50 protein-coding genes and 1 pseudogene (2 of these 51 cut by a window edge) are annotated in these 56908 nt (G+C 72.0%); 22 read left to right on the top strand and 29 right to left on the bottom strand.

Going from position 1 to position 56908, the window contains the following annotated elements; all coding sequences use genetic code 11:
- On the top strand, positions 1 to 593 hold the end of the coding sequence (treZ, locus tag ACLZOT_RS06480) for a malto-oligosyltrehalose trehalohydrolase (RefSeq protein WP_416967859.1). It extends 1153 nt beyond the left edge of the window; 593 of the gene's 1746 nt are visible here — the last part of the coding sequence; its start codon lies off the left edge, out of view; the stop codon is at positions 591 to 593.
- A gap of 78 nt (positions 594 to 671) precedes the next feature.
- Here treZ and ACLZOT_RS06475 read toward each other — a convergent pair whose 3' ends face one another.
- The 4 genes from ACLZOT_RS06475 to ACLZOT_RS06460 form a co-directional block, all read right to left on the bottom strand.
- A complete protein-coding gene (locus tag ACLZOT_RS06475; RefSeq protein WP_416967758.1) occupies positions 672 to 1586 on the bottom strand; it encodes an aminoglycoside phosphotransferase family protein in 915 nt (304 codons plus the stop codon).
- Between the two features lie 47 nt (positions 1587 to 1633).
- Entirely contained in the window at positions 1634 to 2755 is a 1122-nt protein-coding gene (locus tag ACLZOT_RS06470) for an aminopeptidase P family protein (RefSeq protein WP_416967757.1), read from the bottom strand.
- A 217-nt stretch (positions 2756 to 2972) separates the two neighbouring features.
- On the bottom strand, positions 2973 to 3575 hold the full coding sequence (locus ACLZOT_RS06465) for a PDZ domain-containing protein (protein ID WP_416967756.1): 603 nt from the start codon (positions 3573 to 3575) through the stop codon (positions 2973 to 2975).
- A 126-nt stretch (positions 3576 to 3701) separates the two neighbouring features.
- Positions 3702 to 4559, bottom strand: a complete 858-nt coding sequence (locus tag ACLZOT_RS06460; RefSeq protein ID WP_416967755.1) for a LysR family transcriptional regulator — start codon at positions 4557 to 4559, stop codon at positions 3702 to 3704.
- Positions 4560 to 4647: 88 nt separating this feature from the next.
- On the opposite strand from ACLZOT_RS06460, the gene ACLZOT_RS06455 reads away from it, so the two are divergent.
- Positions 4648 to 5379, top strand: a complete 732-nt coding sequence (locus tag ACLZOT_RS06455; protein WP_416967754.1) for a glutamine amidotransferase-related protein — start codon at positions 4648 to 4650, stop codon at positions 5377 to 5379.
- 36 nt (positions 5380 to 5415) lie between these two features.
- Here the strand turns inward: ACLZOT_RS06455 and phsA are convergent, their stop codons facing one another.
- Positions 5416 to 7260, bottom strand: coding sequence for an O-aminophenol oxidase PhsA (phsA, locus tag ACLZOT_RS06450; RefSeq protein WP_416967753.1), 1845 nt, complete (start codon positions 7258 to 7260; stop codon positions 5416 to 5418).
- Positions 7261 to 7347: 87 nt separating this feature from the next.
- On the bottom strand, positions 7348 to 9543 hold the full coding sequence (gene cyc2, locus ACLZOT_RS06445) for a germacradienol/geosmin synthase Cyc2 (protein WP_416967752.1): 2196 nt from the start codon (positions 9541 to 9543) through the stop codon (positions 7348 to 7350).
- 222 nt (positions 9544 to 9765) lie between these two features.
- Between cyc2 and ACLZOT_RS06440 the strand changes: the two genes are divergently transcribed.
- Positions 9766 to 10539 (top strand): alpha/beta fold hydrolase, encoded by a 774-nt coding sequence (locus ACLZOT_RS06440; protein WP_416967751.1) that lies wholly within the window; start codon positions 9766 to 9768, stop codon positions 10537 to 10539.
- 4 nt (positions 10540 to 10543) lie between these two features.
- Here the strand turns inward: ACLZOT_RS06440 and ACLZOT_RS06435 are convergent, their stop codons facing one another.
- The 3 genes from ACLZOT_RS06435 to ACLZOT_RS06425 all read right to left on the bottom strand — a co-directional run bounded on the left by ACLZOT_RS06435 (position 10544) and on the right by ACLZOT_RS06425 (position 13582).
- Entirely contained in the window at positions 10544 to 11713 is a 1170-nt protein-coding gene (locus ACLZOT_RS06435; protein WP_416967750.1) for a damage-control phosphatase ARMT1 family protein, read from the bottom strand.
- A 222-nt stretch (positions 11714 to 11935) separates the two neighbouring features.
- Complete coding sequence (locus tag ACLZOT_RS06430; RefSeq protein WP_416967749.1) at positions 11936 to 12592, bottom strand: ScbR family autoregulator-binding transcription factor; 657 nt, start codon at positions 12590 to 12592, stop codon at positions 11936 to 11938.
- Between the two features lie 72 nt (positions 12593 to 12664).
- Positions 12665 to 13582, bottom strand: a complete 918-nt coding sequence (locus tag ACLZOT_RS06425; protein ID WP_416967748.1) for a ScbA/BarX family gamma-butyrolactone biosynthesis protein — start codon at positions 13580 to 13582, stop codon at positions 12665 to 12667.
- 180 nt (positions 13583 to 13762) lie between these two features.
- Between ACLZOT_RS06425 and ACLZOT_RS06420 the strand changes: the two genes are divergently transcribed.
- A complete protein-coding gene (locus ACLZOT_RS06420; RefSeq protein WP_416967747.1) occupies positions 13763 to 14410 on the top strand; it encodes a ScbR family autoregulator-binding transcription factor in 648 nt (215 codons plus the stop codon).
- Between the two features lie 145 nt (positions 14411 to 14555).
- Here the strand turns inward: ACLZOT_RS06420 and ACLZOT_RS06415 are convergent, their stop codons facing one another.
- Positions 14556 to 16349, bottom strand: a complete 1794-nt coding sequence (locus ACLZOT_RS06415; protein ID WP_416967746.1) for a S8 family peptidase — start codon at positions 16347 to 16349, stop codon at positions 14556 to 14558.
- A 369-nt stretch (positions 16350 to 16718) separates the two neighbouring features.
- On the opposite strand from ACLZOT_RS06415, the gene ACLZOT_RS06410 reads away from it, so the two are divergent.
- Positions 16719 to 17624 (top strand): lytic polysaccharide monooxygenase, encoded by a 906-nt coding sequence (locus ACLZOT_RS06410; protein ID WP_416967745.1) that lies wholly within the window; start codon positions 16719 to 16721, stop codon positions 17622 to 17624.
- Positions 17625 to 17642: 18 nt separating this feature from the next.
- Here ACLZOT_RS06410 and ACLZOT_RS06405 read toward each other — a convergent pair whose 3' ends face one another.
- A complete protein-coding gene (locus ACLZOT_RS06405; RefSeq protein WP_416967744.1) occupies positions 17643 to 18281 on the bottom strand; it encodes a Tat pathway signal sequence domain protein in 639 nt (212 codons plus the stop codon).
- Positions 18282 to 18915: 634 nt separating this feature from the next.
- Here ACLZOT_RS06405 and ACLZOT_RS06400 point away from each other — a divergent pair.
- A complete protein-coding gene (locus ACLZOT_RS06400; protein ID WP_416967743.1) occupies positions 18916 to 19590 on the top strand; it encodes a DUF6230 family protein in 675 nt (224 codons plus the stop codon).
- A gap of 4 nt (positions 19591 to 19594) precedes the next feature.
- Positions 19595 to 20116 carry a DUF6114 domain-containing protein gene (locus tag ACLZOT_RS06395; protein ID WP_416967742.1) on the top strand — a complete coding sequence of 174 codons (522 nt, stop codon included), beginning with the start codon at positions 19595 to 19597 and terminating at the stop codon, positions 20114 to 20116.
- Between the two features lie 777 nt (positions 20117 to 20893).
- Here ACLZOT_RS06395 and tatA read toward each other — a convergent pair.
- Complete coding sequence (gene tatA, locus ACLZOT_RS06390; RefSeq protein WP_416967741.1) at positions 20894 to 21175, bottom strand: Sec-independent protein translocase subunit TatA; 282 nt, start codon at positions 21173 to 21175, stop codon at positions 20894 to 20896.
- A gap of 101 nt (positions 21176 to 21276) precedes the next feature.
- On the opposite strand from tatA, the gene ACLZOT_RS06385 reads away from it, so the two are divergent.
- The 3 genes from ACLZOT_RS06385 (at position 21277) to ACLZOT_RS06375 (ending at position 25071) form a co-directional block, all read left to right on the top strand.
- Complete coding sequence (locus ACLZOT_RS06385) at positions 21277 to 22887, top strand: LCP family protein (protein ID WP_416967740.1); 1611 nt, start codon at positions 21277 to 21279, stop codon at positions 22885 to 22887.
- A 109-nt stretch (positions 22888 to 22996) separates the two neighbouring features.
- Positions 22997 to 23689 carry a response regulator transcription factor gene (locus tag ACLZOT_RS06380; protein ID WP_416967739.1) on the top strand — a complete coding sequence of 231 codons (693 nt, stop codon included), beginning with the start codon at positions 22997 to 22999 and terminating at the stop codon, positions 23687 to 23689.
- Positions 23686 to 25071 carry a HAMP domain-containing sensor histidine kinase gene (locus tag ACLZOT_RS06375; RefSeq protein WP_416967738.1) on the top strand — a complete coding sequence of 462 codons (1386 nt, stop codon included), beginning with the start codon at positions 23686 to 23688 and terminating at the stop codon, positions 25069 to 25071. The genes ACLZOT_RS06380 and ACLZOT_RS06375 overlap by 4 nt, the downstream gene beginning before the upstream one ends.
- Positions 25072 to 25119: 48 nt before the next feature.
- On the opposite strand, the gene ACLZOT_RS06370 is transcribed toward ACLZOT_RS06375, so the two are convergent.
- From ACLZOT_RS06370 to ACLZOT_RS06360, 3 genes are all read right to left on the bottom strand, one after another.
- On the bottom strand, positions 25120 to 27255 hold the full coding sequence (locus ACLZOT_RS06370) for an MMPL family transporter (RefSeq protein ID WP_416967737.1): 2136 nt from the start codon (positions 27253 to 27255) through the stop codon (positions 25120 to 25122).
- A 78-nt stretch (positions 27256 to 27333) separates the two neighbouring features.
- The gene (gene mgtA / locus ACLZOT_RS06365) at positions 27334 to 29844 is read right to left on the bottom strand and encodes a magnesium-translocating P-type ATPase (protein WP_416967736.1); all 2511 of its coding nucleotides are present in this window, start codon (positions 29842 to 29844) and stop codon (positions 27334 to 27336) included.
- On the bottom strand, positions 29834 to 30202 hold the full coding sequence (locus tag ACLZOT_RS06360) for an ArsR/SmtB family transcription factor (protein WP_416967735.1): 369 nt from the start codon (positions 30200 to 30202) through the stop codon (positions 29834 to 29836). The genes mgtA and ACLZOT_RS06360 overlap by 11 nt, the downstream gene beginning before the upstream one ends.
- A 70-nt stretch (positions 30203 to 30272) precedes the next feature.
- On the opposite strand from ACLZOT_RS06360, the gene ACLZOT_RS06355 reads away from it, so the two are divergent.
- A complete protein-coding gene (locus ACLZOT_RS06355) occupies positions 30273 to 31229 on the top strand; it encodes an Lrp/AsnC family transcriptional regulator (protein ID WP_416967734.1) in 957 nt (318 codons plus the stop codon).
- Here ACLZOT_RS06355 and ACLZOT_RS06350 read toward each other — a convergent pair.
- The 4 genes from ACLZOT_RS06350 to ACLZOT_RS06335 all read right to left on the bottom strand — a co-directional run bounded on the left by ACLZOT_RS06350 (position 31209) and on the right by ACLZOT_RS06335 (position 36210).
- A complete protein-coding gene (locus ACLZOT_RS06350; protein WP_416967733.1) occupies positions 31209 to 32510 on the bottom strand; it encodes an MFS transporter in 1302 nt (433 codons plus the stop codon). The two genes, ACLZOT_RS06355 and ACLZOT_RS06350, sit on opposite strands and share 21 nt — an antisense overlap.
- Positions 32511 to 32626: 116 nt before the next feature.
- Positions 32627 to 33040 (bottom strand): ankyrin repeat domain-containing protein, encoded by a 414-nt coding sequence (locus tag ACLZOT_RS06345; RefSeq protein WP_416967732.1) that lies wholly within the window; start codon positions 33038 to 33040, stop codon positions 32627 to 32629.
- 243 nt (positions 33041 to 33283) lie between these two features.
- Positions 33284 to 35281 carry an aromatic amino acid lyase gene (locus tag ACLZOT_RS06340; protein WP_416967731.1) on the bottom strand — a complete coding sequence of 666 codons (1998 nt, stop codon included), beginning with the start codon at positions 35279 to 35281 and terminating at the stop codon, positions 33284 to 33286.
- Positions 35254 to 36210 (bottom strand): ABC transporter substrate-binding protein, encoded by a 957-nt coding sequence (locus tag ACLZOT_RS06335; protein ID WP_416967730.1) that lies wholly within the window; start codon positions 36208 to 36210, stop codon positions 35254 to 35256. Before ACLZOT_RS06335 ends, ACLZOT_RS06340 begins: the two co-directional genes overlap by 28 nt.
- A 393-nt stretch (positions 36211 to 36603) precedes the next feature.
- On the opposite strand from ACLZOT_RS06335, the gene ACLZOT_RS06330 reads away from it, so the two are divergent.
- From ACLZOT_RS06330 to ACLZOT_RS06310, 5 genes and pseudogenes are all read left to right on the top strand, one after another.
- Positions 36604 to 39207, top strand: a complete 2604-nt coding sequence (locus tag ACLZOT_RS06330; RefSeq protein WP_416967729.1) for an ATP-binding protein — start codon at positions 36604 to 36606, stop codon at positions 39205 to 39207.
- On the top strand, positions 39204 to 39710 hold the full coding sequence (locus ACLZOT_RS06325) for a roadblock/LC7 domain-containing protein (protein ID WP_416967728.1): 507 nt from the start codon (positions 39204 to 39206) through the stop codon (positions 39708 to 39710). The genes ACLZOT_RS06330 and ACLZOT_RS06325 overlap by 4 nt, the downstream gene beginning before the upstream one ends.
- A gap of 39 nt (positions 39711 to 39749) precedes the next feature.
- Positions 39750 to 40178, top strand: a complete 429-nt coding sequence (locus tag ACLZOT_RS06320) for a DUF742 domain-containing protein (protein ID WP_416967727.1) — start codon at positions 39750 to 39752, stop codon at positions 40176 to 40178.
- Entirely contained in the window at positions 40165 to 40764 is a 600-nt protein-coding gene (locus tag ACLZOT_RS06315) for a GTP-binding protein (protein WP_416967726.1), read from the top strand. Before ACLZOT_RS06320 ends, ACLZOT_RS06315 begins: the two co-directional genes overlap by 14 nt.
- A gap of 87 nt (positions 40765 to 40851) precedes the next feature.
- A pseudogene (locus ACLZOT_RS06310) lies at positions 40852 to 40944 on the top strand (RidA family protein); the annotation flags it as partial.
- A gap of 49 nt (positions 40945 to 40993) precedes the next feature.
- Here ACLZOT_RS06310 and ACLZOT_RS06305 read toward each other — a convergent pair.
- Genes ACLZOT_RS06305 through ACLZOT_RS06295 form a run of 3 tightly spaced genes read right to left on the bottom strand, consistent with a single transcriptional unit; the run spans position 40994 to position 43520 of the window.
- Entirely contained in the window at positions 40994 to 41662 is a 669-nt protein-coding gene (locus ACLZOT_RS06305; RefSeq protein ID WP_416967725.1) for an ABC transporter permease, read from the bottom strand.
- Entirely contained in the window at positions 41659 to 42366 is a 708-nt protein-coding gene (locus ACLZOT_RS06300) for an ABC transporter permease (protein ID WP_416967724.1), read from the bottom strand. Before ACLZOT_RS06300 ends, ACLZOT_RS06305 begins: the two co-directional genes overlap by 4 nt.
- Positions 42363 to 43520 carry an ABC transporter ATP-binding protein gene (locus ACLZOT_RS06295; protein WP_416967723.1) on the bottom strand — a complete coding sequence of 386 codons (1158 nt, stop codon included), beginning with the start codon at positions 43518 to 43520 and terminating at the stop codon, positions 42363 to 42365. The genes ACLZOT_RS06300 and ACLZOT_RS06295 overlap by 4 nt, the downstream gene beginning before the upstream one ends.
- Before the next feature lie 262 nt (positions 43521 to 43782).
- Between ACLZOT_RS06295 and ACLZOT_RS06290 the strand changes: the two genes are divergently transcribed.
- Positions 43783 to 45732 (top strand): ArnT family glycosyltransferase, encoded by a 1950-nt coding sequence (locus ACLZOT_RS06290; RefSeq protein WP_416967722.1) that lies wholly within the window; start codon positions 43783 to 43785, stop codon positions 45730 to 45732.
- 60 nt (positions 45733 to 45792) lie between these two features.
- Here the strand turns inward: ACLZOT_RS06290 and ACLZOT_RS06285 are convergent, their stop codons facing one another.
- The 4 genes from ACLZOT_RS06285 to ACLZOT_RS06270 form a co-directional block, all read right to left on the bottom strand.
- A complete protein-coding gene (locus tag ACLZOT_RS06285) occupies positions 45793 to 45984 on the bottom strand; it encodes a hypothetical protein (RefSeq protein ID WP_416967721.1) in 192 nt (63 codons plus the stop codon).
- A gap of 118 nt (positions 45985 to 46102) precedes the next feature.
- On the bottom strand, positions 46103 to 46825 hold the full coding sequence (locus tag ACLZOT_RS06280) for an FAD:protein FMN transferase (protein ID WP_416967720.1): 723 nt from the start codon (positions 46823 to 46825) through the stop codon (positions 46103 to 46105).
- Positions 46826 to 46828: 3 nt separating this feature from the next.
- Positions 46829 to 47524: an FMN-binding protein gene (locus tag ACLZOT_RS06275; RefSeq protein ID WP_416967719.1), complete on the bottom strand. Its 696-nt coding sequence runs from the start codon at positions 47522 to 47524 to the stop codon at positions 46829 to 46831.
- A 10-nt stretch (positions 47525 to 47534) separates the two neighbouring features.
- Entirely contained in the window at positions 47535 to 48881 is a 1347-nt protein-coding gene (locus tag ACLZOT_RS06270; protein ID WP_416967718.1) for a ferric reductase-like transmembrane domain-containing protein, read from the bottom strand.
- 151 nt (positions 48882 to 49032) lie between these two features.
- On the opposite strand from ACLZOT_RS06270, the gene ACLZOT_RS06265 reads away from it, so the two are divergent.
- Positions 49033 to 49725: a response regulator transcription factor gene (locus ACLZOT_RS06265; protein ID WP_416967717.1), complete on the top strand. Its 693-nt coding sequence runs from the start codon at positions 49033 to 49035 to the stop codon at positions 49723 to 49725.
- A complete protein-coding gene (locus tag ACLZOT_RS06260; RefSeq protein ID WP_416967716.1) occupies positions 49722 to 51158 on the top strand; it encodes a sensor histidine kinase in 1437 nt (478 codons plus the stop codon). Before ACLZOT_RS06265 ends, ACLZOT_RS06260 begins: the two co-directional genes overlap by 4 nt.
- On the opposite strand, the gene ACLZOT_RS06255 is transcribed toward ACLZOT_RS06260, so the two are convergent.
- From ACLZOT_RS06255 to ACLZOT_RS06245, 3 genes are all read right to left on the bottom strand, one after another.
- Positions 51100 to 51714, bottom strand: coding sequence for an AAA family ATPase (locus tag ACLZOT_RS06255; RefSeq protein WP_416967715.1), 615 nt, complete (start codon positions 51712 to 51714; stop codon positions 51100 to 51102). The two genes, ACLZOT_RS06260 and ACLZOT_RS06255, sit on opposite strands and share 59 nt — an antisense overlap.
- A complete protein-coding gene (locus ACLZOT_RS06250; protein ID WP_416967714.1) occupies positions 51711 to 53003 on the bottom strand; it encodes an MFS transporter in 1293 nt (430 codons plus the stop codon). The genes ACLZOT_RS06255 and ACLZOT_RS06250 overlap by 4 nt, the downstream gene beginning before the upstream one ends.
- A gap of 100 nt (positions 53004 to 53103) precedes the next feature.
- Positions 53104 to 53751, bottom strand: a complete 648-nt coding sequence (locus ACLZOT_RS06245) for a bifunctional 4-hydroxy-2-oxoglutarate aldolase/2-dehydro-3-deoxy-phosphogluconate aldolase (RefSeq protein ID WP_416967713.1) — start codon at positions 53749 to 53751, stop codon at positions 53104 to 53106.
- Between the two features lie 107 nt (positions 53752 to 53858).
- On the opposite strand from ACLZOT_RS06245, the gene ACLZOT_RS06240 reads away from it, so the two are divergent.
- The 3 genes from ACLZOT_RS06240 to ACLZOT_RS06230 form a co-directional block, all read left to right on the top strand.
- The gene (locus ACLZOT_RS06240) at positions 53859 to 54650 is read left to right on the top strand and encodes a DeoR/GlpR family DNA-binding transcription regulator (RefSeq protein WP_416967712.1); all 792 of its coding nucleotides are present in this window, start codon (positions 53859 to 53861) and stop codon (positions 54648 to 54650) included.
- A 416-nt stretch (positions 54651 to 55066) separates the two neighbouring features.
- The gene (locus ACLZOT_RS06235; protein ID WP_416967711.1) at positions 55067 to 56086 is read left to right on the top strand and encodes a lysylphosphatidylglycerol synthase transmembrane domain-containing protein; all 1020 of its coding nucleotides are present in this window, start codon (positions 55067 to 55069) and stop codon (positions 56084 to 56086) included.
- 88 nt (positions 56087 to 56174) lie between these two features.
- Positions 56175 to 56908: the 5' portion of a hypothetical protein gene (locus tag ACLZOT_RS06230; protein ID WP_416967710.1), read on the top strand. It continues 544 nt past the right edge of the window; only the first 734 of its 1278 coding nucleotides appear in the window; the start codon lies at positions 56175 to 56177; its stop codon lies beyond the right edge, outside the window.

Below are 56908 nucleotides of genomic sequence, written 5' to 3'. Positions count from 1 at the left end.
CGCAGGGGGACCGGCTTTCGGCGTCCCTCCCGCCGGGCCTCCTCGCGTGCGCGGCGGCGCTGACCCTCATGGGGCCGTTCACGCCGATGCTGTTCATGGGCGAGGAGTGGGCCGCCTCGACGCCCTGGCAGTTCTTCACCGACCACACCGACCCGGACCTCGCGGACGCCGTACGGCGGGGCAGGCGGCGGGAGTTCGCGGCGCACGGCTGGGCCGAGGAGGACGTCCCCGACCCGCAGGACCCGGCGACCCGCGGCCGCTCCTGCCTGGACTGGTCGGAGCCCGGCCGGGAGCCCCACGCGCGCGTGCTGGCCTGGTACCGCGACCTGATCGCCCTGCGCCACACCCACCCGGACCTGACCGACCCCGACCTCACCGACCTGCACGCCGCCCACGACGAGGAGGCCCGCTGGCTGGCGTTGCGCCGGGGCGACGTCCGTGTGGTCGTGAACCTCGGGCCCACCCCGGCGGACATCCCCCTGGGCACCCGCCCGGTCCGCGCCCTGGCCTCCTGGGGGCCCGTGGAGCCTCCGGGGGCCGACGGGGTGCTCCGGATGCCCGGGGAGGCTTGCGCGGTCCTGGAGCAGGACTGAGGGGTGTTCCGGAGCCGCGGGCCGAGGGGCTCATCAGTCCCGCCCACCGGGCTCCCCCGGCGCTCCCCTCCCGCGCCCCTACTCGTCGTCCTCCCGCAGCTCCGTCACCCGTTCCAGCAGGATCGCCTCCCACGCCCGCTTCAGGCGCGTGCGGGCGAGGGGCAGTGCGGCCGGGGGGCCGTCGAGGCGGTCGGCGAGCCGGATGACGCTCTCGCAGCGGGCCAGCCACAGGCCGCGCAGGCAGGGGCGGGGGCCGTAGCCCGCCAGGGTGGCCGCGCGGACGGCGGCGCCGGAGCCGACCGCGAGGACGAGGCCCCCGATGTCCTCGGCGGGGTCGCCGAGGACGGCGGCGGTCCAGTCGAGGACGCCGCGCACCCGCCCGTCGGCGCTCACCACGAGATGCTCGCCGCGCAGCCGGTGGTGGACGAGGACGGCGGTCCCGGGCTGCGAGGCGAGCTGCGCCGCGCCGGGCGGGGTGAGCTGGGCGAGCCGGGCCGCGTCGAACTCGTCGGCCGCCGCGAGGCGTTCGGCGGCCTGGACGGCCATCCGGCGCAGCGCCTCCAGGGAGCGCGGGGCGGCGCGCGGCACGCCCAGCGACTCGGCCTGCCGGGCGGTCACCTCGCGCAGCCCGCCGAGCAGCCCGGCGAGGTCGGCCTCGCCGACGGCCGACACGTCGTGCTCCTCGGCGGTGCCGCCGGGCACCAGCGTGTCGAGGGTGTACGTCAGGCCGGGCGCCCATTCGCCGTGCGCGACGCTGGTCGGCACGGCGACCGGCACGTGCGGGCGGACGACGTCGCGCAGGCGCAGTTCGCGGCGCTGGCGCAGGGCCGCGTCCCGGTCGGGGGCGAGGCGCAGGACGTGGCGGGCGCCGACCCACCACGTGGAGTGCCCCTCGCCCTCGGTGACGGGGCGTACGCCCGGGTCGCCGTTCTTGAGGAGGCTGTGGGCCAGTCGGCGGACGGTGTCCGCGGTGGGGGTGGGTGCCTGGGTCATGGTCGCGCCGTCACAGGTGGGTGGAGTAGGAAGGGGCTCCTCGGGGCTCAGTGCACTATGGCCATCTCGCGCGGGGTGCGGTTCAGCCTGCGCCCGCCGTCCTCGGTGACCGTCACGATGTCCTCGATCCGCACCCCGAACCGGCCGGGCAGGTAGATCCCGGGCTCCACGGAGAAGCACATGCCGGGGACGAGGACCTGCCGCTCCCCCTCGATCATGTACGGCGGTTCGTGGGTCGTGACCCCGATGCCGTGCCCGGTGCGGTGGATGAAGTACTCGCCGTACCCGGCGTCGGTGATCACCGCGCGGGCGGCCCGGTCGACGTCCTGGCAGGCGGCGCCGGGGCGCACCGCGCGGAACCCGGCCTCCTGCGCCTCGCGCACGATGTCGTGGACCCGGCGCTCCTCGTCGGTGGGCTCGCCGACGTGGACGGTCCGGGTGGTGTCGGAGCCGTAGCCGTCCTTGAGGCCGCCGAAGTCGAGGACGACCATGTCGCCGTCCTGGATGACGCGGTCGCCCATCTCGTGGTGCGGGTTGGCGCCGTTGGGTCCGGAGCCGACGATCGTGAAGTCGACCTGCTGGTGGCCGTGTTCGCGCAGCAGGCGGGCGAGGTCGGCGCCCACCTCGGACTCGCGGCGCCCGGCGAAGCGCACCGCGCGGATGCCCTCGAACGCCGCGTCGGCGGCGGCGCCGGCCGCCGTCATCAGTTCCAGTTCGGCCGCGTCCTTGACGGCCCTGAGCATGGGCAGCGCCTCGGTGAGGGCCGCGTACGCCGTGCCGGGCAGCGTCTTCTGGAAAGCCAGCAGGTGCAGCGCCCACGCGTTGTCGCTGACGCCGAAGCGTCCGCGCGGGTCGAGGAGGGCGGCCGTCGCGGCGTACGGGTCCTTGCCGTCGGTCCAGTCGTGGAAGGTCAGCGCGGGCGCTCCGGGCGCCTGGGCGGCGTCGGGGGCCTCCAGTGCGGGGACGACGAGGACGGGGTCCTGGCCGGGCGCGAGGACCAGGAGGGTGAGCCGCTCCGTCTCGGCCGTCGGGGCGTAGCCGGTGAGCCAGACCAGGTCGGGGCCCGGGGCGACGAGGAGGCCCGCGAGTCCCGCGTCGGCGGCGGCGCGGGCCGCCCGCTCCATGCGCGCTCGGTAGTCCTCGGCGGTGAAGGGTGCGGTGGCGTTCATCGGTGCCTCCGGGCGGGTCAGGGGCTACGGGCAGCATCCTGCCCGTGCGGCGGGGGCCGCGCGAGCCGGTCGCCACGCGTCGCACCAGGTACGGCACGCCGCGCGGCTGCGTCCCATCGTCGCGCATCGCTCGGACGCGGGACGGAAGTTTTCCACAGCCCTCCGCCACTTATCGGCTGATCATCCACTATGACCGCCGGGACCGACTCGTCCGGGCTCACAGCACCACCCCGGGGACGACGGTCAACTGCTGGTAGCCGCCGCCCCGGTGCAGCACCGTGAGCTTGACCTCCTTGCCGGGTTCCGCCTTCCCCACCGCCCTGACCAGGTCGTTCGCCGAGTCGATCCGGGTGGCGCCGAACGTCAGCAGGACGTCGCCGCGCACGAGGCCCGCCGTGTATCCGGGGCCGGGGACGTGGACGGCGACGATCTCGGCGCCCGCCTTCCCCGCGTCGACGGCCTCCACGCCGAGCGCGGCGCGCGCGGGCGGGGCGGAGGCGGCCGGGGCCGGGGAGGGCGTCACCGGCGCGGGCGTGCCGGACGCGGGTGTGCCCGGCGCGGACTTGGTCCCCGGGGCCGCGCGGGCCGCCAGTTTCTGCATCTCGGCCAGTTTGCTCATGCCGATCACCGTCGCCCCGACCGTGCCGAGGCCGACGCCGGCCAGGACGAGGACCGTCGCGGCGAAGAACCCGAGCAGCAGGGTCGTGATCCGCCGCCCCCGGCGTCGCGCGGCGTGCGGGCGCCGTACGGGTCCGCCGCGCTCACCGCCCCCGGGCTCCCGTCCGGGCATCGGTTTGGGCCGCAACGCAGTCTGTTCCATGGCGATCGCCTCCGGCAGGTGCTCTACCCTGCGGGCCCCGCCGCGACGTGCCACGAACGAGTGAGACTGACCTCCGGTCAAAGGAGGTAGGAGCCCCGTCCGGCCTCGTCGGACACCCCACGCGCCTCACCCCAGCGCCCCCGCCAGCTCCTCCGCGGCCCCCGACAGCACCCCCGCGTACACGCACTCCACCCGATGCACGACCCGAGGCCCCGCGAGCGTCACCGTGACCGTCCCCGGCGCCCCCGCCCCCGCCGAGACCGGCAGCAGGGCCAGGCCGTGGCCCGCCGCCACCAGGGACGTCAGCGTGCGGACGTCCGTGCCGTCGTAGCGCAGGGCGCCCCGGAAGCCGTGGCCCCCGTTCGCGGCGCGCAGGTGGGCCAGCGGGAGGCCGGTGTCGGGCGCGTCGATCCAGCGCGCGTCCGCGAGGTCGCCGAGGTGCAGGCCGGGGCGCTGCGCGAGGGGGTGGGAGGCGGGCAGGACGACGCCGGCGGGCTCCTCCGAGACGCCGTACGTCGTCAGCGGGGCGACGTCGGGCAGGCGCAGCGGGTCGCTGGGGGCCGCGAGGCCGTCCACGAGGCCGAGGTCGGCGGTGCCGGTGGCGACGGCGGCGGGGACGTCCGCGCGGGCGAGGACGCGGACCGTGACGCCGACGGGCGGGAGCGCGGCCAGGACCCGGGCGCCGAGCGCGGTCGGGGAGGCGGCGAGGGTCAGTCCGTACGCGGGCGCGGTGGCGAGGCGGGTGACGTCCGCGCGGGCCGCGTCCAGGCGCAGGAGGAGGGGCGTGGCGTGTTCCAGGAGGCGTTCCCCCGCCGTCGTGGGGGTGACCGGGCGGCGGGTCAGGAGGGGGGCGCCGAGGTCCTGTTCGAGCGCCGCGATGTGCTGGGAGACGGCCGACTGGGTGTAGCCGAGTTCGCGGGCGGCCTCGGAGAAGGAGGCGAGGCGGGCGACGGCGACGAAGGTGCGCAGGAGGTGGGGGTCCATGTCCGCCAGGGTGTCATCAGTTCTGCTTATCGAGGGTGCAGGAATCATCGTTGGACGTGAACTCGGGGCGTGTTCCAGGATCGTCGGCATGACAGCACGCATCGCTCTGGTCGGGGACCGTTCCCCGCACGTCGTCTCGCACACGCGTCTCCCGCTGCTGCTGGAGGCGCTCGCCGTCCGGGACCGGCTGGTCCTGGACGCCTACTGGATCCCCACCGAGGACGCGGCGCGGGAGGGCGCCCTGCGCGGCTTCGACGCGGTGTGGGTGGTGCCGGGGAGCCCGTACCGCAGTGAGGAGGGCGCGGTGGCGGCGATCCGGCACGCGCGCGTGGAGGGGGTGCCGTTCCTCGGGACGTGCGGCGGGTTCCAGCACGCGCTGCTGGAGTTCGCGCGGAGTGCGGCGGGGCTGCCGGACGCAGCGCACGCGGAGAACGACCCCGGCGCCGAGGCACCGCTCTTCGCGCCCCTCGCCTGCTCGCTGGAGGGGCACGCGGACACCGTCCTGCTGGCGCCGGGCTCCCTCGCGCACCGTGCGTTCGGCTCGGAGCGCAGTGTGGAGCGCTACTCCTGCCGGTACGGGCTGGCCCGCCACGAGGACGTCCTGACCGCGCACGGGCTGCGTTTCTCGGGGCGGGACGCGGCGGGCGCACCCCGGGTCGCCGAACTCCCCGGGCATCCGTTCTTCCTGGCGACGCTGTTCCAGCCGGAGCTGTCCGGCGACGGCTCGCGCCCGCACCCGGTGATCAGGGCGCTGGCGCGGGCCGCCTTGGAGCACGCCTCCCGCGCGCGTGCGGGTCAGCCGGCCGGGCGAGGGTGCTGACCTGGGGCTCGATCACGCCTCCCGCGCGCGTGCGGGTCAGCCCGTGTGACCTCCGTGTCCGCCGTGGCCCCCGCCGCCGTGGTCGAACTTCAGGGCCTCCGGGGGCATGACGACGAAGGGCCGCATCATGCCCATGTCCTCGTGCTCCAGGAAGTGGCAGTGGTACATGAACCGCCCGTAGGCGCCGTCGAAGGTGCCCATGACGCGCAGGCCCTGGCCGCCGAGGGCGCGGAAGACGTCCTTGTAGCCCTGTTCGTTGGCGGGGATCGGCACCACGTCGGGCTTCAGGGCGATCGGGGTGGCGGTGCCGCCGACGTCGGGCCGGAAGCCCGAGACGTCGTACACGTCGCGGCCCATGATCTGGAAGTCGGCGAGGTGGATGTGCATGGGATGGGCGAACCCGGCGAGGTTGAGGAACGTCCACTGCTCGTAGGTGCCCTCGGCGACGGTGAAGCCCAGGCCGTCGTTGAAGGTGCGGGAGATCCGCCGGTACGTCCTGGGCGTGCCGTCGGCGCCGGTGATCTGGATGATGCCGTCGGCGGGGAGCTGGATGCCGTCCGGGTTCTCCAGGCGCTGCATCTCCCAGATCTCCGGGTGTCCGCCGCCGCCCTTGGTGTTGGGCGGGGTGAGGACGATCATCCGGTGTTCGTGCGGGGTGTCGTGACTGATGCGGCGGAAGGAGCCGGAGAGCACCTCGGGGAGTTCGAAGGTGTCCGGTTCGCACGCCTCGCCGACGCGGAACTGCAGCACGTCGGGGTAGCGCACGTCGCCCGCCGGGTCGGGCACGCCGGGGGCCTGGTTCGCGCCCTTGTTGACCAGTCGTAGCGTGCGGCCCTCGAATCCGCGCAGGTCGAAGAGGAGGTCGAAGCGCTCGGCCGGGGCGGCGATCAGGGCGGGCATGGCCGCGTCGAAGTCGATCGGCACGGCGCGCGGGAGGAGCCCGCCGTCGCTGCCGATCTGGTGGACGACGCCCGGCACCGGGGTGTCGTTCTCGTCGAGCAGGACGAGGTTGTAGATGCGCGCGTTCGACGCGTTGACCAGCCGGAAGCGGTACCAGGCCGCCTCGACCTCCGCGTACGGCCAGATGCGGCCGTTGACGGTGGAGTAGGGGCCGCTGAACGGGAGCGAGACGGGTTTGCCGGTCTCGGCGTTGATCCCGAGCATCTGCGTCTTGTGCAGGAGGCGGCCGTTGAGGCGGCCGTCCTCGTCGGTGTCGAGGTTGCGGTCGGCGAGCAGGAGCGGGATCTCGCGCGCGCCCGCGGGGAGCCCGAGGGCGTCCTCCTCGTCGTCGCGGATCAGGTAGGTGCCGTACAGGCCCGTCATCACGTTCCACCGCGTGATGTTCATGGCGTGGTCGTGGTACCACCACTGGACGGCCTGGTGGTCGTTCGGGTACTCGGAGAGCTGGGCGTCGCCGAAGCCCACCGCGTTGTCGGCCCAGCCGTCGTTGCCGCCGCCCGTCTGGGCGCCGTGCAGATGGGTCACCGACCAGGAGGGCAGGGCGGCGACGTCCTTGTTCGGCTCGACGCCCTCGCGGCCCGGTTCGGTGGTCGTGCCCGGGCGCTGGACCTCGACGGCGGTGACGGGGTACTCGCCCTCCGGGATGCGGTTGGTCCACGCGATGCGCACGCGCTGTCCCCGGCGGACCTCGATGGTCGGGCCGGGCACCACGCCGTCGTAGCCCCACATGAGGGTCGGCGGCAGCTGCGGGTGCAGGCGCACCCACGCGGGGCGCAGGGCGATCTCGGTCTCGTGGGTCACGTCCCCGTGCGCGGGACGCAGTACCGGCGGGACGGTCAGTGGTGCGACGTACGGCGTCAGCTCGCCGGCCGCCGCCGCTGTCGCGGCGTTCTCGGTCGTCTTCTCGACGGTGTCGGTCATGAGGCACTACCCCCGTAGTGGTCCGGTTTCGGTCGTTCCCCTCACCCCGGAAGACTCCGTCAGCCTCCCCAGGGTTCAGTGAATGTCCTATTCCGCAAGAGAAAGTCCTGAAAACACCGTGTTCGCGTGCTGACCGACGGCCACCGGCGCCCGGTCCGGGAGGAAACCGTGCGCGCGCGTGGCGAGGTGGTCCGCCTTGTAGCGGTCGACCTCGCGGTGCCAGTGGAGGATCCCCGACATCCAGTTGCGCAGATCGGCGACGTAGGCGTCCATCCCCGCGCGCGCGTCGGCCGACAGGCCGAAGTCGTCGTACAGGACGGGCAGTTCGTGGGCGACGATGTGCTCGAACTGCTCCATGCGCTGGTTGATCAGATCGGCCACGATCCGTACGCCCGTGGGGTAGTCGCAGCCGAAGAAGTTCTGCACGACGAGGATCGCGTTGTGCAGCTCCCCCTCGTACTCGATCTCCTTCTGGTACGAGAAGACGTCGTTGAGGAGCGCGCCGTAGTCGATGGCGGCGTTCTCCAGGGAGCGCACGGGGCCGCTGGCGTACACCTCGGGGGGTACGGCGGGGCCGAGGCCCAGGCGGCACATGGTCAGGGTGAGGTCGGAGCCGAAGGTGGCGCGGCGCATCTCCAGGTAGTCGACGGGGTCGGGGACGCGGTTCTGGAGCTGGTTGGACAGCTCCCACAGCCAGCTCTCGGTCATCTTGTCGACGGTCGCCCTGAAGGCCCGGCGCTCGTCCGGGGTCATGTCGGCCGCGGTGTCCGCCCACAGCTCGGCGAGACCGCGCTCCAGGCCGCCCACGGGCGCCGGGGGCGTCTCGCCGTCCTCCACCGGCATGCACGCGCTCAGGCGCGCGGTGGCCACGCGCGCGCCCGCGAAGTCGCCGCGCCGGCCGAAGACGAGGGGGTAGTAGTCGTCGGCGTACGTGCCCCAGGCGAGCCAGCGCGAGCTGAGGTCCAGCTCGCGCGCGTCCGCGTCCGGGTCGATGCCGGCGGAGCAGAGCGGGAGGTCGGCGGCGCGCAGCCGGTCCTCGTCCCAGACGCCCTCGTCCAGCATGCCGGTGGCGCGCATCCAGGGGACGAGCCGCTGCCGGGCGCCCTCCAGATGCGGGCTGAGCCGCACCTCGTACGGCATCCGCAGCTCGGGCAGCAGGGACGGGCCGACCTTCTGGTACGGCACGTGCGTGTACGCGCGCAGACGCTCGGCGGCGGCCGAGGCGAGCAGCCCGGCGACGCTCGCGGCGGACGTCCCCGGGCCCGTCAGGCGCTCCCAGGGGTTCACCTGGCGGGCGTTCTTGTTCATGTAGCGGCTGGAGCGCATGTGCCACTCCTGGCCGCCCGACTGCCAGTCCTGGAGGCCCTTGGTGTAGGCGCCGATCGCGGCCGCCTCGTCGGGCCGCAGGCCCTTCTCCAGGGCGATCGCCGGGACCTCGGTGAACGCGGTGTGCTCGAACTGGTGCAGGCGTGAGGTCAGGATGTCGTTGACGGTGTCGGCGGCCTCCTGCGTCGTGCAGCCGAAGAAACGTTCCAGGACGAGGACGCCGTTGCTGTTCTCCCCCTCGTCGAGGACCTCGCGCTCGTACGAGAACAGGTCGTTGCGCAGGTGCACGGCGTCCGAGAAGGTCTCCATCAGCACCCTCAGCGGGCGCGTGCCGGCGACGGCGGCGGGCACCTCGGCGGTCGCGTACTCGACGAGCCCCGCCGACCAGGGGGCGCCGCCGACCTTGCGGCGCATCTCGATGTACTCGACGGGGTTGGCGATACGGCCCTCGTCGATGTTGGACAGCTCCCACATCGACTCGTTGAGCAGGTGCTCGGTGGCGGTCGCGAACCGGCGCCGCCAGTCCTCGGACATCGCCGGGACCGTGCGCGCCCACAGGTCCGCGAGCCCCGCCTCCACGGGGTTGAGGGGCTCCGGCACGGGCGTCGCCAGGTCCAGCGGCATGAACAGCGGCAGCCGGTCCAGGTGGGCCTTGCCCGCGGCGCGGTCCGGGGTGCGCTTGTACATGTCGAGGAAGTGGTCGTCGAAGAAGAACACCCACACGTACCAGTCGGTGATCAGCGACAGCGCGTCCGCGTCGCAGTCGGGGTGCGTGTACGCGCACAGCAGGCCGTAGTCGTGCGCCTCCAGGTCGGCCTGCTCCCAGATGCCCGAGCCCTCCAGCATGCCCATCTCGCGCGCCCACGCGGTCGAGTGCGCGCGGGCCTGTTCGACGTGCGGGTTCAGCCGCGCGGGGTGCGGCATGTAGAAGTGCGGGAGTTCGAACGGCTGCGTCATGGCCGGGCCCTACCCAGGCCCCCGGAGGGGCATCCGTTCGGCGGCACATGATCACACCATCGCGTGAATCCGGCCCGAACGGTTGCGCGAGCGCCGGAGTGCGGACTCACACGAGGGGCGCGCGTACATCCCGTACGCCGCCGCGCTCGACGCACACACCACCCCGCCCACGCCCCGTACGCCCTCTTGCCCCCGCCCCCGACCGCACCGCACCGTGGCCCCATGACGACCCCCTTCGCGCTCCCCCACGAGCTGCACGGCGACGGCCCCCACAAGGTGTTCGCGGTGCACGGCTGGCTCGCCGACCGCACGGCGTACGCGCCCGTCCTGCCCGACCTCGACCGGGCGGCGTTCCAGTACGCGCTGGTCGACCTGCGCGGGTACGGCGCGGCCTGGGAAGTGGGCGGCGCGTTCACGACCGCCGAGGCCGCCGCCGACCTCGTGGAGCTGGCCGACCGGCTCGGCTGGGAGCGTTTCTCGGTCGTCGGGCACTCGATGGGCGGCGCGATCGGCCAGCGGCTGCTGGCCCAGGCGCCCGACCGGGTACGGCGGCTGGCGGGCGTGTCGCCGGTGCCCGCGTCGGGGCTCGACCTGCCGCCGGAGCAGTGGACGCTGTTCGCGGAGGCGGACCGGCGCCCCGAGAACCGCCGGGCGATCCTCGACGTCACGACCGGCGGTACGCGCCCCGAGGCATGGCTGGACCGGATGGTCTCCCGCTCCCTCGCGGTGAGCGACGCGAAGGCGTTCCGCGCCTGGCTCGACTCCTGGGCCCGCGAGGACTTCCACGCCGACACGGAGGGCTCGCCGGTCCCGGCGCTCGCCGTGACGGGCGCGCTGGACCCGGCGCTGTCGGCGGAGTTGATGTGGGCCACCTGGATGCGGTGGTACCCGAACGCCGAGCTGTACGAACTGGCGTCGGCGGGCCACTACGCCATGGACGAGACGCCGTTGGAGCTGATCCGGGTGGTGGAGGACTTCCTGAGAGCGGACGACTGACCGCTCACCGCACCTGGATCAGCGCCCGCGTCCCCCCGATCCGCCACCCCTGCCCCTCGGTCGCCGTGAGCGCCGCCTCGGTCTCGGCCGAAAGCCCGGTGATCACATCGGACTTGAGGGTCCGCAGCGCGGCGACCGTCCCCGGGAAGTACGCGGTGACGTCCGCGAACGGCGTCGTCGGCGGCCACAGCCGGTCCCCCACCAGGCGCCGGTAGTTGAGGTCGCCCTTGAGGATCGTGACCGAGGCGTCCGCGAAGTCGGCGCGCAGGTCGTCCGGCATCTCCTCGTACGCCAGCGGCGAGGCGGAGAAGGGATGCGCGCGGACGACGAGACTCCCGTCGGACAGCGCATCCCACAGCCGCCGCCCGCACTCCCCGGCGACGCCGGGAGCCGCGGCCAACTTCCGTACGGCGTCGAGGACATCGGCGTAGGTCGCGTCGGAGACGTAGTACGGGTACGGCTTGACGTGCAGGACCGCCCGCGCGATATGACGCTCCGTCAGGAGGTGGTCCAGGAACAGGAGATCGGGGACGAGTTCGCGTCCGGCGTTGTCCGCGACCAGGCAGATGCTCGCGGCGCCTTTCAGGGCCGCCCACAGTGCGTCGCTGTCGTCGGCGACCAACGCCGGTACCGCGGCGCGCTCTTCGGCTCCGGCGTCGGAGAGGCGGAAGCCGAGGTCGGCGCGGTTGCCCCAGAGCGAGCCGTGCAGGAGAGCGCGGCCGCGCTCTTCGGCGGACAGGGACGTCAGGTCGTCGAGTGCGGCCAACTCCTCGGCGGTCTCGGGGGAGTCGAGTTCCGCGAGTTTGAACGGGCGGAAGGGGTCGATGCCTTGGCCGGTGCCGGGGCCGAAGTAGCCGACGGCTTCGAGGAGTAGCCGGTAGAAGTAGCTCTCCGACCAGAGCCAGGGGACGTCGTACCAGGAGGTGCCGAGCAGGGCGTCCAGGCCCCAGGACCGCCAGCGGTCGCGGTCGGGGGCGTCAGCGGGGAGCGGCTCCACGACCCCCTCCGTACAGGTGGCCGAGAGCGCGTCGAGGGCGCGGGCCGTGGCGGGGTCGTACGGGAACGCCTCGCGCACCTGGCGGATGATCGCGGGGTGCCGTTCGGCGAGGACGGAACGGCGGAAGGAGCCGGGTTCGTCACCGAGGAGCACCGGCGGGGCGGGGGTGTGGGGCATGCGGATCACCGTATCGCGCGGCCGGGCCCCGTCACCGGCCCTCCGCGCCATGCCCCACACGGCACGGCGGACCCGCGTGCCCGCCGTACGACCACCTGTCCCCCGTCGGCCTTGTCGAAAACGCTTCCTGAAACGGTTTTAGGACACATGCGGGCCGCGCCGGATCCGCGCGGCACCACCAACTCGCGTCCCACCGGGGCACTTGCGCCCCGGGTGGGTGTTTCAGGACACGCACGCCGCCGTGATCTCCCGCTCCAGGCGCGAGGCGAGGCTCAGGTAGCGCGGGCGGCGCGGGACCGGGACGAGGCCGCGGATCAGGACGTACCACATCTCCGCCATGCGGCGCGGGAGTCGGCCGGACGCCTCGCGGGAGCGGCCGACGACGCGGGTGCCGACGAAGAAGCAGACCAGGGAGTGCGCGACGGCGTCGATGTCGACGTCCTGGTGTATGTCGGCCTCGCGGACCGCCCCGGACAGGCCGCGGTTGACCAGCTCGCCCCACTCGGAGAAGGGGTGGCGCAGCGGGGGTCTGACCGCGACTCCGCCGGTCGCGAGTCTCAGCCCGGCGCGGGCGATGGGGCCTTCGACGGACAGCCGGGTGAGGCCGAACGTCAGGCGCATCAGCGCTTCGAGGGAGGAGTAGCCGCGGTTGTCGATCTCGCCCGCGACGCGCTGCGACGCCTGGGACTGGAGTTCCATGATCGCGTGGGCCAGGTCCTCCTTGGCCGCGAAGTGGAAGTACAGGGCGCCCTTGGTGACTTGGGCGTGCTCGACGATGTCACTGAGGCTCGTCGATTCGTAACCATGCCGGTCGAACAGATCGGCGGCTGCCGTGATGATCGTCGCGCGGGTCTGTTCGGCGCGTAACTGCCTCGCCATCGCCTGGAACACTCCTGGGCCGGTAAAAGAACGGGTCATGCCGTTTGTTTCTCACCCCCTGTACACAATAACTCACCCTGCGGCGGCGTCGACCCCACACTCGAAGACTGCCGACTCCCTTTGCACGCCGACGACTTGGAGGTGTCCGCCGCCTTCGTCGCGAGCCTCTATCCAGACGGGTTCGTCCAGTTCAGCGTACCTGTGGAAGACCGCCCGGTAGGCGCTGGGGCCCGGTTTCCCCGGAAGTGCGCGGCGGGCCGCCTGGCGGGCCGCCTCCAGCAGGAGCATCCCGGGAACGTGATCGAGCGGATGGTCGAAGAAAACGGGGTGTGCGGTATTTACCCGGAGCTGCCAACGGCCCCCGGGCGCACCGGGATCGGGGTCGGGGGAGGCGAGGACGACGTCGGTCGGCAGGGCGCGGTCGACGGCCTCCGGCGGGAGCCCCGGCGGCAGCGGAACGGCTTCGATCGTGCCGGCTGTCCGGCCGCCGCGCAGCCTGCGGTAGACGGCCTCGCCGACGCAGGTGAAGGCCACGTCGGCGGTCGCGGCCGGCTCGCCGTGGCACAGCACGCGGGCGGTGTAGCGGCAGGCGGCGGGACGGCGGCCGCGGAACCGGACGTCGGTGAAGGCGAGTTCGACGGTCGGCTCGGCCGGCAGCGGGCCCACCTCCAGCCGGTGCGGGTCGGTGGCGACGTCGAACCCGTTCAGCACGAACTGCTGGTCCAGGGGGACGCCGTACTCGGTGTGCATGATCAGGGTGCCGGCCTGCCGGACCGTCTCCACCACCAGCAGCGGGTCGTAGGAGTGCCAGTCGACGGACACGTGTAAGCCATGGGCACGGGGCCACTGTGCGTACACGGTGAAGCGGTCGGGTCCGGTGCGCTCCCAGCCGGTGAGGAGCGTCTCGGCGAGGGCCGCGCGGTGGACGAACTGCCGGGGGACTGTTGCCGTCAGGGACGGGGTGTCAGCAGACTGCCGCGGTCGGGTCATCGCATCCTCCCTACGGTCACCCGCGGGGCCACGGCAGACGGTGAATCGTCCACACAGTGAACGTTAGAGTGCGAGGCGACCGGTTTGGCATCAATGAGATCAGTCCGCAGCATCCTATGATCGGGCCGAACAGACACACGATCGCGGGATCGGCCAACTCGGTTCCGCGGAGGGGCTCTTATGGCTAAACAGGAGCGCGCCATCAGAACGCGCCAAGCCATCGTGGAAGCAGCCGGTGAGGTTTTCGACGAACACGGTTACACGTCCACCACCATCGCCATGGTCCTGGAGCGATCCGCCGTCACCAAGGGCGCGCTGTACTTCCACTTCCCGTCCAAGGAGGCGCTGGCGCAGGCGGTGCTGGGCGAGCAGGTGCCTTTCGGGAGCGTCCCGCCGCAGGCGTGCAAGCTCCAGGAGATCGTCGACATGACGTTCGTCGTCGGCCAGCGCCTGCTGACCAGCTCACTGCTGAGGGGGAGCATCCGCCTCGCCGTCGACCAGGAGGCGCCGGCCCGGATCGACCACGGCGGGCCGTTCCGGCAGTGGTCCGAGCGCCTGGAGGAACTCCTCGAACAGGCGCGGGAGCGGGGCGAGTTGCTGCCGACGGTGCAGCCCCGGCAGACGGTGGAGCTGCTCGTCGGCTGCTTCAGCGGGATCCAGCTGATGTCCCGGGCGCTGACCGGGCGCGCGGACCTCGGTGAGCGGCTGTCGGTGCTGTGGACGCACATCCTGCCCAGCATCGCCGTACCCGGGCTGCTGCCGGCGCTGGACACGAAGGCGGACCGGGGGGTGCGGGTCCTGGAGGCACCCGAACGGGTGGCCTCGTAGAAGACTCGTAGAAGGACTCGCAGAAAGAAACGTTTCCGGGAACACGACGACGGCGGACCTGCCGGTGTCCATCCACACCGGCCGGTCCGCCGCTTCTCGTGAGGCGGGATCAACTACTCATCGCGCCCAGGAAGTTGACGGTTCGTCAGAACGTCAGCTTCCAGCTGTTCAGGGTCCCCGTGTCCTGCGCGGCGCTGTCCTTGACGCGCAGCTTCCAGGTGCCGTTCGCCGTCTCGCTGGACGCGTCGACCGTGTACGTGGTGACGAGGTTGTCCGTGGAGTCGGAGGAGGCGGTCTTCAGGCTGTAGACCGTGCCGTCGGGGGCGACCAGGTCGATGACCAGGTCACCGCGGTAGGTGTGGCTGATGTCCACGCCGACCTGAAGGTTGGCCGGGGCGTTGCCGGTGCGGCCGGTGACGGAGATCGAGGACTCGATCGCGGCGGCGTTGTCCGGGACGGCGACAGCCGTCGTGTTGGTGAAGACGGCGCCCGTGGAGCCGCCACCGCTCACCGCGGCCACGGTCTTGGCGGCGTCCGCGAGGCCCGCGCCGCAGCCGCCCGAGCAAGCGCCCGGCAGGGCACGGGCGTTGGCCTTGATGGCCGACTCGATCTGGGCCGGGGTCAGCGCGGAGTTGGCCGACTTCAGCAGCGCGGCGAGGCCCGCGACGTGCGGGGTGGCCATGCTGGTGCCCTGGTAGTAGGAGTAGCTCTCGGCGACCGGCGTCTTCGTGCCGGAGTTCAGCGTGGAGAGGATGCCGTTCGCGGTCGCGGTACGGGTCTCGCCGCCCGGCGCCGAGATGTCCACCAGGGAACCGAAGTTGGAGTACGACGCCTTGGCGCCCGCGCGGTTGGTCGCGGCGACCGAGATGACGTTGTTGCAGTTGCCCGGGTTGTGGTTCGCGACGTTGTCGCTCTCGTTGCCCGCGGCCACGACGACCGTCGTGCCCCGGCCCACGGCGCCGTTGATGGCGTTCTGCGTGGCCGTCGAGCAGGCGCCGTCGCCGCCGAGGCTCATGTTGATGACCTTGGCGACGTTGGCGTTGGCCGGCACGCCGGAGACGGTGCCGCCGGACGCCCAGGTGATCGCGTCGATGATGTCGGAGTCGTAGCCGCCGCACTTGCCGAGCACACGCACCGGGGAGATCTTCGCGCCGTGCGCGATACCGGCGATGCCCTTGCCGTTGTTGGTGACGGCGGCGATCGTGCCGGCCACGTGGGTGCCGTGCCAGGAGGAGTTGGAGGCCGGGACGCCGGCGGCGCACTCGTTGGCGTTGTACCAGTCGCCCGGGTCGGCCGGGTTGTTGTCGCGGCCGTTGCCGTCGACGGAGACGGCGGTGTCGGCGATGAAGTCGTAGCCCGCGACGATGTTCGAGGCGAGGTCGGAGTGCGCGACGTAGCCGGTGTCGATGACGGCGACGGTGACGCCGGTGCCCGTGGTGGTGTTCCAGGCTGCCGGAACGTTCATGCCGGCGGTGGACTCGAAGAGGTCCCACTGCTTGGCGTACTCGGTGTCGTTCGGGTCGGCCTGCGGCTGGTTCAGGCGGTCCGGGACGACGTAGGCGACCGAGGGGTCGGCCTTGTACTGGGCGACGACGTCGGCGACGTCCGTCTTGGAGGCACCGCCGAGGTCGACCAGGGCGGCACCGGTGCCGAGGCGGCGGCTGAAGTCGGCGTCCTTGGCCGTGGCGTCGGCCTCGGCGGCCGTGTTCGAGGTGGCCTCGGCCGCGCCGGACTTGTAGCCGACGATGAGGCGCTCGGCGGTGACGCCGGGGGCGGCCTCGGTCTGCGCGGCGGACACGGGCGGCAGCGCGGCGGCGTCCTGGGCGGGCGCGGCCACGGACGGCAGGGTCGTGCCGGTCAGCAGGGCCGCGGAGAGCGCGGCGACCGATATGAGCTTGCGCCGCAGAGCGGGGGAAGTACGCAAAGGGGTGCCTTTCATGGCCGGCTCCGGGCACAGAGGCGGGAGCGACGGTCGAGATCGCTTCGGCGTCGAAGCGGCGTGGGGTGCGTCGAGATGCGCGCGATGGCGGGCCAGGCGGGTCGGCCGACCGGTTTCGGGATCACCTGTGGGTCGGCTGTGGTGGAACGATAGGCAAAGAGCAGGTCATCGGGATACAGGGGAAACCCTCGATCACATCGAGAGAACCCCATTTCCAGCGGCAGTTGAGGCGGAGATGTCCGACTTCGGCCACGCCCTGGGCAAAAGAACGGAAAGTGTTTTCCGACGGCATCTCTGCCGATCACTGAACGCCGGGGCACGGGCAGCCGTACGTGTCGGGTGCAGCCGTTCCCGAGGAGGCGTTCCCGCATGTTCCGTCACCGTCTGATCCCGCTCACGGCGGTCGCGTTCGGCATGCTGGCCGCCGGTGCGGGGCCCGCCGCCGCGCACGGCGCCCCGACGACCCCGGTGAGCCGCGTCTTCGCCTGCTCCCCCGAGGGCGGCGCGAACGCCGGTACGGCGGCCTGCCGCGCGGCCGTCCGGGCCAACGGCGCGTCCTTCGCCCAGTGGGACAACCTGCGGGTCGCGGACGTGAACGGGCGTGACCGGCGGACGATCCCGGACGGCGAGCTGTGCAGCGGGGGTCTTCCCGCCTACAAGGGGCTCGACCTGGCGCGGGACGACTGGCCCGCGACCGAGCTGAAGCCGGGGGCGACGCTGCGGATGACGTACGCGTCGACGATCCCGCACACCGGGTCGTTCAAGCTGTACCTGACGAAACCGGGGTACGACCCGGCGAAGCCGCTCACCTGGTCCGAGTTGCCGGCGGAGCCGTTCGCGGTCGTCAAGGACCCTCGACTGACCGACGGGGCCTACCGGTTCAGCGCGAAGCTGCCCGACGACCGTACGGGGCGGCAGGTGTTGTACACGATCTGGCAGAACACGAGTACGGCGGACACGTATTACTCGTGCTCGGACGTGGTGTTCCCGGAAGCGGCGCAGAAGGAGGCCGCGCAGAAGGAGACTGAGCAGAAGGGGGAGAGTGTGCAGAAGGAGACGCCCCGGCCGGCACCGACGCCGACACCGACTCCGACACCCACCGCGGCTCCCAGCCCCTCGACGGCTTCCGCCCCCGCCGTCGCGAACCCGGACTCCACCCCCGTCGCGAAGACCACCGACTCCGGCCCCTCCGCCCCCGTGCTGGCGGGCGGCGCCGCGGCGGTTCTGGTGCTCGCCGGCGGCGCCGCCCTGTTCACGCGGCTGAGGCGCAGGTGAACGCCCCGTCGGATCGGGTCAGTTGACCGTCACCGGGTTCGTGCCGTCCGACACCGGCGCGTACTTCGCGGTGAAGTAGCCCGCGGAGAAGCACAGGGACGAGCCCGAGGTGCGGGTGAACGCCTGGCTGGTGAAGTTGATGCTGTTGTCGGCGTTGCTGGTGGTGCCGGTCAGGCTCGGGCCCTGGTAGACGCAGTTGATGCTGCCGAGCAGGGTGCGCAGGACGATCGTGGTCTGGATGACGCCACCGCTCGGCGGGTTCACCGTGAGCGCGCCGCCGGAGGCCGCGGAGACGGTGTAGGGCAGGTTGTTGACGGTGATGCTGGTGACGCCCGTGACGCCGAGGACGTTCGCGGTGCAGTTGCTGAAGGTGTGCGCGGTGAGCGTCTCGGTGGCGGTGCCGGGCGCGGTCGGGTTGTCGGTGACGGTGGCGTTGAACGCCGAGGTTGCACAGGAGATGCCGCTGGTGCCGGTCGCGCTGGAGTAGAACGTGGCGGCGGTGCCGCTGGCCAGGGAGGCGGTCAGGACGTCCCCGACGGCGACGTTCTCGCCGTTCGCGGTGAGGACGGCGTCGCCCGCGGCGGAGGCCGGGCTGATGGCCGGCAGGGTGAGGGCGGCGGCGGTGCCGAGGACGGCGAACAGGGAGCGAGCGCGCATTGCGGGTGCCTCTTTCTTTCGGGGGATTCACAGAGATGCCCGAGGTGGCCGGGGATCTCGAAGGGGGGTGAGCGGGCGGCGTCGACTGCCGGTCCGTGACGCCTTCTCCGTACGCGACGGACCGGTGGACAGCGGCCGGCCAGGAGGGAAGCGGCCGTGTTCGACGCCGTGGGGGATGCCAGGTGAGAGCGGACTCGGACGGAGGTACCCGTCCCAGGTGGGGACGGGTACGTCCGGTGAAGAAGGTCCGGGAGCGCGACGGACGTCGCGCTGCGGATCCGGCGCCACGGATCCGGGCTGAGCCAGGCAGAGTTGTAGACCTGAGGCTCAGTCAACGTCAAGGTGTCGAGCACAAGTTGGTGATGTGACGCACCGTCAGAAAATCTTGACTGTCAGCGGTACACCATGGGTGGCGCCATGATCCATGGTCGGCGCACAATGAACACCCTTTTTCCACAACTCCCTTGACCCGTAGTTGTAACCATCGGTAACTTCCTGGCTTGGCTACTGCCGCGTAACGAGAACGACCGTACGACTTCCGGGAGTTGTGGGGAGCGTGCACGGCAGCCGCTGTCCGCGCCAGGACAACGCGCCACAAAGCAACCTGCATGTACTAATGCCCATGGGAGCAGACATGGCCTCGTCCCCGGACGTCACACCGTCCGCCGAGAACACACCCGGGAGTCCGGGTAGCGGTACCACCGAAAGACGCGGCAGGGTCCGCGGGCGCCGGGCGGCGATCCTCGCCGTCCCCGCCGCCGTCGCCGCCGCGACGCTCGCCGTCCTGACCGCCGAGGGCGTCCTCGGCGTCCAGTTCGCGATCTCCGGCATGCCGTTCGTCGTCAAGGCCGACCTGCTCGAAGGGCAGGGCTTCGAGCAGTACGGCGGGCTGGACCACATGATCGAGAACAGCCCGAACGAGGGTGACACGGGCGGTCAGGTCCTCGTCGTGACCTCGGTCATCGGCAAGGGCAAGATCACCAACATGTGCCAGTCCGTCGACCTCGGCGGCATCCAGCTCATCCTGACGGCCGGCAACAAGGGCAAGAAGGTCGAGGTGGAGAACCTCGCGATCGACTCGGACGAGATCATGGGTAACGCCACGTTCAGCGAGATCGAGATCGGCCGCGACTCCAGCACCTTCGACCGGGTCCCCGGCTACAAGGGCCCGCCCGGTGTCTACGGCCAGCAGGCCAAGACGGTCACCATCGAGAACCTGTACCAGCACAACTACGGTGCGACCGCGGCCGTCTTCAAACTGCCCGACCTGCGCATGAAGTTCTCCACCAGCGGATGCCCGGGGACGTGACCCAGTGACCCAGCACGAACCGCCGGCCGTACCCGAGCCAGGGGCGACCGCGCCTGCCGTACCGGCGGAGTCCGCCGCGGCGGGCCCCAAGGCGCCGGCACGGCAGCGTTTCCGTCAGTGGCGAGGCCGCCGGCCGTTCGTGGGCGGGGTCCTGCTCACCTTCGGCGGCGCCGAGATCCTTCTCACCATGAAGGCGCCGCTCCCGGTGATCCTGCACATCGGCATGCAGGGGCTGGCGGGGTATCTCCTGCCGTCGCTCATGATCCTCTGCGGCCTGCTGATCCTGTTCAACCCGGCACAGCGGCTGTTCTACTCGGTCACCGCCGTGCTGCTCTCCGTGGGCACCTGGGTCACCTCCAACATCGGAGGGTTCATGATCGGCCTGCTGTGCGGTCTGATCGGCGGCAGCATGGCCTTCGGCTGGCTGCCCGACCAGGAGCCGCGCCGCACCCGGCGGCAGCGGCGCGAGGAATCCCGTTCGGCCGCGGAGGCGCTCCTCCCCAAGGGGGCCGGGGAGCCCGCCTGACTCCGTGACCGCACACGCGGTCCTCCAACGCACAGCAAGACACCGGCCGGTGCGGCCCGCTGCCACGCACAGCGGTCCGCACCGGCTTCGGCCTGTACGCGGCCTGCAAGGACCTGCGCGTCCGCCACGCCTCGGGCTCACACATACGGCAAGCTCGCGCGGGGCGCGGGGCGCGGGGCGCGGGGCGCGGGGCGCGAGGCGCGAGGCGCGAGGCGCGGCAACTGTTGGCGAAGCTTTTCCCCGGTCCGGCAGATCAGGCGACGCGAGGGCGAGGGCACCGGCCGAGCCGAGTCCGGCGCGTACGGCCGCGAGGCGGCGGAGTCACCGACGTCAGCCGGCGCGCGGCGGGAGACGCAGTCGGCGACGTGGTGGGCGACACAGCAGGCGACGCGATGGAAGCGCCTCCCCGCCGAAGGCCAAGGCCCACCTGCCCGACGGGCCCGGGGCAGCCGAACCGCCGCGAGACGAACCGCCCCCACCCGACGAGCCCGCCCCGGGAAAGGCGAGCCACCGTGGAACGCACCCTCTCCCGCCCGACAGACCCGGTCCGAGAGAGCCGAGCCACCACGGGACGCGCCCCTCCACCCGACAAACCCGGCCCGAGAGAGCCGAGGCGCCGTGGGACGTGCCCCCGCCCGACAGCCCCGGGGAGACCGACCCGCCACGACACGCACCGCCCCACCCGACGAGCCCAGGAGAGCCGCACCGCCGCAAGACGAACCGCCTCCCGCCCGCCGAGCCCGGGAACGCGCCCCCGCCCAGCCCGCCGTACAGGCTTCAGGCCGCCGGCGTCTGCGCCCGGGCCGCCTCCGACGCGGTCGTCACCGTGGTCGGCTCGACCGGCGGCACGGGGGTCACGGCGGACGGGGTCACAGGATCGGACGTCTCCGCGGGCCCCGTCGGGTTCTCCTCCTTCATCGCCTTCGCCTCGCTCTTGAGGATGCGCATGGACTTGCCGAGGGCGCGGGCCGTGTCGGGCAGCTTCTTCGAGCCGAAGAGGACGATGACGACGATCGCCACGATCAACAGGTGCCAGGGTTCCAGTCCGTTGCGGAGCATGACCTGATCTCTCTTTCGTCGAGCCTAGTCGGAGTCGCACCCCGGAAGGTTGCTACATTGCGCAACTGTACAACCTAGGGCGAGACACAGTGAGGGCGCCGATGACCGTCACCAGCAGCCGCAGCGCACCGCCGCCACGCCACCGCACCGGCGGCGGCAACGGCAGACGCTCGGCGCCGCCGAAGCCGGACCGTAGGCGCCGTACGGGCGGAGGCGAGGGACGGAACCCCCAGAGGAACACCCGGAGGAGCCCCCAGAGGAACTCCAGGAGGGGCCCCGGCAAGACCCCCCGGTCCCGCCGGATACGCGTGACCCTCGCGATCGTCCTGTCCCTGCTGGTCCTCCTCGGCGCGGGCGCCGGCTGGCTGTACCTGAAGCTCGACGGCGACATCACCACGTTCGACGCGGGCGGCCTCTCCGACGACCGCCCCGCGGACACGGCCGGCGAGAACGTCCTGGTCATCGGCTCGGACGCGCGCACCGACGGCAACGCGGCCCTCGGCGGCGGCGACAAGGACGACATCGGCCGCTCGGACACGGCGTTCCTGCTCCACGTGTACGCCGACCACCAGCACGCCCTCGCGGTGTCCATCCCGCGCGACACCCTCGTCACCATCCCGCCCTGCAAGCTCCCCGACGGCACCTGGTCCGCCGAGCAGCACAACACGATGTTCAACGCGGCGTTCTCCATGGGCCAGACGGACAAGGGCAACCCCGCCTGCACGCAGAACACCGTCGAGAAGCTGACCGGGATGCGCGTCGACCACACGGTCGTCGTCGACTTCAAGGGGTTCGCGGCGCTGACGGACGTGGTCGGCGGAGTCGACGTCTGCCTGCCGAACGACATCTACCAGAAGGACCTGAGCCCCGGCCGGGCCACCCGCGGCGACCTCCTCTTCGCGAAGGGCGAGCAGAAGGTCTCCGGGCAGAAGGCGCTGGACTACGTCCGCATCCGGCACGGCATCGGCGACGGCTCCGACATAGGCCGGATCAAGCGCCAACAGGCGTTCGTCGCCAGCCTGTTGAAGCAGATCAAGGAGAAGGGCCTGTCCCCGACGAACCTCCTCCCGCTGGCCGAGGCGGCGACCAAGTCGCTCACCGTCGACCCCGGACTCGGCTCCGCCGACAAGCTGATCTCGTTCGCGATGTCCCTGAAGGACGTCGACCTGCACAACACCAAGTTCGTGACGGTGCCCTGGCGTTACGAGGGCGCACGCGTCGCGATCGTCGAGCCGGACGCGTCCGCGCTGTGGTCGGCGCTGAAGGAGGACCGCACGATCGACGGCCAGAACGCGGGCGGCAAGAAAAAGGCAACGCCGGCACCGACGCCGACTCCCGTATCGGGCGCGGGAATCGACGTAGCCGTCTACAACGGCACCACGGTCTCCGGGCTCGCGGCGAAGGGCGCGGCGAGGCTCACGGCGGCGGGGTTCACGGTGACGGGCACGGCGACCGCCTCCAGCCAGGCCCACGCGACGACGGTCGTCCAGTACGGGCCGGGTCTGGAGAAGAGCGCGCGGACGGTCGCCCAGGCGTTCCCCGGCGCGCGGCTGGAGCAGATCCCGGGCACGGCCCTGAACGTCGTCCTCGGCGACGACTACGCGGGCACGTCCGGCACCGCCTCCCCCGCCCCGACCACCGTCCCGACCCAGGTCGCCGCCGACGCCCGCTCGGCCGACGACAACCCGTGCTCGAACCTGACGTACGGCTGACAGTCAACTCCCGCCCGTCACATGCCAGTTACCCGGCCGCCCGTCATGCACACTGTTCCACGGCGGCAAACACGGTGGCCAAGGCACCGACGGGAAGGGGGCGGCCTGCGTGCGGATCATGATCGCGGATGACGAGGTGGCCATCCGGGAGTCGCTGGAGCGGGTGCTCCAGGTCGAGGGTTACGAGACCAGCACCGTCACCAACGGTCTCGCCGTGCTCGACGGGGTCGCCGGGGCCGATGGTGACTCGCTGGATCTGCTGATCCTCGACGTGATGATGCCCCGCCTCGGCGGGCTGGAGACCTGCCGGCGGCTGCGGGCGGCGGGCCGGGATCTGCCGGTGCTGATGCTGACCGCCCGTGACCAGGTCTCCGACCGGGTCACGGGGCTGGACGCGGGCGCCGACGACTACCTGCCCAAGCCGTTCGCCACCGAGGAGCTGCTCGCCCGGGTGCGGGCCCTGCTGCGCCGGCGCACACCGGCCGACGAGGAGTCGCAGATCCTGTCGTTCGCCGACGTCCGGCTCGATCCCGACCGGTTCGAGGCGTGGCGGGGCGAGCGGCCCCTGCGCCTGACCCGGACCGAGTTCTCCCTCCTGCACGTCCTCATGCGCAACGCGACCCGGGTCCTGACCCGCGACGCGCTGTTCGAGGCGATCTGGGGCTTCGACATGAGCGCCACCGCCAACAACCTCCAGGTGTACGTGAGTTACCTGCGCCGCAAGCTGGAGGCCGAGGGCGAGCCGCGACTGGTCCACACGCTGCGCGGCCTGGGATACACGCTGCGGGAGACCCCGCCGTGAACAGGCCCGCCCGATGGTGGCGCGGCCGGTCCCTGCGGACCAGGCTGACGGTGATCTCGGCGACGGCCATCGCGGTCAGCGTGTTCGTGGCCTTCCAGGTGGCCAGCGAGCTGATGGACCGGGAGCTGCGGGACACCGTCGAGAATCAACTGCGCGCCGACTCCCGGGTCCTGGCGACGGACGCGCGGCGGGCCGGTCCGGCGGAGGTCCAGCTGCCGCCGTATCCCGGATCCGGCCGTCTGGTGCGGGTCGTCCTGCCCGACGGCTCGACCCGGACGCCGGCCGGCCAGCCCGCGCTGCCCCCCGTCAGCGAGCGCGCCGAGGGCGTGGCGCGGGGCTCGGCGGCCGATCTGATGGAGTCGGTCGGCGGCGACGAGGGCTACCTCGTCTACACGCTGCGGGCGGGCGACGGCGCGGTCCAGGTGGCCCACGCCGCCGACGACAGCCCGGTCAACCGGTTCGGGTTCGGCATGCTGCTGATCGGGCTGTTCTGCGTGGCCGGCGGGGGCCTCGTCGGGCGGGCCGTGGCGCGGACCGGGCTGGCGCCGATCGACCGGCTGACCGCCGCCGCGGTACGTGTCGCGGACACCCGGGATCTCGACGCCGGCATCCCGGACGAGGGCGGTGGGGAGATCCGGCGGCTGATCCGGTCGATCAACGACATGCTCAGCGCGCTCCGGGACTCCCGGCTCGCTCAGCGGCTGCTCGCCGAGGACGCCGCCCACGAGCTGAAGACCCCGCTCACCAGCCTGCGTCTCAACGTCGAGCTGCTGATCCGGCTCGACCGGCGCGGCACCCTGGACAGCGCGCTGCCGGCGGCGAGCCGGACCCGGCTGCTCACCGATCTCGGCGCCCAGGTGGCCGAGTTGAGCACCCTCGCCGCCGAGCTGACCGACCTGGCGCGCGGTGATGTCAGCGACGAGAACACCGAGCTGCTCGACCTCGCCGACGTGGTGGGGGCCGCCGCGGCCCGGGCGCGGTCCCGTGTGCCCGACGTCGAGGTCGCGCTCGACGTGACCTCCGTGTGGGTGAGCGGGCGTCCCGCCGCGCTCCAGCGGGCGGTGCTCAACCTCATCGACAACGCCGGCAAGTGGTCCCCCGCCGACCAGCCTGTTCAGGTCCGGCTGCGGGCCGAGGGCGCGTCGGCGGTGCTTGAGGTCGACGACGCCGGGCCGGGCATCGACGCCGCCGACGTACCGCGGGTGTTCGACCGGTTCTACCGTGCGGACAGCGCCCGGGCGTTGCCGGGATCCGGTCTGGGTCTTTCGATCGTGCAGCGGGTCGTCGACGCGCACGGCGGCCGGGCCGCCGTGGCCCGCTCCGCACGCGGTGGCGCGCTGCTGCGGGTCGACCTGCCGGCCACGGCCCCGCCAGGCCCATGAAAAAGATCCGGGACGGGCCTGGGGCGCCGTCCCGGATCTCGTCCGCGCTCACCGCCGCAGCGCGGGCTCCTCGTCGGAGGAGGCGAGCGGCTGTCGGCCCTCCGGCGGCTCCGCCGCCGGCCGGGACAGCGGGCTCGGCCACCAGATCCGCCGGCCGATCAGCAGGGTGAGGGCGGGCACCAGGACCGACCGCACCAGCAGGGCGTCGAGCAGCACCCCGAAGGCGACCAGGAACCCGACCTCGACCAGCATCACCAGCGGAAGGGTGACGAGGACCGCGAACGTGGCCGCCAGGACCAGGCCCGCCGAGGTGATGACGCCGCCGGTGGCGGAGAGGGCCTTGAGCACACCCTCTCTGGTGCCGAGGCGCACGGTCTCCTCCCGGGCCCGGCTGACCAGGAAGATGTTGTAGTCGACGCCGAGCGCCACCAGGAACAGGAAGGCCAGCAGCGGCACCGAGTAGTCGACGCCCTTGAACCCGAGGATCGTGTCGAAGACGAACACGCTGCCGCCGAAGGCCGCGGCGAACGAGACGATCACGGTGGCCATCAGGAGCAGCGGGGCCACGACCGCCCGCAGCAGCAGCCCGAGGACGATCAGGACGACGACGAGCACCAGCGGGATCACCAGCTTCTCGTCGCGGCCGGTGGTCACCTCGGTGTCGAGGTTCTCCGCGCTGGGTCCGCCGACGATCGCCTCCGCCCCGCTCACCGGGTGCACGGCGGCGCGCACCCGCTTGATCGTGTCGTACTCGGCGGCGGTGTCCGGCGCGTCCTTCGGGAACACGGAGATGTTGGCCCAGCCGCCGCTGGTCTGCTCCGGGACGGCCTGGGCCACGCCGGGCGTGCCCTTGACGATGTCGAGGACCCGCTCCTGGTAGGCGGGCCGCGTGAAGACCGTCATCGGCTGGCCGCCGAGCTCCGGGAAGTGCTGGCGCAGCACGGTGAAGCCGGTGACCGACTCCGGCGTGGACAGGAACTGGTCCTGCTCCCGCAGGGCGCCGGTGTTGCCCGCGAGCCCGATGGCGAGCGCGCCGAGGACGCCGAGCGAGCCGAGCGTCGCCATCCACCGGCGGCGGCCGATGGCGGCGCCGAGCCGTCCCCACAGCCCCGGCTTCTCCTGCACGGCCGTGCTGAACCGCGGGACGGCCGGCCAGAAGATCCGCCTGCCGAGCACGACGAGCACCGCCGGGAACAGCGTCAGCATGGCCACCAGCGCGCACAGGATGCCGGCCGCGCCGATCGGGCCCAGCCCGCTGGTGCTGTTCAGGTCGGCGACGAGCAGGCAGAGCAGGCCGGCGATCACGGTGGCCGCGGACGCGACGATGGCCGGTGCCGCGCCGCGCAGCGCGTGGACCATCGCGACCCGGACGTTCTCGTGGTGGTGCAGCGTCTCCCGGTAGCGGGCGATGAGCAGCAGCGCGTAGTCCGTGCCGACGCCGAACACCAGGATCGTCAGCAGCGCCGAGTTCTGGTCGTTGACGACGATGCCGAAGCCCTTGACGAGCAGGTAGACGGTCGCCATCGCGGTCAGCGCGGCCGCGCCCACGGCCACCAGCGGGATGAGCCACAGCACCGGGCTGCGGTAGGTGAGGATCAGCAGGAGCGTGACGACGGCGATGGTGGTGAGCAGGACCTGTACGTCGATGCCGTCGAAGACGGCGTCCATGTCGCCGTCGACCGCGGCCGGGCCGGTCACGTCGAGTTCCAGGCCGGCGGGGCGGTCCTTCGCGGCCTCGCGCAACGGGCCGACGATGTCCTCCGGTGCGCCGTAGGCCGTACTCACATCGAGGCTGAACATCATCGCCCTGCCGTCGGCGGAGGGGCTCGTCGGTGGGCCCTCGTCGTCCTCGGCCGGGGCCGCCACCTTCGGCGGGTACCGCTTGACGAGGGTGTCGTAGTGGCGCTCGACCGTGGCGCGGTCGGCGGCGGTCATGCGGCCGGCGCGGTGGTACACGAAGACGAACTCGTTGTCGTCGCCGCCGGGGAGCCTGTCCTCCAGTACCGCGACCTTGGTGGACTCGGCACCGGCCGGCAGGGTGTCCACGGCGCTGTCGGTGGTGACGGAACTCAGCTTTCCGCTCAGCGGCACCATGAACACCGCCAGCACCAGCCACAGGCCGATCACCAACCACGGCACCCACCGGCCCGCCAACCGACCGGGCGGCGCTGCGTCAACTGCCATTGCTGGCCTCCTCCATACGGGTTTCTCTGACGCCTCCCTTCCTATGAAGCGGACCTGAGACGACCCTTAGAGATCCCGCTACGGCTGCCGGCGGGCCAGCGGGCGCAGCGCGAGCGCGTACAGCACCAGCACCGCGCCGAGCATCGGGTAGTACGGCAGCGGCAGCCCCGTCATGCCGAGCGCGGCGCCGAGGGGGCTCGGGGGCAGCAGGAGCCCGACGGTGACCAGGGCCGCCGCGGCCCACCCGACGGGCCCGCGCACGGCGTGCCGTCCCGATCTGAGCAGCACCATCACCAGCGCCTGCGTGAGGAGGTTCTCCGTGAACCACGCGGAGTGGAAGAGCGCCTCGTCGTCCACCTCGTCGGGGCCGCGCAGCCCGTACGCCAGGATGCCGAAGGTCGTGAGGTCGGCGACCGCGTTGAGGGCGCCGAAGCCGGTGATCAGGGCGAGGAAGGAGCGGGGCCGCAGGACGGTCGGGCGGCGCAGGACGGCCGTCGAGGGGCGGTCGTACGCGAAGGCGAGCTGGGCCGCGTCGAAGCACAGGTTCTGGACGAGGACCTGGGCCGGGAGCATCGGCAGGAACGGCAGCAGGAGGCCCGCCGAGAGCATCGCGAGGACGTTGCCGAGGTTCGAGGAGAGCGTGACGCGCAGGTAGGAGGCGATGTTGCCGCTGCTGAGGCGCCCCGCGGTGACCGCGTGCCCGACGGCCGTCAGCTCCTTCTCGCCGAGCACCACGTCCGCGCTCTCCCGGGCCACCGCGCAGGCCGTACGCGGCGCGATCCCCACATCGGCGGCGCGCAGCGCGGGCGCGTCGTTGACACCGTCGCCGAGGAACCCGACCGTGTGCCCGCGCTCGCGCAGCGCGGCGACGACACGGGCCTTGTCCTCGGGGGTGCAGCGCGCGTACACGGTCGCCTCGGGTACGTCGCCGTCGGCGCCGGGCGTCACCGGCTCGCCGGGGTCGAGCCCGAGGTCCCGGCAGGCGCGGGCCGCCGTACCGGGCGCGTCGCCCGTCAGGACCCGGACGAAGACCCCGCGCTCGGCGAGTCCCCGCAGCGCGTCGGCCGCGCTGGGCGCGAGGGCGTCACGGAAGGCGACAAGGCCCCGGAAGGTCAGTCCGCGTTCGTCGGCGGGGGTGTAGGGGCGGGTGCGGGCGGGGCGCTGCGCGGTGGCGACGGCGAGGAGTCTCAGGCCGTCGTCCGCCTCGGTCGCCGCGAGCTTGCGCAGCCGTTCCCGCTCGGTCTCCGTGAGGTCGCAGCGGGCCAGGACGTCGTCCACCGCGCCCTTCGTGACCAGCAGGTGCGTGCCCGGACGCGGGCCGCGTACGACCGCCGTCGCGAGCCGCCGCCCGGGGTCGAACGGCACCGTGTCCACCCCGTCGTACTCCTCCCCCACCGCGCCCGCCTCGTCGAGCAGCGCCTCGTCGAGGGCGTCGGGCGCGGGCAGTTCGGCGAGCTGGAGCGTCCACCACGCCTGTACGGCGGCCCAGCGCACGACCTCGTCGTCGTCGCCCCCGTCGGGCCCGATGCCGCGCTCCACGACCGGGCGGTCCTGGGTGAGCGTGCCGGTCTTGTCGACGCACAGGATGTCGACCGCGCCGAGGTCGTGCAGCGCGGGGAGGCGTTTGACGATCACATTGTGGGACCGCGCCAGCAGCGCCGCCCCGCGCGCGAGACACGTCGTCACGATCACCGGCAGCATCTCGGGCGTGAGCCCCACGGCGACGGCCACCGCGAACGGCAGCGTCTCCAGCCCCCGGTCCCGCAGCGCGGCGTTCGCCATCAGCACCAGCGGGGGCGTCAGCAGCATGAACCGGATCAGGACCCACGAGATGCCGTGTACGGACCTGTCGAACGCGTTCCCCGTCGGGCGGGCCGGAGGCGCGTGGGCGGCGGCGAACCGGGTCCGGGCGCCGGTCGCGAGGACGACGGCGGTGGCGGTGCCGGAGGCGATGTCGCTGCCCTGGAAGCAGAGGTGGGGGGCGGTGAAGGGGGACCCCGGTACGCCTTCCCCCGGCCCGTCCGCGTGTTTCGCGACCGGCTGCGACTCCCCCGTCAGCGCCGCCTGGTGGACCGTGAGCCCCCGCGAGCGCAGCAGCCGTACGTCCGCCGGCACCAGGTCGCCCGGCCCGAGCCGGATCACGTCCCCCGGAACCAGTTCGGCGGCCGGGATCTCGCGGCCCGCCGCCGTCCCGCGTACGACGGTGGCCGTGCCGGCGATCAGGTCGCGCAGGGCGGCCACGGAGCGGTCGGCCCGGCGTTCGCCGCTCGCGCGCAGGACGCAGCTCACGGCGACGAGGGCGAGGATCACGGTCGCGGTGCCCCAGGTGGAGACCAGCGCGGAGACCAGGCCGAGACAGAGGAGGACGCAGGTGAAGGGGTCTTTGAGGCCGGTGAGGAGCAGCCGGGGCCAGGCGACGGTGGAGGTCTCGGGAAGGGTGTTCTCCCCGTACTCGGCGAGCCGCCCGACGGCTTCGTCCTCGGTGAGCCCCCGGGGGCGGGTGTCGAGACGCCGGAGGGTCTCCAGGACCGTGGCGTCACCGTCAGCCCCTCGGACCCCCACCCCCTCGGTGGGCTCCTCAGAGGCCACGGAGGCGGGGTACGGGGACGTCGGTCCCGGTGGCGCGGTCGTTGAGGCGGCCGAGGACGAGGCGGACGACGTCGACGACGTCGGGGTCGTCGACGAAGTACACCTGGCGCCGGCCCTCGCGCCGGGCCCGGACCAGGCCGGCGAGTTTCAGCTTCGTGAGGTGCTGGCTGACCGCGGGCAGCGCGCCGCCCACCCGCTCCGCGAGGCCCGTGACGTCGCTCTCGCCCTGCGCGAGGGCCCACACGATGTGCAGCCGGGCCGGGGACGCGAGGAGACCGAAGTTCTCGGCAGCCTGGGCGAGCACCTCGGCAGAAGGGTCCTCGAACGCCACGGTGGCCGACCTCCTGCGCGCTGGCATGTTCCTGAAACGGGTTTCCCCAGTTTAGACCGGCGTGCGCCTCCGGCCGGTGCCCGAGGAGGATGGCCTCATGCTGGACGACCTCGACCGGGCCCTCGTACACGCGCTGCACATCGACGGGCGGGCCCCCTTCAGCCGGATCGCGGAGGTGCTCGGCGTCTCCGGGCAGACCGTGGCCCGCCGCTACCGGCGGCTGCGGGAGGAGGCGGGCCTCCGGGTGGTGGGTCTCGCGGACCCGCACACGGCGGGCCGTACGCGGTGGCTGCTGCGGCTGACGGCGACGCCGGGCTCCGCCCGGGACCTGGCGGCGGCGCTGGTGCGCAGGCCGGACACGTCGTGGGTGAAGCTGGTCTCGGGCGGCACACAGATCGTGGCCGTCGTGCACGGCTCCGACCCCCTGCTCCTCGACGACGTCCCGCGCACCCCCGGCGTCACCGCGGTCACCGCGCACCTCCTGCTGCACACGTACATCGGCGGCCCCGCGCACTGGCGCCGCAGCGCGGACACCCTCGACTCCGCTCAGCAACTGGCCCTCAGGGACGAGGAGTCGGACGTCACACCCCGTCAGATCTCGGACGGCGACCGGGACTTGCTCGCCGCCCTCGCCCGGGACGGCCGCACCGCCCTGGCCGACCCCGCGGGGGCGACCGGCTGGACGGCGGCCACCGTGGCCCGGCGACTCGCCGAACTCCGCGCGGGCGGCGGCCTGTTCCTCGACGTGGAGATCGACGCGGCGCACTTCGGGGTGGCGACCCGCGCCCTGCTGTGGATGTCGGTACGCCCGTCCCGCCTCGACGAGGTGGCGTCGGCGCTGTCCGCCCACGACGAGCTGGCGTTCCTCGCCGCCGTCACCGGCCCCGCGAACCTCGTCGCGCAGGCCCTGTGCCGGGACCCCGCCGACCTTCACCGCTACCTGACGCGCGAACTCGGCGCCCTCGACGCGATCGACACCCTGGAGGCGGGCCCGGTCCTGCGCACCCTGAAGGCCGCGAGCCCCTCCCTCGCCCTACGACCGCCGCGCCGCTGACGCCATCCCCCACACCCCGACCGCGCTCACCGCCACGGTCAACACCCCGGCGAGGAAGGCGCGTTCGAAGGTCCCGTCGAGGTACGCCCGCCCCAGGACGGCGACTCCGAGCGTCGCCCCGAGCTGCTGCACGGCGTTCAGCAGCCCCGCCGCCGACCCCGTCTCCTGCGGCCGCAAGGACGACAGCGCGAGCGTGAAGAACGCCGGCGTGAACAGCCCCGCCCCCACCCCGATCACCGCGAGCCCGACCGGCAACGGCACCACCAGCGCCGCCAGGATCCCGCCGGCCAGCACCAGGAGCCCCGCCGGCATCAGCCTGGGCCCGTACCGCCGGACGAGGTGCGCGCCCGCCGCCCAGGAGGCCACGGCGAGCCCGAGGGACCAGGGCGCGAGGGACAGGGACGACGCCAGGACGCCTTCGCCGAGGCCGAGTTGGAGGTGCAGCACGACGACGGTCGTGAGCCCGCCGGTCGCGGCGAAGAAGGCCGTGGAGGTGAACAGGGCGGCGGGGAAACCCCGTTGGGCGAACAGGCTGGGTTCCAGGAGGGGGCTCGTGGCCCGGCGCTGGTGCAGGACGAAGACCGCGAGGACGACGGCCCCGGCACCGAGGGACCCCCAACTCACCCCGGACACACCGATCAAGGGGTGTACGACGAGCCCGGTCCCCAGGGCGACGAGGCCCGTGCCGACGAGGTCGAGGCGGGGCCGCACCGGCGCCCGGTCCTCGGGAAGGGCCCGCGCGAGGACCAGCACGGCCACCGCGAGCGGCACGTTCACCAGGAACGCGGCCCGCCAGGACACCGTATGCGTCACCAGCCCGCCGAGCAGCGGCCCGCACACCCCCGCGAGCCCCATCACCGGCCCGATCCAGCCGAGCGCGCGCGGGAGTTCGGGCCCGCTGTACATCGCCTTGATGAGTCCCACGGTCTGCGGTACGACCGCCGCGGCGGCCGCGCCCTGCACCGCGCGCAGGCCGATCAGCACCCCGGCGGACGGCGCGAACGCGCACCCCAGCGAGACGAGTGCGAACCCGGCGATGCCGGCGACGAAGACCCGTCGCCGCCCGGCGATGTCCCCGAGCCTCCCGCCGAGCACCAGCAGCACGGCGAACGGCAGGGTGTACGCGGCGGTGAACCACTGCACGTCCGATACGGGCCCTGCGAGATCGGCGTGCACGACCGGCGCGGCGACCTGGACGACGGTCGCGTCGAGCAGGTTCATCGCCTCGCCGATCAGCAGGGCGACGAGGGCGGGACGGCGTGTTGCGGCAAGGGTTCTCATGCGGTTTCTCCCCGGGACGACTGCCGTCAGACTCGGAGAGAGACCCGGGCGGGCTCCAGTACGGGCGGGGGGAATCGGTGTTTTCCTCCATGCGGGGTCCGTTCGGCGGGGAAACCTCACGCCCCCGCCGCCAGCAGGACGGCGGCCGCCTCGGTGTGGGAGCCGGCCCTCGCCCACTCCAGCGGGGTGAGGCCGGTGCCGTGGTCCTCGCGGAGACCCGGGTCCGCACCGTGGTCGAGGAGGGCGCGGACCGTGTCCGTGTGCCCCCAGCAGGCGGCGGCACACAGGGGCGTGCCCTCCGCGCCGAGCCCCGCGCTCTCCTCGTCCGGTGGAGCACCGGCGGCCAGGAGGTGCCGTACGGCCTCGGCGTTGCCGTGGACGCTCGCCGCGTAGAGGGGGGTGGTGCCGTCGGCGTCGCGGGCGCGGGGGTCGGCGCCGGATTTCAGGAGCGCGGCGGTCCGGGTGCCGCTGTCGCTCAGGGCCGCGCTCATCAGGCGGCGGGTCAGCTTCTTCTGGCGTCTTCTGTTCATCGGGGCCCAGATGAGAGGGGTGGCTCCGGATGCGCTTCCGGATTTTTCGTGCCGGAGGTGCCCTGACAGCAGAGAACCCGCCCCAACCGGGGCGGGTTCTCTTCCTGAGCGCTGGGCAAGCCTTGCACCTGCATTTCCCCGCAGGAAGCGGGGCGTCTTTCCTTGGACCACCAACGCGCGTTCTGTTCCGCCTTGTTCGGCGGCCAGCTCGTGGTTGAACTTTACCCCACGCTCAGGGGTGCTTCACAACTCGGCCAGCGTCGGGAGGAGTTCGGCCGCCGCCATGATGTCCGCCGTGAGCGGGCGGTCGTCCGTGCCCGTCGGCAGGGCTGCGGAGGCGGTCGCGAAGGCCGGGGTCGGGGGCTGGGTCGGCCGGAGCCGAAGTGCCCTGACCGCGCTGACCAGTTCGCAGGCGAGAAGCGTCGTGTACGCCTCCGCCGCCCGCAGTGACTGCCGTGCCGCCTGCCCCGCGAAACTCGCGGCCTCCTCCAGGCCGAGGGAGACGACCGCGTGCCCCGCGGAGGCGGGCGCGGCCTGTGAACGCAGCTCCGCGAGCGCCGAGTTGGCCGTGTACTCCAGGATCATCGTCCCCGAGCTGCTCGCCGGTCCGTCCGCCAGGAACGGGGCGAGGCCGGTGAGTTCGGGATGCCCGAGCGCGGAGAGGCGGGCCGTGGAGAGCTGGGCCGTCTTCAGGAGGGCCAGGTTCAGGCCGTCCAGGGCGAGCGCGAGGGGCGCCGCGAAGAAGCCCCCGTGATGGTGGGCGGCAAACGCGTCCGGGTCCACCAAGGGGTTCTCGGAAGGACAGTTGACCTCCACCTCGACCACCTCGCACAACCGGCCTGCCGCATCCAGCGCACACCCATGCACCTGCGGAAACGCCCGGAACCCGTACGGATCCTGCACCCGCCGCGCCGCCACGACCGGCACCGGCGGCCACCCCGACAGCCTCCGCACCTCCGCCGCGGCATGCGCGGCCCCGGCATAAGGCCGCACCGCATGCACAGGCGCCGCATACGCCTCCGCCGACCCGGCCACACCGGCAAGGGACAGCGCGGCGACAACATGCGTGGCCCGCAACAGAACGTCCACCTCACGCCAGGCGAACGCGGCCTGGGCAAGGGCAAGGGCATTACTGCTCAACAGGGCGAGCGCGTCCCCGGGTTGAAGCACGACAGGCGCGGGACACTCAACAAACTCCGCCCGCCCTGACGCCTCTCCACCCACAGCCCCCGACCCCGAGCCCACGTCAAACCCCGAGCCCGGAACCGACGCCAGAGCCGAGGCAGATGCCGGGGCCGAGGCAGCTTCCGGAGCCGAGACCAACACCAGGGCGGACACCGTTGCCGAGGCTCCCCCCGAGGCCGAGGCCGAACCCTCCCCCTGCTCCGAAGCCCCTGCTGACGCCGAACCCATCTCCACCCCACCGGCCGGGGCCAACGCCAGGGCCGGCGTCGATCCTGTGGCTACCCCCGAAGCCGGGGCCAGAGCTGACGCCAGGCCCGCCCCCGAACCACCGGCCGGGGCGAACGCCGAAGCCGGAACCGGCGTCGAGTCAGCCCCCTCAGACGCCGTCGAGCCTGCTCCCAGGCCCGGAGCCGCTGCCGACGCGGGCCCCACGCCGTCGGCCGGAACCGGCGCAGAGGTCGCCCCCGAAGACGTCTTTCCCTCCGACCCGCCCCCGATCCAGGGGCGTTCGCCGATCAGGGTCAGGCCCGTCTGGGCCAGGGCCGTCAAGTCGCCGGTGCCCAGGCCGCCGTACTCGTTCACCGCTGGGTGCACCCGCAGGCGCAGCGCCTCGACCAGGGCCTCGATGATCGCGGGCTGGATGCCGGCGCCCCCGGCGAGCAGTTGGTTGGCGCGGATCGTGAGCATCGCGCGGATCTGGCGGGCCGGGAGGAGGGCGCCCGCGCCGCCCGCGTGGCTGCGCAGGAGGCGGAGGTTGTGGGCGGACTCGTCGGCGGTGGCGACGGGGACGGAACGGTTGGCGCCGACGCCGGTACCGCGGCCGTACAGGCGCCCGGCGGCGGCGAGTTGACGGGCGGTCAGCCAGGAGCGTTCGGCGCGTTCGCGGGCCTCGGGGGCCACTGTCACCAGAGCCGTGCCGTCCGCGAGGGCGATCAACTCGCCGATGCGCAGGGAGGATCCGGTGAGAACGACCCGGGTGTCCGCGGCCGGCGCGGGCACCCGGGTCGGGGCGGTGATGTCCGAGCGGGTCAGTTCAGGCCCGCCGTCTTCAGCCACGCCTTCGCGACGTCCAGCGGGTCCTTGTTCTCCAGCTGGACCTGCGCGTCGAGGTCGAGGAGGGTCTTCGTGTCGAGCTTCGCGGAGACCGCGTTGAGCGCGGCGACGCCCTCCTGGGACAGCGCGCTCTTGTAGACGAGCGGCGTGACGTTCGCGAACCCGAAGAGGTTCTTCGGGTCCTGGAGGACGATGAACTTCTCCTTCAGGATGGTCGGGTCGGTCGTGAAGATGTCCGCCGCCTGCACGGTGTTCTTCTTCAGCGCCGCCTGCGTGAGCGGACCACCCGCGTCGAGCGCCTTGAAGGACTTGAACTTCAGCCCGTACTCCGACTCCAGGCCCAGCATGCCCTGGTGGCGGGTCTGGAACTCGGGCGAGCCGCCGAGGATCAGGTCGGGGGCGATGTCCTTGAGGTCCGCGAGCGTCGAGGTCGCGGAGAGGTTGTACTTGGCGGCGGTCTCCGCGTTGATCGTGACGGAGTCCTTGTCCTCGGCCGGGGAGGAGTCCAGGAGCGTCAGCTTGGAGTCGAGCTTGGCCTTGGCCGCCGCGTTCACGGTCTCCAGCGAGGTCTGCGGCGCCTTGGAGTCGAGGTAGGCGAGCAGGGAGCCGTTGTACTCGGGCAGAACGTGGATGGAGCCGTTCTTGAGCAGGCCGTACGTGGTCTCGCGGCTGCCGATGTTGGGCTTGTAGGAGACCTTGATGCCCTTGGCCTTGAGCGCCTCGCCGTAGATGTCGGCGAGCAGCGTGCTCTCGGCGAAGTTGTTCGACCCCACGACGACGGACTTGCCGTCCGACCCGCCCCCGTCGAGGGGGTTGTCGCCGGTGTCGTCGGAGCTGCATCCCGCCAGCAGGACCGTCGCCGCGGCGAGCACGGCCGCCGCCGCGCCGGGGTGCTGACGGATGGATCTGCGGGGATGTCCGGTAGAAGTCACTGTTCCCGTTTCCGACTTGGGGGAATGGAGGCGATACGCCTGAAGGCCCCTCGAATGAGGGTCACTCGATCCAAGCCAGCCAGTTCTTGGGCAGTCAAGAGGAGTTGTGTAAACGGTTGGCTTCGATTTCCGCGGCTCCGCTTGTCATTCCGCTTGCGTACGTGGCTGGTTGTGGTCGGCGGCGCTTCGTAATGGATTCTTGACCCAGGGCGATGTGCCCGTGCCTTCACGGAAGCGATAGCCTCGCGGCAGTCGGCGTCGATCACCCATCGGTCACGCAGCGGTACGTTTCGGTCGCCGGCCCGATCGGAGTCGATCCGCATCAGGGACCGATCGGAACCGGCCATCCGTGTGCGTCGCGCGCGGTGCACCACCCGCCATGAAGGAGGCCCGGTGTCCACGAACGAGGTGGACGCGCCCGCCAGTCCGGCGTCAGCGCCTGCCCGGTCGGCACCAGCGCCCACCCGTGGGAGGCTGCGGGCCCTCGCCGACCGGTGGCCCTTCCAGCGCAAGCTGAACGTCCTGGTGGGCGTGCCGCTGGCGGTGATCGCCGTTCTGCTGACGTACGTCATCACCGACCTCGTCCAGGAGTCGACCCGGGCCGAGGACGCCGCGCAGTTGGTGCGTGACAGTTCCCAAGTGGCCGAACTGGTCTCGCTGGTGGAGGCCGAGCACCAGCAGGCGATCCTGCTGTCGGTGCGTCACGAGGCGTCCTTCGACGGCGGCACCCCCTCGACCGACCCCTACCGGGTGGCGCAGGTCAAGGTGGACGAGCAGGTGACGAAGGTGCGTTCCGCCTTCGGCGACCGGCTGCCGGCGGGCGAGGCGCAGGCGCTGCGCGAGATCGAGGGCCTCGGGGGCCTCAGGTCGACGATCGAGCAGGGCTATCTGCCCGCCGACAACATCGACCCGGCGTACACGGGCGCGGCGCGCGGCCTCATCGACGGCCTGGGCCTGGACCGCAACTCGGCGCTGGCGACGACGTTCACCGGCAACCTGCTGGACTCCCTGCTGCGCGCGGACGCGGCGCACGGCGCCTACGAGACCGGCGTGTTCTCGGCGCTGACCGGCGACAGCAACGCGCTCATCGAGTTCACCGGCGCGGTCGGCGCCTACGAGCTGTACACGTACCAGACGCAGCGGTTCAACCGGTTCGCGTCCGCCGCGCAGGCGGACGAGCTCGGCGGTATCGAGCACAACGCGGCACAGGCCGCCATCGACCAGCACTACGCCGAACTCGCCGTCGACCCCAGCTCGTTGCAGGCGACGACCACCGCCGACCTGCGCGCCTCGCTGCGCAACGCGCTCGGCACGTACGGCGACTTCCAGCAGCAGGCCGACAACCGGCTGAAGATCACCGACTCGTTGATCGGCCAGATCGCCGACCGCGCGGAGGACACCGCGAGCAGCGCCCGCTGGCGGGTGACGCTGCTGCTGAACCTCGCGGTGATCGGGTTCATCCTGTGGATCGCGTTCTCGGTGCTGGTGCGCCGCTCGGTCGTACGGCCGGTGCTGGCGCTGACCGGGGCCGCGCGCGAGGTCGCCGACGTCGCCGGACGCGAGCTGGCCCGGGTCGCGGACGACGACGCGGAGGAGAGCGGTTCGCCCCGGCTGCGGGAGCTGCCGGTCACGGCGGACGACGAGATCGGTGAACTCGCCGAGGCGTTCAACAACGTCCAGACCACGGCGGCGGCGCTGCTTGAGCGTCAGGTGCTCAGCCGCCGCAACGTCGCCGAGATGTTCGGCAACGTGGGGCGCCGCGTCAGCAACCTGACGACCCGTCAGCTCACGCTGATCGACGCGGTGGAGCGCGGCGAGACCGACCCGGCGCTGCTTGAGCGGCTGTACTCCATCGACCACATCGCCGTACGTCTGCGCCGCAACGCCGACAGCCTGATGCTGCTGGCCGGTATCCGCGAGACGGTCCTCGACTCGGGGCCGACCGCGCTCACCAACGTCGTACGGGCCGCGCTCGGCCAGATCGAGGGCTACCAGCGCGTCGAGCTGCGCGCGGCCTCCGAGGTGATGGTCGAGCCGGACATCATCGGCGACCTGACGCTGATGGTGGCCGAACTGCTGGAGAACGCGGTGCTGTTCTCGCCCGCCGACTCCGCCGTCGAGGTCGCCGTCCGCACGCACTCCGAGGGCGCGTCCATCACGGTCGTCGACCACGGGCTCGGGATGAGCGCCGAGCGGCTCGCCGAGGAGAACGCCCGGCTGGTGCGGCGCGAGCGCCTCGACCTCGTCCCGACGAAGGTGCTCGGCCTGTTCGTGGTCGGCGCCCTCGCGCGGCGCTGGGAGATCGAGGTCGTCCTCTCACGGACGCCCGGTGGAGGGGTGACCGCCGAGGTGGCGCTCCCCTCGACCCTGCTGCTGACGCTGAGCGGCGAGGAGCCGCCGCCGGTCGTCGAGACGGTCGCGCACAAGTCCCTGGTTTCCGGCGGGAGTCCGGGGGCAGGCGGCGAAGAGGCGGGACGAGCGAGCACGGAGAGGGCTGTGGGGACGGACGACGCAGACGCTGCACGACCGGCTCCCCCGGCCCCGCCCGGCAACGACGCCGGTCACCAGGCGGAGGACCCCCCGCTGCCCCGCCGTACAGCACCACCCACCGACGAACCCGCCCCCTTCATCCCGCGTGCCCGCTCGGAGGAGCCCCCCGCTCCCGCCGACGGTCCGCGGCCGCTGAAGCGGCGGGTGCGGGGCGCGACGCTGCGGACGACGGTGGACGCCGCCGCCCAGTCCGCGCGCCGGACCTCGCGCCCCGCCGACGCGGACGCCGTGCGGGACGCGCTGGACGAGTTCGAGGAGGCGGTGGCCCGCGCGAACGCCGATACGGCGGAGACGACGGCCCCCTTCACCGACGGGGGAGGCTCCGGGGACAATGGCCCGGAGCAGAAAGCGATTGCGCACGACGATGTGCCGAGCCGCCGACCCCCCACCGACGACCGGAACCCCACGCACCACCAGAACCACCTTCCGGAAGGAGCCGAGCAGTGAGCACGTCGACAGGTGACACCCCCGCGGGTGAGGCCACGCCGACCGATCTGCGGGCCGCCGCAGCCGATTTCACCTGGCTGCTCAACCGTTTCGCCACCGAGACCGCGGGCGTCGTCGACGCCATCGCCGTGTCCTCGGACGGACTGCTGATAGCCGTCTCGGAGCTGCGTGAGCACGCGGACTCCGAACGGCTCGCGGCGATCGTCTCCGGCATCACCTCGCTGGCCGCCGGGGCCTCCGGCAACTACGGTCTGGGCGGGCTGAACAAGGTCATCATCGACCTGGAGGGCGGCCATGTGCTGGTCTCCGCGGTCGGCAGCGGCGCCGTCCTCGGCGTCGTCACCGACAAGGAGGCGAAGCTCGGCAACATCGCCTACGAGATGACGGTGTTCGCCAACCGGGCGGGCGGCGCGCTCAGCCCGCAACTGGTGCTGGAGCTGAAGAACACCGTGGGCGCCGCCAAGCAGAGCCAGCAGGGCCGACGGCCCAGCCGGACGCGCTGACGGACCGGCCGGTACGCCAGAAGAGAAGAGCAGGCGAAGATGGCGGACGGGCGCACCCCGCAGGGCGCCGGAGAGGACGGCGCGGCGCGTCCGCCCTCCGCCGTGCGGCCCTTCCTGGTCACCGCCGGCCGGGTGGCCGGGGCGGCCGCCTCCGCGCGGGCGATGCCCGTGGAGACGCAGGTCGTCGCCACGGCGGGCGGCCTCGACGTCCTCGACCGGCTCTCCTTCGAACGGCACGACATCGTCGCCGCCTGCCGCCGCCCGCAGTCCATCGCGGAGATCGCGGCGCGGCTGCGGCTGCATCTGAACGTGGTGCGGGTCCTCGCCGAGGATCTGCGCCAGGCGGGGCATCTGACGGTGCACGTGCCCGACTCCGGCGCGATCCACGACGCGTCCGTCCTGCGCAGGGTTATCGATGGCCTGCGGGCCATCCCCGACTCCCGGGGGGTACTCCGTGACTCCGACTGAACCGTTCACCAGCGCCGCGGGCGCGGTCGCCGTCGAACGGCCGCCGCTGCCGGTCAAGCTGGTGATCGCGGGCGGCTTCGGGGTGGGCAAGACCACCGCCGTCGGCTCGATCTCCGAGATCGAGCCGCTCACCACCGAGGCGGCGATCACCGAAGTGGCGGCGGGAGTCGACGACCTCTCCCACACGCCGCGCAAGACCACGACCACGGTCGCGATGGACTTCGGCTGCATCACCATCGACCCGACCCTGAAGCTCTACCTGTTCGGCACGCCCGGCCAGGAGCGCTTCGGGTTCATGTGGGACGACATCGTCGAGGGCGCGGTGGGCGGCCTCGTCATCGTCGACACCCGCCGCCTGGACGACTGCTACGCCGCCGTCGACTACTTCGAGCACCGCCAGATCCCCTTCGCGGTCGCCATCAACGCCTTCGACGGCAAGGTCGAACACACCCTGGACGAGGTCCGCTGGGCCCTCGACGTCACCGACGGCGTCCCCCTCCTGGTCTTCGACGCCCGCGAACGGGGCTCGGTACGGGACGCGTTGCTGATCGTCCTGGAACAGGCGCTGGCACGCACGGAGGGCTGACGGCACGGAATCGCCGGGCGGGGTACGGGGGTTGGCCCGGTCATGAGCAGTGATACCCGTACGATCACCAACCCGCCCGCGCTCCACGACCCGACCCCGGCGCAGACGTTGAGCGGGGTCGCCGAGCTGGCGCTGCCGGGGATGCTGTTCGAGGTCGACGCCATCGCCGTACGGCCCTGAAACGACGGGAGGGCGGTGCTCTCGGCACCGCCCTCCCTCAATGCAGCCGTCACGCGCTCCTGCGCACCCCCGGCGACACCGCGAACCGCGCGACCGCCCAGAACAGGCCGAGCGTGGCCAGCGCCATGAAGGCGACCAGTGTCGCGCCGCCCACGACCTTCTCGTAGTCGTGCTGGTAGAGCCCGTCGATGATGAAGCGCCCGAGGCCGCCGAGCCCGACGTACGCGGCGATGGTCGCGGTGGACACGATCTGGATGGCGGCGGACCGCACCCCGCTGAGGATCAGGCCCAGGGCGACGGGGAGTTCGACGCGGAAGAGGATCTCCGCCTCGCCCATGCCCATCCCCCGGGCCGCGTCGACGGGCGCCGGGTCCACCGACCGCATCGCCTCGTACGTCGTGACGAGGACCGGCGGCACGGCGAGGACGACGAGCGGGATCATCACCGGCAGCATCCCGAAGCCGAGGATCATCGTCGCGAGGACGAGCAGCCCGAACGTCGGCAGCGCACGGGCGGCGGTCGCGACGAACGCGAGCGCGTTGCCGCCCCGCCCGTAGTGCCCGGTGACCAGCCCGATCGGCAGTCCGATGAGGACGGCGAACCCGAGCGCCTCCAGCGAGTACTGGACGTGCTCCCACAGCCGCGCCGGAATGCCCGCGTAGCCGCTCCAGTTGGCGTCGTTCTCGAAGAAGTTGCTGATGTAGTGCAGGACGTTCACCGGACGGCGTCCTCCAGTGCGGCGGGAACCGCCTCGGGCCTCGGACGGCGCGAGCCGCTCTTCGGCATCCACGGCGTGAGCAGGGTACGCAGTCCGACCAGCAGCGCGTCGACGATCACCGCGAGCGCGGCCGACGTCAGCACCGAGTTCCAGGCCAGTTCGGGGCGGTTGTAGATGTTCGCGTCGTGCAGCAGGTTGCCCAGCGCGCCCTGGTTGCCGATGAGCGTGCCGACGCTGACGAGGGAGATGCTGGAGGCGACGGCGACCCGCAGCCCGGCGATGATCGCGGGCACGGCGATCGGCAACTGCACCTGGACGTACCGGCGTACGGGCCCGAAGCCCATCGCGGTGGCCGCCGCGAGCGTCTCCTGCGGCACCGACCGGACCGCCTCGACGATCGCCGGGACGAGGACGACGAGGCTGTAGACCGTGAGCGGGATCATCACCGTCAGCTCGGTCATGCCGGTGTAGTCGATGAGGACGACGAAGAAGGCGAGCGACGGGATGGCGTACAGCACGGTCGTCACCCAGAGAACCGGCGGATACAGCCACTTGAGCCGTACGCAGAGCTGCCCGAGCGGCAGCGCGATGACGAGCCCGGCGAGGACCGGGAGCAGCGCCTCGCGCAGGTGGAGGCCGATGAGGCCGAGCCAGCTGTGCTGGAGGTCGCTGGGGATGTCGAAGAAGCCGTCGAAGTAGCTCACTTGAGGACCTTCGGCTCCGAGACGGTGCCCGAGCCGGCGCTCTCCTCGTGCGCCCCCCGGATCGCCTCCCCGATGACTTGCTGCGACACGACTCCGGCGACCCGTCCCTCCCCGTCCACGCCGACCGCCCACCCCGTCGGCGAGAGGACGGCGCAGTCGAGCGCGGCCCGCAGGGAGTCGGTGCCGGCGGTGAACGGCCGCCCGCAGGACACGAGTCGGCCGGCGTCGATCTCCCCCGCGACCAGTTTGCCGGGCTCACCCCAGCCGAGCGGCTTGCCGTCCATGCCGGTCACGAGGAGGTACGGCGCCCCCGCGTTCAGCGCCGTCTTCGCCGCCGCCGCGAGCTGCTCGGTGCTGGAGTCCACGGCCACGACCGGGCCGGTGAGCAGCTCCAGTCCCTCGGCGGGGAAGAAGGACAGCCGCCGGATGCCCCGGTCGGCGCCGAGGAAGTCCTCGACGAACGCGTCGGCGGGGTGGGAGAGCAGCTCGGCCGGCGGCGCGAACTGGGCGAGCTTGCCGCCCGTCCGCAGCACGGCGACCATCGTGCCGAGTTTCACGGCCTCGTCGATGTCGTGGGTGACGAAGACGATCGTCTTGCCCAGCTCGCCCTGGATGCGCAGGAGTTCGTCCTGAAGACCCTTGCGGACGACGGGGTCGACGGCGGAGAACGGCTCGTCCATGAGCAGGACCGGCGGGTCGGCGGCGAGCGCGCGGGCCACGCCGACGCGCTGCTGCTGGCCGCCGGAGAGCTGGTACGGGTAGCGCTTGGCGAGCGTGGCGTCGAGGCCGACGCGGCTCATCAACTCCCGTGCGCGGTCCCGGGCTTCGGCCTTGCCGACACCCAACAGCCTCGGCACGGTCGCGATGTTGTCGAGGATCGTGCGGTGCTGGAAGAGGCCGGCGTTCTGGATGACGTAACCCATGCCCCGGCGCAGGGTGTTGACCGGCTGCTGACGCGTGTCCACGCCGTCGATGGAGATCGTGCCCTCGCTGGGCTCGACCATCCGGTTGATCATCCGCAGGGTGGTGGTCTTCCCGCAGCCCGAGGGGCCGACCAGGACGGTGATCGCGCGGTCCGGTATCTCCAGGGAGAGCCGGTCGACGGCCGTGGTGCCGTCCGGATACCGCTTGGTGACTGAATCTATCCGTATCAAAACGCCGAACACCCTTCGGGTCTGGCCGAATCAGCCCGTTGCCGACGCGTGTCGGGCCGTTGCGGGGAGAGTGTAGACCGCTTGTGTTGCATCTCTTCAACAGGTCCACCGGCTGAATTTCGCCATGCGGCGCGCGATCCGGCGAGCACCGCTGAGCGTCTGCCCCGAACCTCCTGTGGCACACCTGTGAGTCCGCTGATTCTCATGGTCCGCTCAGCGGCCCCTCAGGACGGCCCCAGACTCCGCGCCCAAGGTCAGCGACATGACGACCACCCTCGCCCCGCCCCCGACTCCCACCCGACACCGGGCGGCACCGCCCCCCGGCGACCCCCGCTGGGCGCGTCCCGCGTTCTGGTCGGTGCTGCTCCTCGCAGCCGTCCTCTACGCGTGGAACATGACGTCGATCAGCGGTAACTCCTTCTACAACGCGGCCGTCTACAGCGGCACGAAGAGCTGGAAGGCGTTCTTCTTCGGCGCGCTGGACTCGGGCAGCTTCATCACCGTCGACAAACCCCCCTTCGCGCTCTGGGTGATGGGCCTGTCGGCCCGCGTCTTCGGTTACGGCACCTGGCAGTTGGCGCTGCCGATGGCCGGACTCGGCGTCGGTTCGGTCGCGTTGCTGTACCGGCTCGTGAAGCGGGACTTCGGACCGGTCGCGGGGACGATCGCCGCCCTCGTGCTCGCCCTCACGCCGATCACGGTCGCGATCACCCGGGACACGAACCCGGACCCGGTCCTGGTGTTCCTGATGCTGCTGGGCGCGGCGGCGCTGCTGAAGGCGGTCCGCACGGGCCGGGCGATGCCGCTCGTGTGGTCCGGCGTGGCGATCGGGTTCGCGTTCAACACGAAGATGATGCAGGCGTACGTCGTCCTGCCCGCGTTCTTCCTGGTCTACCTCTGGGCGGCGCGCGGCGGCATCGGCCGGCGCCTGCGCAACCTGGCCGCCGGTACGGTCGCCCTGGTCGTCTCCAGCGCCTGGTGGATGGCCGTCGTCGACCTGATCCCCGCCTCCTCGCGGCCGTACATCGGCGGCTCGACCGACAACACCGTCTGGGACCTGGTCATCGGCTACAACGGCTTCGGCCGGATCTTCGGGGCGAGTTCGTCGGTCGGCTCGCAGGGCAACGGCGCGAGCTTCGGCGGCGAGGCGGGCCTGTACCGGATGTTCAACGAGATCATGGGCGGCCAGATCGCCTGGCTGATCCCCTTCGCGCTGGTCGCCCTGGCCGGCGGCCTGGTCCTGCGGGGCCGTGCGCCGCGTACGGACCCGCAGCGGGCCGCGCTGCTGCTGTGGGGCGGCTGGTTCGTCCTGCACTACCTGACGTTCGCCCTCGCGGAGGGGACGTTCCACCCCTACTACGTCACCGCCATGGCGCCCGGCATCGCGGCACTGGCCGGTGCGGGCGGGGTGCTGCTGTACAAGGCGTTCCGCGAGTCCGTGAAGTGGTCCTGGGTGCTGCCGACGGCGATCGCCGCGAGCACGGCCCTCGCGGTGGTCCTCCTGCACCGGGTCTCCGGAACCCTTTACACGGTCGCGGAGGCCGTGGCAGGAGTCGCCGGTACGGTCGCCGTCCTGGGCCTCCTGGCCGGCCGGTTCACCAAGCGGCACCGCCTGACGGTCCTCGCCTCCCTCACGGCGGTCGTCGCGCTCCTCGCCGGTCCGGCCGCGTACTCCGCGTCGGCGGCGACGTCGGCCACGAACGGCACGAACCCCACGGCGGGCCCGAGCACGGGCGGCATGGGCACGGGCGGCATGGGCGGGGGCGGCACGGGCGGGGGCCAACGTCCGAGCGGCACCGGCGGTCCGGGCACCAACTCCGGTGAGCGGCCCAGCGGTTCGGGCAACCAGGAAATGGGCGGGGCCGCATCCGGCGGCACCACCCAGGTCTCCTCCGCCATGATCACGTACCTCAAGAAGCACCAGGACGGCGCCACTTGGCTCGTCGCCGTGGCCACCGACCAGACCGCCTCCTCCATCATCCTGGAGTCCGGTGAGCCGGTGATCTCGATGGGCGGCTGGTCCGGCAGCGACAACGCGATGACCCTCGCCAAGCTCAAGTCCCTCGTGAAGTCAGGGAAGTTGCACTACATCGTCGTCAGCGACGGCGGCCAGGGCACCAACTCCGAGATCTCCACGTGGGTCAAGAAGAACGGCACGGCGGTGAGCGCGTACAGCGGCCTCTACCGACTGGACGCGTCGGACGTCAGCTGAGCCCCCGTACGGACGGGTGGGCCGCCGGAGTCGATCCGGCGGCCCACCCGTCTGCCGTACTCAGTCCCCGCCCCCACCACCACCGCCTCCGCAGGACGACCCCCCTCCGCAGGACGACCCGTCCCCGCAGCCGTCCCCGCCGTCGCCCCACCCCCCGCGCCGTCGCCTGCGCCGCGCCGGTGTCCGGGTGCCGAGCAGCCCCCCGAGCGCGAACATCAGGACCACCCCGACCACCACGATCCCCATACTCATCAGGAACTCCATCGCTTCTTCCCCCGTTCGACTCCGCCTGTGCGGCTGAGTGGTTGGGGGATGCCCCGCACCGACGGGACCCCAAGCGCGACTTGAGGAAGACCAGAGCCACGGAAGGCTAGGGGGCGATCGGCACCCCGTCCGTCCGCAGCACCTCGCCCCCCGGCAGCACGGCGAACACCTCGCACCCCGCCCGCCCGGCGGCCCACTCGACGCCCTCGCGGCCCATGGCGAAGGCGGCGGTGGCGACGGTGTCGGCCAGCGTCAGGGAGGCCGCGACGACGGTGAGGCTGTCGATCCCGGTGGCCGCCTTCCCCGTACGCCCGTCGATGATGTGGTCCCCGCGCTCGTACCGGGCGGAGGTGGCCACGGCCCCCTCGCTCAACTCCAGTACGGCGCACAGCTGATCGGCGGCCTCGGGATGCCGTACCCCGACCCGCCAGGGCCCGCCGCCGACGACGACGTCGCCCCCGGCGTTGAGGCAGAACCGCCGTACGCCCGCGCCGCTCAGCAGGTCGGCCGCGCGCTGCACGGACCAGCCCTTGACCACGGCGCAGGGGTCGAACTCCCGCCCGGGCAGCCGGACGTCGAAGGCGCCCCCGGTGGCGGCCCGGTACTCCTCGCACAGGCCGAGCACCTCGACGAGGTCCGCGCTCAGCTCGTCGTCGGTCAGCTCGCCCCGCCCGTACCGCGAGACCTCGCTGCCGGACTTGAACGGACTGAACCGTTCGTCGACCTCCCGCAGCCACGCGAAGACGGCGTCCCCGAGGCCCTCGGGGACGGTCTCGTCGTCGATCCGCAGCGAGACCGGAAACCCCATCACATGCTCGACCCGGTGCACAGCTCAGCCCTTCGCGTCGATCGCGGCCTGCAACGACTCCTTGTAGCCGTCACTGGTGATGGTCGCACCCGACACCGTGTCGATGTCCGCGCTCTGCGCTTCGAGCGTCTCGGCGATCAGCTTCGGCACGGCGGCCGTGGTCTGCGGATGGTTCGGCTGCTTCAGCATCTCGACGGCCGCGATCTTGTCGCCCTCGAAGGTGACCTGGACCTGGACGTCGCCCTTCTCGGTGCCGACGGTGGGTCCGGCGACGACCTTAGAAGCGGAAGCCGACGGCGTAGCAGCCGACTTGGCCGAAGCCGCAGCCGCGTCGAGCGCCGCCTGAAGCGACTTCTTGTACCCGTCACTGGTGATCGTCGCCCCGGACACCGTGTCGATGTCCGCGCTCTGCGCGCTCAGCGTCGAGGCAATGAGCTTCGGCACGGCGGCCGTGGTCTGCGGGTGGTCGGGCTGCTTCAGCATCTTGACGGCGCTGATCTTCCCGTCCTGGTACGTGATCTGTACCTGGACGTCGCCCTTCTCGGTGTTGACGGTCGTCCCGGCGAACACGGTCCCCGAAGTGGCGGACGGCGTGCTCGCGGAAGGCGCGGACGCCTCCGAGTTGCTGGACGACGAGGACGACTCGGCACCGGGCTCGTACCGGAAGACGGGGATCAGCCCGACAACGGACAGGACAAGAACAGGAATTGCTCGTTTCACGGTGTTTCTCTCATCCCGCCAGGCTGAAGCGCTCGAAGTGGATCTGCGGCTTGGGCACGTCGAGCTCGCGCAGGGTGCCGAGGACCGCGTTCATCATCGGGGGCGGCCCGCACAGGAAGACGTCCCGCTCGGCGATGTCCGGTACGAGCGCGGCGAGTTCGCGCGGGGCGAGCCGGTCGGGGACGGGCGGGCCGGTGACGAGGTGCAGCTCGGCGCCCTTGGCGTGGGCGAGTTCGCGCAGCTCGTCGTAGAGGACCGCGTCGCGCTCGGAGCCGACCCGGTAGATGACGATCGCGTGCCCGGTCAGGTCCTCCATGAGGGCGCGGATCGGGGTGACACCGACGCCGCCGGCGATGAGCAGCGCGTCGGTGCGGGTGCGGTGCAGCGCGGTGAACGCGCCGTAGGGGCCCTCGGCGAAGACGCGGGTGCCGGGCTTGATGTGGCGCAGTCCGGCCGAGCCGTCACCGGCCGCCTTGGCGGTGAGGCGCAGGCGCAGGCCGTCGGGGGCGGCGGACAGGGAGAAGGGGTTCGCCTGCCACCAGCGGTCCTTCGTCAGGAAGCGCCACAGGAAGAACTGGCCGGCCTGGGCGGGCATCTTGTCGAGGTCGCGGCCGGTGATGTGCACGGAGACGACGTTGTCGGACTCGGGGACGACCTCGGAGACGCGCAGCTGGTGGCGCCAGTTGCGCCACAGCGGCAGCACGAACCGGCCGAGCGCGACCGAGCCGAGGGCGGTGCCCCACAGGGTGTACCAGTACGCGGTCGCGGCGGAGGACGCCGTGAAGGTCGTACCGATGGCGACCTGGTGGGTGAAGGCGAGGACGACGGCGACGTACGTGTAGAGGTGGATGAAGTGCCAGGTCTCGTACGCGAGGCGGCGGCGGGCCCAGCGGGCGGAGGCGCCGCCGATGACCAGGATCAGGAACCAGGCGACGATCGCGCGCAGGACGCCTTCGGTGGTCTCGGCGAGGTTCACGATCTGGTTGACCGGGTCCATGGTTCCGGCGAGGTCGGCGTAGCCGAAGGCGATGAACACGACGTGCCCGACGAGCGTCCACAGGAGGCCGAAGCCGGTCCAGCGGTGCCAGTTGGTGAGGCGGTCCATGCCTATGCGGCGGTCGAGCCAGGGCAGGCGGGCGACCAGCAGGAGCTGGAAGGCCATGAACAGGGACGCGTACAGGCCGGTGAAGCGGCCGAGCACCATCAGCGCGTTGGAGCCGAAACCGGCGTCGGCGGCGAAGTAGGCGACGGCGGCGACGTTCGCGGCGAGTACGGCGTACAGGCCGGAGCGGGCCACCACTTTCGGACGGATACCCGTGGCGGCGGGCGTGGGGGGAGACTGCTGGACGGTCGTCACGGGCTGGGACTCCTCGATCGGGTTCTCAGGACATGAGCTTCGCCGTCGGGAGCTGTCGATATCCTGTCGTAACACTTTCAACTATTTATCGATCCAGGAGAGTGTCATTCGAGGGTCTCGTCTTGTCAGTGGCGTGGCGCACTATGAACGGGTGGAGAAAGTACGCCTGCTCGTCGTGGACGACGACCCGCCGATCGCCGACCTCGTGGCGACGGTCGCCCGCTACGAAGGCTGGGAGGCCGTGACGGCGAACTCCGGCGAGGACGCGCTGCGCCTGGCCGCCGAGTTCCAGCCGGACATCGTGGTGCTCGACCTGATGCTGCCCGACGTGGACGGCTTCGGGGTGCTCGACCGGCTGCGCCAGTCCGGGACGATGGTCCCTGTGGTGTTCCTCACAGCGCGTGACGGCGTCGCGGACCGTGTCGCCGGCCTCACCCGGGGTGGCGACGACTACCTGGTGAAACCGTTCGCCGTCGAGGAGCTGATGGCCCGCCTGCGGACGGTCCTGCGCCGCTCGGCGGGCCCCGGCTTCACCCGTTCGGTCCTCCAGGTCGCCGACCTCACGATGGACGAGGACACCCGCGAGGTCCGCCGCGCGGGCAAGCTCCTCACCCTCACCCCGACCGAGTACGAGGTGCTGCGCTACCTGATGCGCCGCTCCCCCACCGTCCTCACCAAGGCACAGATCCTCGACCACGTCTGGGAGTACGGCTTCGGCGGCCGCTCCAACGTCGTCGAGCTGGTCGTCAGCCGCCTGCGCCGCAAGCTCGACGCGACGGGCGACCCGCTGATCCACACCGTGCGCGGCTTCGGGTACGTCGTCCGCCGCCAGGCCGCCGAGTGATCGCGCGGCTGCGGCGGTCGTACGGCCGGATGCGGCTCGGTACGCGCCTGGCGCTCGGCCTCGGCGCGCTCGCCCTGGTCGTCTTCGCGGTCGTCGGCACCGCGCTCACGACCTACATGCGCGACTACCTCTCCACCCAGCTCGACACGCAGATCGCCCAGGCCCAGATCGCCCAGTCCAAGAACGTCGCCGACACCGGCAAGCTGACCGGCAAGAAGTACTGGAGCTGGTTCTACGCCGTCTACGACATCAAGGACGGCAAGCCCGAGCTGCGCAGACCCGAGGACCCGACCGACCTCCCGCAGGACGTCTCCGGTTTCACCGCCCTCGCCAAGGCCCAGGGCGGCTCCGCCGAGGAACTGCTGCGCACCGAGCACATCGACGACGTCGGCGACTACCGGCTGCGCGCCTGCGAGGTCGAGCCCGGTGTCGTCCTGATCAGCGCCGCGCCGCTGGACGACATCGACGACACCGTGCAGCGCCTGATCACGATCCAGGTCGTCGCCTTCGGGTTCGCGCTGCTCGTCCTCGTCGTCATAGGCCGCCGCCTGCTGCGACGCGGGCTCACGCCCCTCAGCGACATGGCCCACACCGCCCACGACATCGCCTCCCACGACCTCACGGACTCCGCGTCGCGGCTCCCCCTGCGCGCCGACGAGCGGGGCGGCGGGCCCGAGGTGGAGGAGCTGCGGACCGCGTTCAACACGATGCTGGAACACATCGACGACTCCCTCGCCGTCCGGGCGGAGGCCGAACAGCGGCTGCGTCGGTTCGTCGCCGACGCCTCGCACGAGCTGCGTACGCCGCTGATGTCCGTACGCGGGTACGCCGACCTCTTCCAGTACGCCGCCGCCAACGCGCCCGAGGAGCGGGACCGCCACCTCGCCCGCCTGCGCGCCGAGGCCGCGCGCATGGGGTTCCTCCTCGACGACCTGCTCCTCCTCGCCCGCCTCGACGCCGCCGAGGTGGAGGCACCGCTGCGGATGACCGAGGCGGATCTCGTCGAACTGGTGGAGCAGGCAGCCGACGCGTTCCGGGCGAGCCGTACGAAACATCCGCTGACGGTCCTTCCCGGGCCCCCGTCGCTGACCCTGCGGCTCGATCCGCAGCGGATCCGGCAGGTGCTGGACAACCTGCTGGCCAACGCGGCCGTGCACACGCCGGTCGGTACGGCCGTGTCCGTCGAGGTGCGGGTCGAAGGGGAGCTGGCGTCCGTACGGGTCGCCGACGAGGGGCCCGGGGTGCCTCCGGCGGACCGGGAGCGGGTCTTCGACCGGTTCTACCGGATCGACAAGGCCCGCAGCCGCGACCGGGGCGGCAGCGGACTGGGGCTGTCGGTGGCGCGATCCCTGGTGCGGGCGCACGGAGGGACGATCAGGCTGGCGGAGGAGGCGGGGAGGACGGTGTTCGTGGTGGAACTGCCCCTGAAATAAGGGCCCTTCGTACGGTCTCCTCGGTCACTCCGTCCGCACTGTTGTCGAACTCCACCCGTCGCGCCCCCTCCCAACGGCACAGGTTCGCCTGCGACTTGGCCCAGAACGCGGGCCAGTCGGCGAGCTTCGAGGCGTCCCGGGCCAAGCCCCGTGCTCTGATGCGGTCTTGGGCCGTCGCCTCGTCAACTCGTACGTGGACCACGACCGGTTCGACGCGGTCGGGCCAGCCGTGCCGGTCCGCTGCGGTTGTGAGGAAACCGGGGTCCGCGAAGTAGCTGCCGAACGGGGCGTCCAGGACCACCGAGCGGCCCACGGCGAGATTGTCCCGGGCCAGATCCAGGAGGGTCAGGTACTCCAACTCCCTTACCTCGGACAGGTAGTACGCGTTGCCGTCCCGGTCGTCCGGGTCCGTGCCGGCCGCCTTCAACAGCGCTTCCGTCAGCCTCGTGCACGCCGTGTCCTTGTCCAGGTGGGCCGCGCCGGTCAGCTTCGCCAGCAGGCGGGCCACGCTCGACTTGCCCGAGCCCGCGGGGCCGATGACGAAGTAGGCCCTCATCCCCGTGTGCCCTCAGGCTGCGTGTCCTTCACGAAGAACAGGTACGACATCCCCCCGACCAGCAGCAGGACCCCGCCCACCAGGAACACCAGGCTGTAGCTGTTCCCGGTCGCGTCGAGGATCGCCCCCGTGACGATCGGCGCGAGCGCGGCCCCCAGGAAGCCCCCGAAGTTCTGGATCGCCCCCAGCGAGGCGACCTGATGCGGCGCAGCCAGGTCCGAGGCCAGCGTCCACAGGCACCCCATCGGCACCTGCGCCGCGAAGTACCCGAGCGACAGCAGGGCCACGGCGAGGGGCGTGCTGTCGACGTACGCCACCGGCAGGACGGCCGCGGCCGCGAGGACGGCACCGCCGACGATCGGTACCTTGCGCGCGGTGACCGCCGGAAGCCCCCGCCGCACGAGCCGCCCCGACAGCACACCGCCGAACAGCACGCCCCCGATCCCGCACAGATACGGCAGCGAGGCCAGCCATCCCGTCTCCGCGAGGCTGAACCCCCGCGAGGTCTCCAAATAACTGGGCAGCCACGTCAGATACACCCACACCGTGTAGAAGATCCCGAACGCCCCCAGGATCATGAACCACGTGTTCCGCTGCCCGAACAACGCACCCCAACTGGCCTTCTTCTCCCCGCCCTTGACGGCCTCGGCGATCTCCTCCCCCCGAATCAGAGCCTGTTCCCTCAGCGACGGATCCCGGTAGACCCGCAGCCACACCAGCATCACAAAAATCCCGAGCGCCCCGACCACGAGGAACATCCCCCGCCAGCCGAAGGCGATCAACAGCGAGGTGAGCAGCGGCGGCGCGATCGCGTTCGCTATCTGGGACCCGGTGTTGACGACGGAAATGGGCAACGCCCGCTCTTCCTTGCCGAACCAACGCTCGTTGACCTTCAAACTGGCGGTGAAGAACGGCGATTCGGCGACGCCGAGGGCGACGCGGGCGGCGTAGAGAAGTCCGAAGCTGCTAGCGGCGGCGGTCACCATGGTCATCAACGACCACAGCCCCGCGGCCCAGGCATACATCTTCTTCGGCCCGAACTTGTCGACCAGATACCCAGCGGGCAGATTGGCGATGGCGTACGGCCACGAGAACGCGGCGAGCAACAGCCCCATCTCGGTCGAACTCAGCCCGAACTCACCGGAGATGGTGGTGTTGGCGACGCTGAGGGTAGCCCGATCAAGGTAGTTGACGATGCCCCCGACGACGAGCAGAGCAACGAAGGCCCAGCGGATGCGGAGGGAGGTGGAGGTCTTGACGGACGTGGGGACGAGCGATTCCTGAACCACGGGGACAACTCCTCGGGGACGAAAGGAGATGGGGCGACTACAGGTCTTTAGGGGCGCGGGGAACTGCGCGACCAGCCACAACGGCGCAGCAGACGAAGAACTAAGCCCGAGCCCCCTCAATCGCCCGCAACATCACCGAAGCCGCCTCAGTAACCCGGCGATAATCCCCATCCACACGAGCCGCCTTGGTCACAAAGCTCCCGACCCCCACCGCGACAACCCCCGCGTCGAACCACTCCTTCACGTTCTCCGGCGTAACCCCACCCGCCGGCATGACCGGCGCCTGCGGCAAGGGCGCCCGCACGGTCCGCACATACGCGGGCCCCCCGGAGAACTCCGCCGGAAACAGCTTCACGATGTCGGCCCCAGCCTCCATCGTCCGCACGATCTCCGTCGGTGTGAACGCCCCGCTGACAGTCACCGCCTGATACCGATTGGCAGCGGCGATCATCTCGGGCTCCAGATTGGGACTGACCAACAACCGAGCCCCAGCCTGGACACACGCGACCGCGGACCCCGCGTCCAGCACGGTCCCGGCCCCCACCAGCACCTCATCCCCGTACCGAGAAGCCAGCGTGGAGATCACCCCCAACGCCCCCGGCACGGACAACGTGATCTCCAGCGCCCGAACCCCACCCTCGATGGCGGCCTCGGACACGGCGAGGGCCTCGTCCGCACTGTCGAGCCGGACGATCAGCAGCGCACCCGTACGGGTGATCGACTCCAGAGCCGTAAACTTGGTTCCCATGGCGGCACACGCTAGAACACGGATTCACACGATGTCACGAGTCAGGACGCCGAATTTTTCCCGGCTAGGCTGCTGAACGCGCGCCGTACAGAAGCCGAGGAGACCCAGTGAGCCCAGCGGGCAAGGCCCCCTTGATCCCCGAGCAGCGTCACCAGGAGCTGTTGCGGCTGCTGCGCGCGAGCGGGGTGCTGAGCATCCGTGACCTGACGTCGGCGCTGGACGTCTCGCACATGACGGTCCGCCGGGACATCGCGGCGCTGGAGCGGACGGGCCTGGTGGTGTCGGTGCAGGGCGGCGTGCGCCTCGCCGAACGCGCCGGGCACGCGCCCCCGAGGGAGCGGTCGACGCGGGCGGCGCTGGAGATCCCCCGCAAGCAGGCGATAGCGGAGCGCGCGGCGTCGCTGGTCGCGGACGACATGGTGGTCTATCTGGACGCGGGGACGACGTGCCAGTCGGTCGTCCCGTTCCTGGCGGCGCGCAGCGGTCTCACGGTCGTGACGAACGACCTGCACGCGGCGCTGGCCCTGTTCGGCCAGCCCGTGCACATCGTGCACACCGGCGGCGAGGTCGACCCGGCGAGCGCGGCGGGCGGCGGCCCCCTCGCGGCCCGCGTGATCGAGGGGATCAACATCGACCTGTGCCTCCTGGGCGCGGGCGCCTGGGACCTGGCGCACGGCGTGACCAGCCACTCCACGGACAAGGTCCTGCTGAAGCAGGCGGTGATCCGGGCGTCGGGCGCGGTGGCGCTGCTCGCGGACAGCACGAAGTGGGGCTCCACGGAACGCTTCACGGTGACGCCGCTGGACCGGCTGGACAGCGTGGTGACGGACACGGACCTCCCCGACGAGGTCGCGGCGCGGATCGAGGAGGAGGGCCCGGCGGTGCTGCGGGCGGGCTGACCCCCCGGCCAGAACCCCGGCCTGTCCCCCGACTCCCGGCGAGTCAAGGCGAGTCGTGCCACACGCCCACCGCTGAACCGTCCGCCCTCAGAAACCGTAAGAGAGTGCGACAGGACCGTCGTACCGGGATGAGCGGCGGTCACCCTGGGCAGAACTCACCCAACCGACCCGACGACCTCCTCCCGGCCCATCCCCGAGTCGCCCCTCCGCCCGCACCTCGTAGGCTCCCGGCCACCGCACCGTCACACCGGAGGGGAATCTCTCCCTCATCCCCTCCCCACACCGGTGACGGTCCAGGGGGCGCGCGAGAGCCCTCGTACGCCCCACCGCTCACACCCGGACCGGCACCGCCCGCACCTCGCCCCCTCCCGCACGCCCCACGCGGGAGGGGGCGACGCGAAAGGACGAAGCGCCCCGTGACCGTGCTGCCGACCACGAAGACGCTGTACGACGAGACAGCCCCGCTCCCGACGACCGCGACGGCCGGGCCGAAGAACCCCGCCGCGAGCCGCCATGTCCGCCGGGCGATCAGCCTGCTGCCGCTGCTGTTCCTGGTCATCTGGGCGGCGCTGGACTGGCACACGGTCCGCGACGGCGCGACCCGCCTGACCGGCGCGGACCCCTGGTGGCTGCTGGCCGGGGCGGGCTTCACGTTCCTGGGCTGCGTCGCGGCGTCGTTCATCCGCCAGGGCGCCCTGCTGGACCGCCTCCCGCCGGGCCCCCTGCTGGCCTCCCAGTTCGCGGCGGGCGCGGCGAACCACGTCCTGCCCGCGAGCCTGGGCGCCCACGCGGTCACGCTCCGCTTCCTCCAGCGCCAGGGCGTCCCCCTCCCCCGCGCGACGGCCTCCCTGGCCCTCTACTCCCTGGCCCGAGCCGTGGCCAAGACCCCGGTGGTCCTGGCCTTCGTGATAGCGGCCCCGAACGCCGTACGCCCCGAGGCCCTCCTCCCCAACGGCCGCGCCCTGATGGCCGCGGTGACCGGCATCCTCCTGATCCCCGCGGCGGCGGCCCTGGTCCTGGCGGCGTTCCGTCCTCTACGCCGTCCCACGGTGGACTTCGTCCGCACCGCCCTCACGGGCGTGAAGGGCATCCACTCCCGCCCGTCCCGCTTCCTCTCCCTGTGGGGCGGCGCCATGGCGGCCCCCCTGATCCAGGCGGCGATCGTCGCCTCGGTGGGCACGTCCCTGGACCTCCCCCTGTCCTGGCTCCAGCTGGCCTTCGCCTACCTCGCCGCCAGCACAGCCGCAGGCGCCGTCCCGGCCCCCGGCGGCATAGGTCCCCTCGACGCAGCCCTCATCCTCACCCTCGCCGGCTACGGCACTCCCCTCTCCCTCGCCACAGCCACGGTCCTCGGCTACCGCGTCCTGACGGTCTGGGTCCCCCTGCTGCCGGGAATGCTGGTGATGTCGGCGATGGTGCAGCGAGAGCTGCTGTAACCCCCGAACCGCCTCTGCAAGGTTTCCGCAAGCCCCCTGCAAGGATTCCGTCGCACCGCCCGGGCACCTCCCCTGACGGAGCACATTCATGACGGGTACGACACGGGGGTACCACATGAACCAGAGCACCACGCGGACATCCGCGGAAACCCTTCCCACGACCGGCGCCTCGCAGTGGCTCACGCTGCCGCACTGCAAGCGTGTCCTGGTCGTCGTCCACACGGAGGTGTATGGAAAGCGGCTGCACGACATCCTGCCCCTGCTGGAGTCCGACCTGCGGATCCAGGTCGAGTTCACGATCGCGCCGCACGCGTTCAATCCGGGGGCGGTACGGTCCGTGCCGGCGCGGCACGGGGGGCTGATCCCGTGGGAGACGGCGGTGCGCGGGCGGTACGACCTGGTGATCGCCGCCGGGTCGCAGGGACTGCACCTGCTGGACGGCCCGCTGCTGCGGCTGCCGCACGGCGCGGGCCACATCAAGCTGACCCACCCGGACGACGACCGCCATCCCGGTGCGCCACGGACCGTGGAAGGGCTGGGCCGGCGGTATCTGGTGCGGGACGGGCGGGTGGTCCCGGCGGCGCTGGCCCTCGCCCACCACGACGACCTGGACACGCTGCGCCGCCACTGCCCCGAGGCGCTGCCGGTCGCCGAGGTGGTCGGGGACTCCTCGTACGACCTGTTGAAGGCCGGGTTGCGCAGGCGTCCCCGGATCAGGGCGGCGCTGGGGCTGCGCCGGGGGCAGAAGCTGGTGGTGGTCTCCTCCACCTGGGGTTCGGGGTCCAGTTTCAACCGGCTGGACGCCCTGCTGCCCCGGTTGCT

The sequence above is a fragment of the Streptomyces sp. 4F14 genome, from assembly GCF_048159485.1.
Classification (GTDB): domain Bacteria; phylum Actinomycetota; class Actinomycetes; order Streptomycetales; family Streptomycetaceae; genus Streptomyces.
Note: the sequence above shows the minus strand (reverse complement) of the source record. Positions and strands in the feature narration are given on the sequence as shown.

What these genes read in the sequence shown, in the direction of transcription:
- ACLZOT_RS06475 (WP_416967758.1), bottom strand. Translation starts at nt 1,586, where the DNA reads ATGACCCAGGCACCCACCCCCACCGCGGACACCGTCCGCCGACTGGCC.
- ACLZOT_RS06470 (WP_416967757.1), bottom strand. Translation starts at nt 2,755, where the DNA reads ATGAACGCCACCGCACCCTTCACCGCCGAGGACTACCGAGCGCGCATG.
- ACLZOT_RS06465 (WP_416967756.1), bottom strand. Translation starts at nt 3,575, where the DNA reads ATGGAACAGACTGCGTTGCGGCCCAAACCGATGCCCGGACGGGAGCCC.
- ACLZOT_RS06460 (WP_416967755.1), bottom strand. Translation starts at nt 4,559, where the DNA reads ATGGACCCCCACCTCCTGCGCACCTTCGTCGCCGTCGCCCGCCTCGCC.
- ACLZOT_RS06455 (WP_416967754.1), top strand. Translation starts at nt 4,648, where the DNA reads ATGACAGCACGCATCGCTCTGGTCGGGGACCGTTCCCCGCACGTCGTC.
- phsA (WP_416967753.1), bottom strand. Translation starts at nt 7,260, where the DNA reads ATGACCGACACCGTCGAGAAGACGACCGAGAACGCCGCGACAGCGGCG.
- cyc2 (WP_416967752.1), bottom strand. Translation starts at nt 9,543, where the DNA reads ATGACGCAGCCGTTCGAACTCCCGCACTTCTACATGCCGCACCCCGCG.
- ACLZOT_RS06440 (WP_416967751.1), top strand. Translation starts at nt 9,766, where the DNA reads ATGACGACCCCCTTCGCGCTCCCCCACGAGCTGCACGGCGACGGCCCC.
- ACLZOT_RS06435 (WP_416967750.1), bottom strand. Translation starts at nt 11,713, where the DNA reads ATGCCCCACACCCCCGCCCCGCCGGTGCTCCTCGGTGACGAACCCGGC.
- ACLZOT_RS06430 (WP_416967749.1), bottom strand. Translation starts at nt 12,592, where the DNA reads ATGGCGAGGCAGTTACGCGCCGAACAGACCCGCGCGACGATCATCACG.
- ACLZOT_RS06425 (WP_416967748.1), bottom strand. Translation starts at nt 13,582, where the DNA reads ATGACCCGACCGCGGCAGTCTGCTGACACCCCGTCCCTGACGGCAACA.
- ACLZOT_RS06420 (WP_416967747.1), top strand. Translation starts at nt 13,763, where the DNA reads ATGGCTAAACAGGAGCGCGCCATCAGAACGCGCCAAGCCATCGTGGAA.
- ACLZOT_RS06415 (WP_416967746.1), bottom strand. Translation starts at nt 16,349, where the DNA reads ATGAAAGGCACCCCTTTGCGTACTTCCCCCGCTCTGCGGCGCAAGCTC.
- ACLZOT_RS06410 (WP_416967745.1), top strand. Translation starts at nt 16,719, where the DNA reads ATGTTCCGTCACCGTCTGATCCCGCTCACGGCGGTCGCGTTCGGCATG.
- ACLZOT_RS06405 (WP_416967744.1), bottom strand. Translation starts at nt 18,281, where the DNA reads ATGCGCGCTCGCTCCCTGTTCGCCGTCCTCGGCACCGCCGCCGCCCTC.
- ACLZOT_RS06400 (WP_416967743.1), top strand. Translation starts at nt 18,916, where the DNA reads ATGGCCTCGTCCCCGGACGTCACACCGTCCGCCGAGAACACACCCGGG.
- tatA (WP_416967741.1), bottom strand. Translation starts at nt 21,175, where the DNA reads ATGCTCCGCAACGGACTGGAACCCTGGCACCTGTTGATCGTGGCGATC.
- ACLZOT_RS06385 (WP_416967740.1), top strand. Translation starts at nt 21,277, where the DNA reads ATGACCGTCACCAGCAGCCGCAGCGCACCGCCGCCACGCCACCGCACC.
- ACLZOT_RS06370 (WP_416967737.1), bottom strand. Translation starts at nt 27,255, where the DNA reads ATGGCAGTTGACGCAGCGCCGCCCGGTCGGTTGGCGGGCCGGTGGGTG.
- ACLZOT_RS06360 (WP_416967735.1), bottom strand. Translation starts at nt 30,202, where the DNA reads ATGCCAGCGCGCAGGAGGTCGGCCACCGTGGCGTTCGAGGACCCTTCT.
- ACLZOT_RS06355 (WP_416967734.1), top strand. Translation starts at nt 30,273, where the DNA reads ATGCTGGACGACCTCGACCGGGCCCTCGTACACGCGCTGCACATCGAC.
- ACLZOT_RS06350 (WP_416967733.1), bottom strand. Translation starts at nt 32,510, where the DNA reads ATGAGAACCCTTGCCGCAACACGCCGTCCCGCCCTCGTCGCCCTGCTG.
- ACLZOT_RS06345 (WP_416967732.1), bottom strand. Translation starts at nt 33,040, where the DNA reads ATGAACAGAAGACGCCAGAAGAAGCTGACCCGCCGCCTGATGAGCGCG.
- ACLZOT_RS06320 (WP_416967727.1), top strand. Translation starts at nt 39,750, where the DNA reads ATGGCGGACGGGCGCACCCCGCAGGGCGCCGGAGAGGACGGCGCGGCG.
- ACLZOT_RS06290 (WP_416967722.1), top strand. Translation starts at nt 43,783, where the DNA reads ATGACGACCACCCTCGCCCCGCCCCCGACTCCCACCCGACACCGGGCG.
- ACLZOT_RS06285 (WP_416967721.1), bottom strand. Translation starts at nt 45,984, where the DNA reads ATGAGTATGGGGATCGTGGTGGTCGGGGTGGTCCTGATGTTCGCGCTC.
- ACLZOT_RS06255 (WP_416967715.1), bottom strand. Translation starts at nt 51,714, where the DNA reads ATGAGGGCCTACTTCGTCATCGGCCCCGCGGGCTCGGGCAAGTCGAGC.
- ACLZOT_RS06245 (WP_416967713.1), bottom strand. Translation starts at nt 53,751, where the DNA reads ATGGGAACCAAGTTTACGGCTCTGGAGTCGATCACCCGTACGGGTGCG.